This window comes from Streptomyces sp. NPDC051133 (genome assembly GCF_040682635.1).
In the GTDB taxonomy this organism is placed as follows: domain Bacteria; phylum Actinomycetota; class Actinomycetes; order Streptomycetales; family Streptomycetaceae; genus Streptomyces.
Genome location: NZ_JBFBBK010000066.1, coordinates 1 through 44,932, shown reverse-complemented (window position 1 = coordinate 44,932; position 44,932 = coordinate 1). Strand labels below are relative to the sequence as shown.

34 protein-coding genes and 3 pseudogenes are annotated in these 44,932 nt (G+C 73.0%); 22 read left to right on the top strand and 15 right to left on the bottom strand.

The window, feature by feature from the left end:
• Positions 1–80: 80 nt before the first annotated feature.
• From katG to AB0N17_RS40100, 3 genes are all read right to left on the bottom strand, one after another.
• On the bottom strand, positions 81–2,306 hold the full coding sequence (gene katG, locus AB0N17_RS40110; protein WP_366016608.1) for a catalase/peroxidase HPI: 2,226 nt from the start codon (positions 2,304–2,306) through the stop codon (positions 81–83).
• 33 nt (positions 2,307–2,339) lie between these two features.
• Positions 2,340–2,777, bottom strand: coding sequence for a Fur family transcriptional regulator (locus AB0N17_RS40105; protein ID WP_366016607.1), 438 nt, complete (start codon positions 2,775–2,777; stop codon positions 2,340–2,342).
• A gap of 248 nt (positions 2,778–3,025) precedes the next feature.
• Positions 3,026–4,222 (bottom strand): abortive phage infection protein, encoded by a 1,197-nt coding sequence (locus tag AB0N17_RS40100; protein ID WP_366016606.1) that lies wholly within the window; start codon positions 4,220–4,222, stop codon positions 3,026–3,028.
• Between the two features lie 403 nt (positions 4,223–4,625).
• On the opposite strand from AB0N17_RS40100, the gene AB0N17_RS40095 reads away from it, so the two are divergent.
• The 3 genes from AB0N17_RS40095 to AB0N17_RS40085 all read left to right on the top strand — a co-directional run bounded on the left by AB0N17_RS40095 (position 4,626) and on the right by AB0N17_RS40085 (position 7,320).
• The gene (locus AB0N17_RS40095) at positions 4,626–5,804 is read left to right on the top strand and encodes an acyltransferase (protein WP_366016605.1); all 1,179 of its coding nucleotides are present in this window, start codon (positions 4,626–4,628) and stop codon (positions 5,802–5,804) included.
• A 228-nt stretch (positions 5,805–6,032) separates the two neighbouring features.
• Positions 6,033–6,767 (top strand): class I SAM-dependent methyltransferase, encoded by a 735-nt coding sequence (locus AB0N17_RS40090; RefSeq protein WP_366016604.1) that lies wholly within the window; start codon positions 6,033–6,035, stop codon positions 6,765–6,767.
• Between the two features lie 73 nt (positions 6,768–6,840).
• Positions 6,841–7,320 (top strand): SRPBCC family protein, encoded by a 480-nt coding sequence (locus AB0N17_RS40085; protein ID WP_366016603.1) that lies wholly within the window; start codon positions 6,841–6,843, stop codon positions 7,318–7,320.
• A gap of 529 nt (positions 7,321–7,849) precedes the next feature.
• Here the strand turns inward: AB0N17_RS40085 and AB0N17_RS40080 are convergent.
• A pseudogene (locus AB0N17_RS40080) lies at positions 7,850–8,290 on the bottom strand (MarR family transcriptional regulator); the annotation flags it as partial.
• Between the two features lie 264 nt (positions 8,291–8,554).
• On the opposite strand from AB0N17_RS40080, the gene AB0N17_RS40075 reads away from it, so the two are divergent.
• Genes AB0N17_RS40075 through AB0N17_RS40055 form a run of 5 tightly spaced genes read left to right on the top strand, consistent with a single transcriptional unit; the run spans position 8,555 to position 12,998 of the window.
• Entirely contained in the window at positions 8,555–9,448 is an 894-nt protein-coding gene (locus AB0N17_RS40075) for an STAS domain-containing protein (RefSeq protein WP_366016602.1), read from the top strand.
• Entirely contained in the window at positions 9,445–9,825 is a 381-nt protein-coding gene (locus tag AB0N17_RS40070; RefSeq protein WP_366016601.1) for an STAS domain-containing protein, read from the top strand. Before AB0N17_RS40075 ends, AB0N17_RS40070 begins: the two co-directional genes overlap by 4 nt.
• Positions 9,825–10,271 (top strand): anti-sigma regulatory factor, encoded by a 447-nt coding sequence (locus tag AB0N17_RS40065; RefSeq protein WP_366016609.1) that lies wholly within the window; start codon positions 9,825–9,827, stop codon positions 10,269–10,271. Before AB0N17_RS40070 ends, AB0N17_RS40065 begins: the two co-directional genes overlap by 1 nt.
• Complete coding sequence (locus tag AB0N17_RS40060; RefSeq protein WP_366016600.1) at positions 10,268–11,326, top strand: ATP-binding SpoIIE family protein phosphatase; 1,059 nt, start codon at positions 10,268–10,270, stop codon at positions 11,324–11,326. Before AB0N17_RS40065 ends, AB0N17_RS40060 begins: the two co-directional genes overlap by 4 nt.
• The gene (locus AB0N17_RS40055) at positions 11,310–12,998 is read left to right on the top strand and encodes a GAF domain-containing SpoIIE family protein phosphatase (RefSeq protein WP_366016599.1); all 1,689 of its coding nucleotides are present in this window, start codon (positions 11,310–11,312) and stop codon (positions 12,996–12,998) included. The genes AB0N17_RS40060 and AB0N17_RS40055 overlap by 17 nt, the downstream gene beginning before the upstream one ends.
• A 50-nt stretch (positions 12,999–13,048) precedes the next feature.
• Here the strand turns inward: AB0N17_RS40055 and AB0N17_RS40050 are convergent, their stop codons facing one another.
• From AB0N17_RS40050 to AB0N17_RS40040, 3 genes are all read right to left on the bottom strand, one after another.
• Positions 13,049–13,291, bottom strand: coding sequence for a chaplin (locus AB0N17_RS40050; RefSeq protein WP_366016598.1), 243 nt, complete (start codon positions 13,289–13,291; stop codon positions 13,049–13,051).
• 89 nt (positions 13,292–13,380) lie between these two features.
• On the bottom strand, positions 13,381–15,660 hold the full coding sequence (locus tag AB0N17_RS40045) for a catalase (protein ID WP_366016597.1): 2,280 nt from the start codon (positions 15,658–15,660) through the stop codon (positions 13,381–13,383).
• Positions 15,661–16,071: 411 nt separating this feature from the next.
• Complete coding sequence (locus AB0N17_RS40040; protein WP_366016596.1) at positions 16,072–17,535, bottom strand: ornithine decarboxylase; 1,464 nt, start codon at positions 17,533–17,535, stop codon at positions 16,072–16,074.
• A 143-nt stretch (positions 17,536–17,678) separates the two neighbouring features.
• On the opposite strand from AB0N17_RS40040, the gene AB0N17_RS40035 reads away from it, so the two are divergent.
• Positions 17,679–18,839 (top strand): amidohydrolase, encoded by a 1,161-nt coding sequence (locus AB0N17_RS40035; RefSeq protein WP_366016595.1) that lies wholly within the window; start codon positions 17,679–17,681, stop codon positions 18,837–18,839.
• A 16-nt stretch (positions 18,840–18,855) separates the two neighbouring features.
• On the opposite strand, the gene AB0N17_RS40030 is transcribed toward AB0N17_RS40035, so the two are convergent.
• Positions 18,856–19,227, bottom strand: a complete 372-nt coding sequence (locus AB0N17_RS40030; RefSeq protein WP_366016594.1) for an ANTAR domain-containing protein — start codon at positions 19,225–19,227, stop codon at positions 18,856–18,858.
• A gap of 133 nt (positions 19,228–19,360) precedes the next feature.
• Here AB0N17_RS40030 and AB0N17_RS40025 point away from each other — a divergent pair, with 133 nt between their 5' ends.
• The gene (locus tag AB0N17_RS40025; RefSeq protein WP_366016593.1) at positions 19,361–20,314 is read left to right on the top strand and encodes a helix-turn-helix domain-containing protein; all 954 of its coding nucleotides are present in this window, start codon (positions 19,361–19,363) and stop codon (positions 20,312–20,314) included.
• A gap of 69 nt (positions 20,315–20,383) precedes the next feature.
• On the opposite strand, the gene AB0N17_RS40020 is transcribed toward AB0N17_RS40025, so the two are convergent.
• From AB0N17_RS40020 to AB0N17_RS40005, 4 genes are all read right to left on the bottom strand, one after another.
• Positions 20,384–22,924, bottom strand: coding sequence for a discoidin domain-containing protein (locus tag AB0N17_RS40020; RefSeq protein ID WP_366016592.1), 2,541 nt, complete (start codon positions 22,922–22,924; stop codon positions 20,384–20,386).
• Positions 22,925–23,069: 145 nt separating this feature from the next.
• A complete protein-coding gene (locus AB0N17_RS40015; RefSeq protein ID WP_366016591.1) occupies positions 23,070–23,888 on the bottom strand; it encodes an inositol monophosphatase family protein in 819 nt (272 codons plus the stop codon).
• Between the two features lie 109 nt (positions 23,889–23,997).
• Positions 23,998–25,791, bottom strand: a complete 1,794-nt coding sequence (locus AB0N17_RS40010; RefSeq protein ID WP_366016590.1) for an RICIN domain-containing protein — start codon at positions 25,789–25,791, stop codon at positions 23,998–24,000.
• A 114-nt stretch (positions 25,792–25,905) separates the two neighbouring features.
• Positions 25,906–27,093, bottom strand: coding sequence for an FAD-dependent monooxygenase (locus tag AB0N17_RS40005; protein WP_366016589.1), 1,188 nt, complete (start codon positions 27,091–27,093; stop codon positions 25,906–25,908).
• 125 nt (positions 27,094–27,218) lie between these two features.
• Here AB0N17_RS40005 and AB0N17_RS40000 point away from each other — a divergent pair, with 125 nt between their 5' ends.
• From AB0N17_RS40000 to AB0N17_RS39965, 8 genes are all read left to right on the top strand, one after another.
• Positions 27,219–27,542 carry a hypothetical protein gene (locus tag AB0N17_RS40000; RefSeq protein ID WP_366016588.1) on the top strand — a complete coding sequence of 108 codons (324 nt, stop codon included), beginning with the start codon at positions 27,219–27,221 and terminating at the stop codon, positions 27,540–27,542.
• A 69-nt stretch (positions 27,543–27,611) separates the two neighbouring features.
• On the top strand, positions 27,612–28,619 hold the full coding sequence (locus AB0N17_RS39995) for a Ppx/GppA family phosphatase (RefSeq protein ID WP_366016587.1): 1,008 nt from the start codon (positions 27,612–27,614) through the stop codon (positions 28,617–28,619).
• Positions 28,620–28,765: 146 nt separating this feature from the next.
• Positions 28,766–29,683, top strand: coding sequence for an ABC transporter substrate-binding protein (locus AB0N17_RS39990; RefSeq protein WP_366016586.1), 918 nt, complete (start codon positions 28,766–28,768; stop codon positions 29,681–29,683).
• On the top strand, positions 29,680–30,492 hold the full coding sequence (locus AB0N17_RS39985; protein WP_366016585.1) for an ABC transporter permease subunit: 813 nt from the start codon (positions 29,680–29,682) through the stop codon (positions 30,490–30,492). The genes AB0N17_RS39990 and AB0N17_RS39985 overlap by 4 nt, the downstream gene beginning before the upstream one ends.
• A complete protein-coding gene (locus tag AB0N17_RS39980; protein ID WP_366016584.1) occupies positions 30,489–31,520 on the top strand; it encodes an ABC transporter permease subunit in 1,032 nt (343 codons plus the stop codon). The genes AB0N17_RS39985 and AB0N17_RS39980 overlap by 4 nt, the downstream gene beginning before the upstream one ends.
• A complete protein-coding gene (gene mdlC / locus AB0N17_RS39975) occupies positions 31,517–33,124 on the top strand; it encodes a benzoylformate decarboxylase (RefSeq protein WP_366016583.1) in 1,608 nt (535 codons plus the stop codon). The genes AB0N17_RS39980 and mdlC overlap by 4 nt, the downstream gene beginning before the upstream one ends.
• A gap of 3 nt (positions 33,125–33,127) precedes the next feature.
• Positions 33,128–33,877 carry an ABC transporter ATP-binding protein gene (locus AB0N17_RS39970; RefSeq protein ID WP_366016582.1) on the top strand — a complete coding sequence of 250 codons (750 nt, stop codon included), beginning with the start codon at positions 33,128–33,130 and terminating at the stop codon, positions 33,875–33,877.
• Positions 33,878–34,302: 425 nt separating this feature from the next.
• Positions 34,303–34,575: an acetyl-CoA synthetase gene (locus tag AB0N17_RS39965; RefSeq protein ID WP_366016581.1), complete on the top strand. Its 273-nt coding sequence runs from the start codon at positions 34,303–34,305 to the stop codon at positions 34,573–34,575.
• A 39-nt stretch (positions 34,576–34,614) separates the two neighbouring features.
• Here AB0N17_RS39965 and AB0N17_RS39960 read toward each other — a convergent pair whose 3' ends face one another.
• Positions 34,615–37,254 (bottom strand): glycosyl hydrolase, encoded by a 2,640-nt coding sequence (locus AB0N17_RS39960; protein WP_366016580.1) that lies wholly within the window; start codon positions 37,252–37,254, stop codon positions 34,615–34,617.
• A gap of 406 nt (positions 37,255–37,660) precedes the next feature.
• Positions 37,661–38,785, bottom strand: coding sequence for a GNAT family N-acetyltransferase (locus AB0N17_RS39955; RefSeq protein WP_366016579.1), 1,125 nt, complete (start codon positions 38,783–38,785; stop codon positions 37,661–37,663).
• Between the two features lie 966 nt (positions 38,786–39,751).
• Between AB0N17_RS39955 and AB0N17_RS39950 the strand changes: the two are divergent.
• The 4 genes and pseudogenes from AB0N17_RS39950 to AB0N17_RS39935 all read left to right on the top strand — a co-directional run.
• Positions 39,752–41,794, top strand: a pseudogene (locus tag AB0N17_RS39950) (TIM-barrel domain-containing protein); the annotation flags it as partial.
• A 214-nt stretch (positions 41,795–42,008) separates the two neighbouring features.
• Positions 42,009–43,223: a chitinase gene (locus AB0N17_RS39945; RefSeq protein WP_366016578.1), complete on the top strand. Its 1,215-nt coding sequence runs from the start codon at positions 42,009–42,011 to the stop codon at positions 43,221–43,223.
• Positions 43,224–43,361: 138 nt separating this feature from the next.
• Positions 43,362–44,138 (top strand): polysaccharide lyase family 7 protein, encoded by a 777-nt coding sequence (locus AB0N17_RS39940; protein WP_366016577.1) that lies wholly within the window; start codon positions 43,362–43,364, stop codon positions 44,136–44,138.
• A 92-nt stretch (positions 44,139–44,230) separates the two neighbouring features.
• The gene (locus AB0N17_RS39935) at positions 44,231–44,683 is read left to right on the top strand and encodes a hypothetical protein (protein WP_366016576.1); all 453 of its coding nucleotides are present in this window, start codon (positions 44,231–44,233) and stop codon (positions 44,681–44,683) included.
• 156 nt (positions 44,684–44,839) lie between these two features.
• Here AB0N17_RS39935 and AB0N17_RS39930 read toward each other — a convergent pair.
• A pseudogene (locus AB0N17_RS39930) lies at positions 44,840–44,923 on the bottom strand (VOC family protein); the annotation flags it as partial.
• Positions 44,924–44,932 lie beyond the last annotated feature (9 nt).

Here is a 44,932-nt window from a genome sequence, read left to right as displayed (position 1 = left end):
GTCGGAGCCCTTCGACGCCTTCGACAACTCCGCCTCGGCGTCGACGGCCTCGGCCGGGCCGGACGCCCTCGAAGCGATGCTCAGACCAGGTCGAACCGGTCCAGGTTCATGACCTTGTCCCACGCGGCGACGAAGTCCTTCACGAACTTCTCCTTCGCGTCGTCGCTCGCGTAGACCTCGGCGACCGCCCGCAGCTCGGAGTTGGAGCCGAAGACCAGGTCGGCGCGGCTGCCGGCCCACTTCAGCTCGCCCGTGACGGCGTCGCGGCCCTCGAACGTGGTCTGGTCCTCGGAGGTCGACTTCCAGGTCGTGCCCATGTCGAGCAGGTTGACGAAGAAGTCGTTGGTGAGGACACCGGGCGTCTTGGTGAGGACGCCGAGCTGCGACTGCGCGTGGTTGGCACCGAGGACGCGCAGACCACCGACGAGCACCGTCATCTCGGGGGCGCTCAGGTCCAGCAGGTTCGCCCTGTCGACCAGCAGGAACTCCGCGCGCAGGCGGTTGCCCTTGCCGAGGTAGTTGCGGAAGCCGTCGGCGGTCGGCTCCAGCGCCTCGAAGGACTCGGAGTCGGTCTGCTCCTCGGTGGCGTCCACGCGGCCCGCGGTGAAGGGCACCCGTACCTCGAAGCCGGCCTCCTTGGCGGCCTTCTCGACGGCCGCGGCACCGCCGAGGACGATGAGGTCGGCCAGGGAGACCTTCTTGGCGCCGGCGGAGGCGTTGAACTCCTGCTGGACGCCTTCGAGGACGCGCAGCACCTGGGCCAGCTCGTCGGGCTGGTTGACCTCCCAGCCGCGCTGGGGCTGCAGGCGGATACGGGCGCCGTTGGCACCGCCGCGCTTGTCGCTGGCCCGGAAGGTGGAGGCGGACGCCCAGGCGGTGGTGACCAGCTGGGACACCGACAGACCGGAGTCGAGCAGCTTGGTCTTCAGGGCCGCGACGTCGGCGTCGTCGATCAGCTCGCCCTCGCGCTCCGGCAGCGGGTCCTGCCAGATCAGCGTCTCCTGCGGGACCTCCGCGCCGAGGTACAGCGACTTCGGGCCCATGTCACGGTGGGTCAGCTTGTACCAGGCGCGGGCGAAGGCGTCGGCGAACTCCTGCGGGTTCTCGTGGAACCGGCGGGAGATCGGCTCGTAGATCGGGTCGAAGCGCAGCGACAGGTCGGTCGTCAGCATCGTGGGCAGACGCTTCTGCGACGGGTCCTGCGGGTCGGGGATGATCGCCTCGGCGTCCTTGGCCACCCACTGCTTGGCGCCGGCCGGGGACTCGGTCAGCTCCCACTCGTAGCCGAAGAGGATGTCGAAGAAGCCGTTGCCCCACTGGGTCGGGGTGGCGGTCCAGGTGACCTCGAGGCCGGAGCCGATGGCGTCCCGGCCCTTGCCGGTGCCGTAGGTGCTCCGCCAGCCGAGGCCCTGCTCCTCCAGCCCGGCGGCCTCGGGGTCGACGCCGACCGAGTCGGCGGGGCCGGCGCCGTGGGTCTTGCCGAAGGTGTGGCCGCCGGCGATCAGCGCGACGGTCTCCTCGTCGTTCATCGCCATGCGGCGGAACGTCTCACGGATGTCGCGGGCCGCGGCCAGCGGGTCCGGGTTGCCGTTGGGGCCCTCGGGGTTGACGTAGATCAGACCCATCTGGACCGCGCCGAGCGGGTTCTCCAGCTCGCGGTCGCCGGTGTAGCGCTTGTCGTCGAGCCAGGTGGTCTCCGGACCCCAGTAGACGTCCTCCTCCGGCTCCCACACGTCGGCGCGGCCGCCGCCGAAGCCGAAGGTGTCGAAGCCCATGGACTCCAGGGCCACGTTGCCCGCGAGGATCATCAGGTCGGCCCAGGAGATCTTCTGGCCGTACTTCTTCTTCACCGGCCACAGCAGGCGGCGGGCCTTGTCCAGGTTGACGTTGTCCGGCCAGCTGTTCAGCGGGGCGAAGCGCTGCTGGCCGGCGCCGGCGCCGCCGCGGCCGTCGCTGATGCGGTAGGTGCCCGCACTGTGCCAGGCCATACGGATGATCAGGGGGCCGTAGTGGCCGAAGTCGGCCGGCCACCAGTCCTGCGAGGTGGTGAGGACCTCGGCGATGTCCCGCTTCACGGCCGGAAGGTCGAGGCTCCGGAACGCCTCGGCGTAGTCGAACTCCTCACCGAGCGGGTTCGTCGCCGGCTGGTTCTTGGCAAGGATCTTCAGGTTGAGCCGCTCCGGCCACCACTGACGGTTGCCGCCGCCCTGGGTCGGGTGCAGGGCCCGGTCGTGGGCGACGGGGCAGCCACCGCTCGCCCCTTCCGCCTTCGCGTCTGTGACGATCGCGTCGTGGTTCTCAGTCATGGCAATCCTTCCGAACTGTGCGGAACTCGGTGCTCAGGAACTGCGGCCGGTGGAACAGTCGGGGCAGGTGCCCCAGTAGACGACCTCGGCCTCATCGATGGAGAAGCCGCGGTCGTCGGAGGCGGTCAGACAGGGCGCGTCGCCGACGGCGCAGTCCACGTCGACGACGGCACCGCACGACCGGCACACGAGATGGTGATGGTTGTCGCCCACGCGCCCCTCGTAGCGGGCCGGATGGCCGGCCGGCTCGATACGGCGCACGAGTCCCGCCGCGGTGAGGGCGTGGAGGGCCTCGTAGACGGCTTGCAGGGAGATGTGGCCTACGCGGTCACGGACCCCGGAGGCGATCGCCTCGACGCCGAGGTGGTCGCCGTCCCGGACGGTCTCCAGCAGCGCGACGCGGGCCGCCGTCACGCGCAGGCCGGCACCGCGGAGCTCCTCAGCGGTGGTCGGGGTCGGGGAGGCGGTCATGCGGGCGACGCTACCCTCATAAACACGAAGGATTCAAGAAAACGAATGATGCAATTCTGGCCGCGAGCCGGCGCCCGCCGGTTCCCGGCGTCCGTCTCCCGGGGGCATGCACGCATGATGTGGGCCGCGCACCGCCGGCGGCCGCGCGCCGAGCCGGGACATCCTCCGAACGAGTGAGCCCGGACACGACGGCCACGGCACCGACGGATTCCGCCGTCACCCGCTCCCACGGGCGGCGCGCCGGGAGATCACGGATGCCGCCGGCCGGACGTCCCCGTCCTCGGCGCGTTCCGGCGGCGGTAGCGGTGGGCCAGGGCGTGGAAGGCCTGCTTGGGCTCCCAGTGCCAGCCGGAGTCGGGGTCGTCCGGGCGGTCCTCGACGGTCCTGGTGATGGCGTAGCTCGCCAGGTCGAGGTCGTGGCGCGGGTCGCCGGGCCGGTGCGGGGCGTCGGGGGTGACGAACTCGAAGGCCATCGCCGCGTACAGGCCCAACGCATCGAAGACGTCGAGGAGTTGCAGCAGGTAGGCCGCCTGGGTGCGCTCGCTGCGGACCAGGTGCCCCTTGATCTCCGGCGGGTCCTTGTCGTAGTCGACGACGTCCCATCCCATGCCGCCGGCCTCGGGCGCGCCCACGTAGGCACAGGTGCCGAACTCGGTGACGGCCAGCGGCTTGCCCCACCGCAGGTACCGGCTCAACTCCCGCGCGTATGCCGCCCTGTCGGGGAAGTACGAGTAGTAGTCGACGCCCACGATGTCGAAGAGCCGCCAGTCGACGCGGTCGTCCTGGGCGGCCGCGTAACTCAGCCGGCCGTGGAAGACCGAACGGCCCACCACCGCCGCCTTCGCCGTGAAGCGGTCGAGGCGGCGCTGCATCGCAACGGGGTCCACCTTGCCGTCGAGCAGGTTCCGGATGCGTTCCCGGGCGGTGTCCCCGGGGACGATGCCGGGGACGAAGAGCCAGAACTCGCAGCCCACGCTGAGGTCCACGGCCGCCCCCTGCCGGCGCAGCCGCTCCGCGAACCGGCCCGTCTCGGCGAGGTGCTCCAGGATGTCCCGCTCCGGTACGTCACCGAGGGTCGGCTGGAGCCACACGCGCAGACCGTGTTCCGCGGCCTCGGCGGCGGTGGCCGTGAGGCGGTCCACTCCGTCGCCGGTGACGTCCACGGTGTCGGCGTGCAGCTCGTCGCGGATCGCCCTGATGTCCGCCCGCATGCGGGCCGGTGTGAAGGCCGTTCCCGGAGTCTCCCCCTCCCCCACGGTGTAGACGACACCCCGGTGCCGCAGCCCGCCCCGCGCCCGGTCCGCCCGCGTCCCGTCCGCCCCCGCTCCGCCCGTCCCCGCCCCGGCCGCCCGGACCGGGCCCGCGGGCAGGAATGCCGCGCTGAGCCCGGCGGACGCCATTGCGGCGAGGAGCTGTGCGCGCCTGATTCCGTTGGTCCTCTGCATACGGCCACCCTGGCGGGCCCGGCCCGCGGGCGCCGTCCGCCGACGGTCTACGGCGCCCGGCCGAAAGGCGGGAAGTGCGGCGCCGAAAGTCGCACCGACCGCCGCCGGAACCGCCGCGCGGAAGCGCCGGTCGCGGCAGAAGGCCGGCGGCGCGGAGGGCGCCGGGGACCAGTTCGTCGGGGCGCCAACGGGCCGGGAGGCCTCAACCCGCCCGGCACGGCGGCCCGCGTCCACCAGCTCCGCGTCACTCGTACGGGTGCACCCGGTCCGTCCGTCCGTGGCATACGGAGGGGTTCGTCGTTCGCCAGCAGTGTGATGTTTGCCATGTGGCGTGAATGACCCGGGGTGAACGGGCAAGGTACCCCTTCATGCCCCACGCCAACCCTCTGCGGCAGGTGATTCGATGACCACGGCGACGCCCCGGGCGCTCCGGACGCCGCCCACCCGTACCGGCGCGTCCACCGGCCGGTCCGGCCCATCCCCCGTCAATCCCTCGTTGCCGTCCCTCACCGGGCTGCGATGGATGGCGGCGCTGCTGGTCTTCGGACTGCACGTGAACAACTTCGGCTACTTCGGCGGCACCGGCGGCCACATCGTCTCCTGGGGATTCGGTGCCGGTGCCACGGGAGTGTCGTTCTTCTTCGTGCTGTCCGGTTTCGTGCTGACCTGGTCGGCACGGCCGCGTGACCGCGCCCTCGCCTTCTGGCGGCGGCGCATCGCCCGTATCTACCCGGTGCACCTGGTCACCCTGGCCGTCGCCCTCCTCATGACGTACACCCTGGCGCACCAGACCAGGCCGACGCCCAAGCAGGCGCTGGCCAACGTGCTGCTGCTGCACTCCTGGTGGCGCCCCTGGTGGCAGACGCTGAACCCGGTCAGCTGGTCGCTGGCCTGCGAGGCGTTCTTCTACGCCGCCTTCCCGCTGCTGATCCTGCTGCTGCGCCGGCTCGGGGCGCGCGGCTCGGTCCTGCTCGGCGCGCTGTCGGTGGCGGCGGTCCTGGTGCTGGCCCGGGCGGACGCCCACCACTGGTGGACGTACGCGCTCTACTCCTTCCCGGGCGCCCGGCTGCCCGAGTTCGTCCTCGGCGCGGTCGCCGCGCGGCTGGTGCTGCTCGGCCGGTGGCGCGGGCCCGGGCTGGAGGCGTCCCTCGCCCTGGCGATCATCGGCTACTTCTTCGTCCCGCAGGTCACGCCCGGCTACTCCGCCACGGTGTGCACCCTGATCGGGTTCACGCTGCTCATCCCGGCGGCGGCCGTCGCCGACCTGCAGGGGCTGCCCTCGCTGTGGCGGCACCGCCGGCTGGTACGGCTCGGCGAGCTGTCCTTCGCCTTCTACATGATCCATCTGCTGGTGCTGCGGGCCGCGACCGACCTGCTGGGGACGAAACCCCACTTCGGGGCCTTTGCGGGGCTGGCCGTCACCGCGATCGCGTTCAGCGTGTCGCTCGGGCTGTCCTGGGTGCTGTACGAGGCGGTGGAGAGCCCGGCGAGACGACTGCTGCTGCGCCGCCTCAGGCGCCCGTCCCCGCAGCCGGAACCGGCGCCGGCCCGCCAGGAGGCTCCGGCCGCCGCGTCGGACTGAGCCGGCCGTGAGCGCACGGCGGAAAAGTGTCCTCCGGCCGGCCGGGAAAGGGCTCCCGCGGGTGCGTGGCGGGGGCCTGGGCCGCACCGCCGGCGGCCGTCGGCCCGGGGCGTCCGTCGGCGCCCCGGGGCCCCGTCAGCCGCGCGTCACCGCCCTCGGCCCGATCCGCGCCACCTGGCGTCCCACGGCCGGCGCCCCTAGCGTCTGCGCATCGGGAGAGGGGGCCGGATGCACCGGAACATCCGCACGGTGGAGGACGTACTGCGGCTGCTGGACGGGCTGTTCGCACCCGGGGCCGACCGGTGGACGGACGGTGCGGCCGCGTGGTGGGACGGCTTCTACGCGGACCGGTCCCGGCAGGTGCCGTTCTTCGCGGCGAAGCCGGACGAGAACCTGGTCTCCTACCTGGACCGCGGCCTGCTCGCCCGGGGGCGGGCGCTCGACCTCGGGTGCGGTCCGGGCCGCAACGCGCTGCACCTGGCCGCGCGCGGCTGGGAGGTGGACGCCGTCGACCTCTCCCCCGCCGCGATCGCCTGGGGCGAGGAGCGCGCCCGGGAGCGGAGCGCGGCTGTCCGGTTCCACCGGGGCGATGCCTTCGCGCTCGGCACGGACGTGCTCGGCGGCCCGTACGACCTGATCTACGACTCCGGCTGCTTCCATCACCTGCCACCGCACCGCCGTATCAGCCATCTCGCCCTGCTGGAACGCGCACTGGCCCCCGGCGGGCACTTCGCGCTGACCTGCTTCGCCGCCGGGCGGTCGGGCTCCGAGCTGCCCGACGCCGCCTTCTACCGCGAGCCCCACCTGCACGGCGGTCTCGCCTACACGCCCGGGGAGCTGCGCCGCATCTTCTCCGGCCTGGAGGAGGTCGAACTGCGCGCCATGCGGCAGGAACCGGCCGGCTCCGCCCTGTTCGGGGAGCCGTTCCTGTGGACGGCGCTGTTCCGCCGGCCGGCGTCATGACCGTGGGCATATCCCGGGCCAGGACAGGAACCCGTACCTCTGACGCAGTCCGACGAGACGAGAGGGGTCATGCATGTCCCAGGTCGAGGAATCCGTGCGGGTCGAGGTGCCGGTGCACACCGCCTACAACCAGTGGACCCAGTTCGAGACCTTCCCGGCGTTCATGGAGGGCGTGGAACGCATCGAGCAGCGGACGGACACCCTGACCCACTGGGTGACGAACATCGGCGGCGTCCGGCGCGAGTTCGACGCGGCGATCACCGAGCAGCGGCCCGACGAGCGGGTCGCCTGGACCACGGTCGACGGCGCGGCACGGCAGGCGGGCGTGGTCACCTTCCACCGCATCGACGAGTCCACCACGAAGGTCATGCTCCAGCTCGACTTCGAGCCGGAAGGGGTGACCGAGACGGTCGGCGACAAGCTAGGCCTGGTCAAGCGGCGTGTCTCCGGTGATCTGCACCGGTTCAAGGAGTTCATCGAGGGGCGCGGAGGACAGGAGACGGGGGCGTGGCGCGGCGAGGTCGGCGGCCCGGGGGGCGGCAGCGCGTTCTGACCGGTCGCACTCCCGGGTGATCTCGGCAACACCCGGGAGAGTCCGACCCGATCCGGGGTAGACGGCCCACCGACACCGGCCCGGCGGCGATCGTGCCGCCGGGCCGACACCGCTCGACGCTACGAAGGAGCCGAGTCGACGTGCGCGGGACACAGACCGGGGTGGGCCGGCCGGCGACAGCCGGGCCGTCCGTCACCCCTGCGCACCGGCGCCCCGGCGCGCACCGCAACATCCGGGGGCCGCGGGAGACGGGGGCGCCGCTCGGCGTGCCCGGAGACCGCGGTTCACCGGATCCGCGGCCCGCGGGCACCGCGGCACGCGACGGCGTGCCTCAGCCCGGGCGGCGCTCCGGGCCACGGTCGCGCACCTCACCGGCGGCGGGCCCCTGGCCGTGGGCATCGCCGAGGACCTCGGGCAGCGCGGACGCCATGAGCGCAAGCGTGCCGGACGTCCGGGCGCCCGCGGTCTCCCGGTCCGGAACGGCCCCTGCCCCCTCGGCCGTTGCGGCCACCCGCTCCAGGATCCAGGGAGCCGCGGCCGCGCAGAACGCCTCCAGGCCCTCCCGCAGCGCCTCCCTCTTGGCGGGCGGCATCGCCGCCAGGACGGGCCGTATCTCCCGCTCCCTGCGCGCGTGCAGCTCGGTGAGGTACGACCGGCCCCGGCCGCTGAGCCGCAGCCGCACCTCGCGCCGGTCGGCCGGGCCGGGCTCGCGTTGGAGGAGGCCGGTGGTCTCCAGCCGGTCGCACAGCCGGCTCGCGGACGGGGGCGTGGTGCCGAGACTGTCGGCGAGCGCCCGCAGGTTGATGCCGTCGTGGTGGTCCAGGACCAGCAGGACCCGCACCTGTGCGGCGGAGGCCGGCGCGGTGGGGGCCCGTCCCGAGAGGAGATCCAGCAACTCCGCGGCCGTGGCGGTCGTCCGGGCGGCCTCGTCGGACTCGCCGGACGCTCCACGGGTGCGGAAGGCGGCCACGGTCCCCCTCTCACCGGAACTGGGACGACGTCCGCCAGGGTACTAGCCGGCGTCGCGTCCACGGGGCAACCGGCAGGCCCCCGCTCGTGGCGCACCCCGCCCGGGCGCCGGTACGACCCTGCGGCCGGGGTCCGGCCGCCCACCGGCGGGAAGCGGCCACGGGGGGGTTTGGCCGGGCCGGAAGCCGGGGGCTACGGTTGCCGGACGGCAATGATCGGCTCGGCGCCGGCCCACCGGCGGCACCTGGCTGTGTGAGAGGAGAGGATGAGAGTGCCGGAGCATGACGAGACCGGATCCGCGCCGCGGTTGGTGAGTTCGTTCCTGGAGCAGCGTCGCGAACAGGTGGCCCAGCGCTGGGCGGACGCCCCGTTGTTCCGCTCGGTCTTCACCGTCTCCCGCGACGAGGCGGTCGAGGCGTGCAAGGCCGTGCTGGACGCGCTGTCCGACGTCGCGGTGAGCGGACGCCTGGAGGACGTCCGGGCGCCCGGCTTCACCACGGTCCGGGACCAGTTGGGACGTATGGCCCACAACCGTGCTCGCGCCGGATCGACTCCGGCCCAGATCGCCGACGAGGTGGCCGGGCTGCGCGTCCCCGCGGTGGAGTTGCTGCGCGAGGAGTTCACCGACCCCGCCACCCCGCAGGCCCAGGAGAGCGTGCTGGCACTGACCCTGCTGATGGGGACGCTGCGCCTGGTGATGATGGAGACGGCGCTGGACGCGAACGCGGAGCTGATCGAGCGGCAGCGGCAGCAGCTGCTCGAAGTGGCCACCCCCGTCATCAAGTTGTGGGAGGGGACGGTCGCCGTACCGCTGATCGGGACGCTGGACAGCGCGCGCAGCCAGGTCGTCATGGAGTCGCTGCTGGAGGCCATCGTCGACCAGCGGGCCCGGTACGCCATCCTGGACATCACCGGTGTGCCCACGGTCGACTCGCTCGTCGCCCAGCACCTGATGAAGACGGTGGCCGCCGCGCGGCTGATGGGCGCCGAGTGCATCGTCTCCGGCATCCGCCCGGCCATCGCCCAGACGATCGTGCAGCTGGGCATCGACCTCGGCGAGGTGCTCACCCGTGCCTCCCTGGCGGACGCGCTGGCCTACGCGCTGAGCCGGCAGGGCATCGAGGTCACGCGTACGGACGCGGGTGCGAGCGCCCGGTGAACGAGCCGACCCCCGTGCCGCCGTCCCAGATCCCGGTGCTCGCCCTGGGCGACGTCCTGCTCGTCTCGCTCCAGGGCGAGCTGCACGACGGCATCGCCGAGCAGCTGCAGCACGACATCACCAGCCGTGTCGCCACGAACCGGGTGACCGGTGTGGTGATCGACATCTCCGGGGTGGACATAGTCGACTCGTTCCTCGGCCGGGTGCTCGCGGAGATCGCCTCCACGGCCCGGCTGCTGGCGGCCCGGACCGTCCTGGCCGGGATGCGGCCCGCCGTGGCGATCACCCTGGTCGAGCTGGGGCTCACCCTGCCCGGCCTGGTCACCGCCCTGGACGTGGACCGGGCCATGGAACTGCTGTCCCGGAGGGGGACATGATGCAGGCGTCCGGCCAGGCGCCCCCGGCCGACCTGCCCATCGGCTCGGACGCGGATCTGGCCTGGGTCCGGCAGCACGTGCGGCAGTGCGCGGAGCAGCTCGGCTTCGGCCTGGTGCAGCAGACCAAGCTGGTCACCGCGGCGAGCGAGCTGGCCCGCAACACCCTGGTGCACGGCGGCGGCGGGCGGGCGGAGATCGCCGCGCTGGACAACGGCCGTACCCGGGGCCTGTCCATGCGGTTCATCGACAACGGCCCCGGCATCCGCGATCTGGAACAGGCCATGACCGACGGCTACACCAGCGGCGGTGGGCTCGGACTCGGGCTGAGCGGCGCGAAGCGGCTGGTGCACGAGTTCCGCGTCGACACCGAGCCCGGGCGGGGCACGACGGTCACGGCCGTCGCCTGGGTGGCCCCGGTTCCCTCGGCGCGTCCGGGGGCGGGATGAGCCGGGTGTGGGAGGTGCCGGTGCACGACTCCACGCGGGTCCGGGACGCCCGGATGGCGGTCCGCGAGGCGTGCGCCCACGCGGGCCTGGCCGCGCAGCGCACGGCGGTCGCGGAACTGGTCGCCACCGAGCTGGCCACCAATCTGCTCAAACACGCGGACGGGGGCCGCATGGTGGTGAACCCGGTCGTGCCGCCGGCCGGCGCGGGCGAGTCGGTGCAGCTCTTCTCGCTCGACCACGGGCCGGGCATCGCCGATGTCACGGCGGCGCTCAGGGACGGTCACACCACCGCCGACGGCTCCCTCGGCGCGGGCCTGGGCAGCTGTCTGCGCAGCGCGAACGCCTTCCACCTGTACAGCGTTCCGGGGCGGGGGACGGTGGCGACGGCCCGGATCGACGCGGCACCCGCCGGGCGCCGGGTCCCGGCGGCCCAGGCGCCGACGGGCGGGATCACCGTGTCGCTGGCGCAGGCCGAGCAGTGCGGCGACGCCTGGGGCTGGGTGCGCTCGGGCGGCCTGCTGACGCTGCTGCTCGCCGACGGACTCGGGCACGGCGCGAAGGCCGCGCACGCGTCCACGGCGGCGGTGGCGGAGCTGCGCCGCAGCGCGCACCTGCCGCCCGAGGACATCCTGCGCCGGATGCACACCGCGCTGCGGCCCACCCGGGGTGCCGCGGTCAGCGTGGCGCAGGTGGACACGGAGCGGGCCGAACTGAGCTTCGCCGGGGTCGGCAACGTCGGCGCCCGGCTGCGCGACTCGGACACCTGGACGTCCCTCGTGACCCACCCGGGGATCGTCGGGGCGTACTTCCCGGCGCACATCCCCTTGCGCAGGATGCCGTGGCGACGGGACAGTCTGCTCGTCATGCACAGTGACGGACTGCCCAGCCGCTGGACACCGCCGGAGGATCCCCTGCTGCTCACCCACGACCCGTCGGTGGTGGCCGCGGCGATCCTGCGCGACGCGGGCAGCGCCGCCCGCCCCCTCCGCGACGACACCAGCGTGGCCGTACTGGCCCCCGACCGCCGGACCAGCACCCATGACAGCCACCTCTGACACCTGGATCCTCGCCTCCGCCGCCGACGCGGCCCGCGCCCGTGCCCTGCTGGCCCGGCTCACGGCGGACGCGGGGGTGCCCGCGCTCGAGCGCGCCCGCTTCCTGGCCGCGCTCGGTGTCCGGCTGCGCCGCGGCCTGGACGCCGGACACCTCGAACTGACCCTGACGGCCCGCACCGACGGCGGGCTCCGTACCGAGCTGAGCGGGCCGGAGCCCTGGCAGCACACGCTGGTCTGTCCCTCGCCCCTGCCCGCGCCGCTGCCCCGGCCCGCCGAGCCGGACGACGCCCGGCTCGCCGACACCCTGCTGCGCGCGGACGAGGACACCGCCGCCGTGCTGGGCAGCCTGGACGAGACGGAGGAGCTGGTCCGTTTCCACCGGGAGGAGCTGCACCAGACCAACCAGGGCGTACTGGCGCTGCACGCCGAGCTGGAGGCCGCCGCGGTGGCCCAGCGGGACCTCCTGGACGCCGAGCGGGCCGCCCGCGCGGAGGCGGAGAACGCCCGCCGGCTGCTGACCTTCCTGGCCAACGCGAGCGCCGCCCTCAACGCCTCCCTCGACCACGACGACATCCTGCGCCGGCTGCCCGAGCTGCTGGTCCCGGAGTACGCCCGGCACCTCGACGTCTGGCTCGTGGGCGACGAACGGACGCCCCCGGGCGGCCGGGCGGCGGCCACGGTGACGGCGGCCCGCACCGGCCGCCCCCAGCACGCCGGCCCGCACCCCGCCGAACTCCCCGGCGTGGACGACCTGCCGGCCTCGGCGCTCTCCCCGGACCGGCCGCTGCTGTGCCTGCCGCTCGGCGCGCGCACCGTGCAGGGGGTACTGACGCTGTCCGCGCCCGGTGACCGGTTCGACCCGGACACCACCGTGATGCTGCTGGAGCTGGCCCGGCGGGCGGGCATCGCGCTGGACAACGCCCGCCAGTACGAGCAGCACCAGCACGTCGCCGAGGAGCTGCAGCGCGCCCAGCTCACCGAACTGCCCGCCACCGCGGGCCTTTCGCTGGCCGCGCGCTACCTGCCGGCCACGCACGGGATGAACATCGGCGGCGACTGGTACGACGCCTTCCCGCAGCCCGACGGCAGTGTGCTCGCGGTGATAGGGGACGTGACCGGGCACGGGCTGCGCGCCGCGGTCATCATGGGCCAGTTGCGCACCGCCCTGCGTGCCTACGCCGTGGAGGGCAACGGTCCGGCCCGGATCCTCACCCTCCTGCACCGGATGCTGCGCCACCTGCAGCCGGAGCTGTACGCGACCTGTGCGATCGCCCGGTTCACGCCCGGGGAGTCCGAGGTGCTCTGGGCGGCGGCCGGGCATCCGCCGGCCCTCGCGCGCGGCCCCGAGGGCGAGGTGCGGGTGCTGGACGCCAAGCCGGGGATCATGCTGGGGGTCCCGGTGCCCTACGAGTACGAGGAGCACGTCCTCGCGCTGCCGGTGGGCTCGACGCTGGCGCTGTACACGGACGGCCTGGTGGAGCGGCGGTCCGCCGGGATCGACGCGGGCATCGACCGGCTCGCCCGGGCGATGGGGGCGCTCGCCGCGCCGGACCTGGAGGACCTGGACGCGGCGGCCGACTCGATGCTGAAACCGATGCTGCACGACTCCGAACACGACGACGACATCTGCCTGTTGCTCTGCCGGACCACGGACCGTACGACGACGTCCTGAACAGCCGTGCGCCGGCCCCCGTGACAGGGGCCGGCACACGAGCGGCGGCGTCAGGAGTTGTCGCAGCTGCTGGCGCCCGCCGGGTTCAGCAGTCCGATCAGGTCGATGGTGTCGCCGCACACGTTGAGGGGGATGTGGATCGGAACCTGGATGACATTGCCCGAGATGACGCCCGGGCTGTTGCTGGCGGTACCGGTCGTCGGGCCCGGGTCGGCCGCGAACGCGGTCGCCGAGCCTCCCATGGCAAGAACACCTGCGAGAACGGCCGTGGTGGCGAAGCTGCGAAGACGCATGATGTGCCTCACTGGTTGACGAAAGGGCTCCTCCATCACAACCGCGCCCCGCGCCGCCCGCCTCCGGGGGTACGCCGATCGAGGAATCGTCAGGCGCCCGCCGGGAAGCGGTCCCAGACCCGGTGCTCGCCCAGCAGCCGGGTGAGCTCCTGCAGCACCGTCGTGGCGCCGTCGCCGGCGATCACTCCGGGCGCGTCCAGCGGGATGCCGGCCGCTTCCAGCGCGGTCTCCCCGCCCTTGGCGGCACCGATGGCCTTGCCGTGCCGGTACGCCTCCGCCAGCAGCAGCCCCACCCGGGGGTCGGGGGTGCCCTGCCGGGCGGTGGGCAGGCCGGCCTTGGCGTCCCGGGCGCCGTAGGCGTCGGCGCCGACGCCGGGCACACCGGCCAGCAGCACGGCGTCGAACTCCACGGACCGCGCGGTCGCATAGGTGCGCTGCACGGTCAGCGCGTCCTCGCCGGAGCCGAGGGTGCCGCCGGCGGGGGCCACGACGAGCGGGACCATGCCGGCGTCCAGCACCTCCTGGCGTACGGCCCGCACGCCGTCCAGGTCGCCGTCGGGGCCGGTGATGACGCCGATGATCCGGCCGTCGGTGGGCCAGGTGTTCCCGACCTGGGACAGCGCGGGGCTGGGGTCGACGTCGGCCAGCGGCACGGTGGGCTCCGGGGCGGGCAGGCCGAGGCCGGCGGCGACGGCCGCGCAGAGGTCCGGGTCGATGTTGGCGAGGACCTGCAACGCCCTTTCCCGGATGGCCGGTTCGTAGCACTTGCCGAGCTCGAAGGAGTAGGCGCCGATGATGTGCTCACGCTCCACCGGGCTCATGCTGAGCCAGAACCGGCGCGGCTGGCTGAAGTGGTCGTCGAAGGACGCCGGTGCCTCCCGCACCTTCGTCGCCTCCGGCACCCGCACGGGCACCTCGACGAACGCGCCCTCGCCGGCGCCGGCCACGAACGGGCAGCCGCCGTCCAGGGAGTTCGGGCGGTAGGGGGCCACGCCCCGGTGCACCGCCGTCTGGTGCATGCCGTCGCGCAGCATGTCGTTGACCGGCGCCTGGGGCCGGTTGACGGGCAGCTGCGCGAAGTTGGGGCCGCCCAGCCGGGTGATCTGGGTGTCCAGGTAGGAGAAGAGCCGGCCGGAGAGCAGCGGGTCGTCGGTGATGTCGATGCCGGGGACGAGGTGGCCGGGGTGGAAGGCGACCTGCTCGGTCTCGGCGAAGAAGTTGGACGGGTTGCGGTCCAGGGTGAGCAGCCCGATCGGCTGCACCGGGGCGAGCTCCTCGGGGACGATGTTGGTCGGGTCCAGCAGGTCGATGCCCTCGAACGTCTGGTCCGGGGTGTCGGGGAAGGTCTGGATGCCGAACTCCCACTCCGGGTAGGCGCCCGCCTCGATGGCGTCGGCGAGGTCCCGTCGGTGGAAGTCCGGGTCCATGCCGTTGATGAGCTGCGCCTCCTCCCACACCAGGGAGTGCACGCCCAGCTTCGGCTTCCAGTGGAACTTCACCAGGGTCGTCCCGCCGTCGGCGTCGACCAGCCGGAAGGTGTGGATCCCGAAGCCCTCCATGGTGCGGAAGGAGCGCGGGATGCCCCGGTCGGACATGTTCCACAGGGTGTGGTGGGTGGCCTCGGTGTGCAGGGTGACGAAGTCCCAGAAGGTGTCGTGCGCGCTCTGTGCCTGCGGGATCTCCCGGTCCGGGTGCGGCTTGGCGGCGTGGACGACGTCCGGGAACTTGATCGCGTCCTGGATGAAGAACACCGGGATGTTGTTGCCGACCAGGTCGAAGACGCCCTCGCTGGTGTAGAACTTCGTCGCGAAGCCACGGGTGTCACGGACGGTGTCGGCGGAGCCCCGGGACCCCAGGACGGTGGAGAATCGGACGAACACCGGTGTCTCGACGTCCTCGGCGAGGAAGGCGGCCTTGGTGACGTTGGCCGCCGTGCCGTAGCTGCGGAAGACGCCGTGCGCCGCGGCGCCGCGGGCGTGGACCACGCGCTCGGGGATGCGTTCGTGGTCGAAGTGCATGATCTTCTCCCGCAGGTGGTGGTCCTGCAGGAGCACCGGGCCGCGGGGGCCGGCCTTGAGCGAGTGGTCCGTGTCGTACAGCCGTGTGCCCTGGGCATTGGTCAGGTAGCTGCCGCTCTGCGCCATCCGCGCGTGGTCGGCGCCGGTCGGCTGTCCGGTGGGCGAGACGGTGTCCGGGGCACTCTGGTCGGGCTTGGGGGGAAGCGGCTCGTGGGGCTCGGTCGGCTCGGCGACCGGCGGCGACTCGCGGCCGGGCTTGCCGGGGATGCCCTCCTGCGGCCCCGGGTTCTCACCCTGGAAGGCGCCCGCCACCTTGTCCGCCGCTCGCTTCAGGGGGTTCGTCTCGCTCATCGGTAACCATTCCTCCGCTGGTCTCGGGGGGCGGGCCCGATCCCTGCGAGGGGAACGTCCGACGCGCGGGGGCCACGCCCGGGCATGCAGCCGACAACACGAACAAAACAGTGGAAACAGGTCGACGCGGCCCTCGTACCGAGGTCCCCGGGCCGGGGCGTCCGAAACCGGCGATCGCAGGCGATTTCCGGTCGGGGTGAAGTCGGGCCGTCTCCCATCGAGTTGCCGGGGCGGCAGGCCCGCCGGACGCGCTGGTCCGGACCCGGAGACCGTCGGGCAGGGCCAAGTGCCCCCTGCCGAGGGTGTGTTCGTCAGGGAGGGCCGGCTTCTTGACCCGGGCAGGCAAGCACCCGGCCGCCCGCATGTGCCACCTTAGGCGCTGCCCCGGGCCCGCGCAGTTCGACGGTTCGCTCACGGGTTGGCCATCACCCGCAGGGTCTGCAGCGTGGTGTCCGCCGAATCCGAGATCAGGAAGCCGTGGGCCACACCGCTGCGCAGGTAGTCCAGGACCTCCTCGGTGATCACCTCGCCGGGCGCCACGACCGGCACCCCGGGCGGGTAGGGGCTGATCGTCTCCGCGGCGATGCGTCCCACGGCCCGCTCGGCGGGCACCTGTTCGGCGGCGGCGAAGAAGGCCTCGCGGGGCAGGACGGCCTGTTCCAGTTCGAGCACACCCGGCTCGGGCAGCCGGACGGCGGGCCGCCGTTCGATGGAATCGGCGCGGTCCACCAGGGTGCGTACGGATTCCACGAGGAGCTTCTCGGTCTCGTCGTCGTCCGAGTGGGTGATGGAGGCACTGATCCGGCACGTGTCGGAGCCGCCCATGTCGACGTGGCAGTGGGCACGCAGCCATTCGGTCGCCTGCATCCCGCTGATCCCGAGGTCCCGTACGTCGACGACGATCTTCAGGGGGTCGTACCCGGCGGCCAGGCCCTCCTCGACGATCTCGTCGCCCATCACGCGCAGTCCCGGCAGGTCTCCCAGCTGGGCCCTGACGCGTTCGGCGCGGCGCAGTGCGGCGTCCAGCAGTTCGTGGCCCTGTTCCACCATCTGCCGCCGCCAGCCGTCGAGGGTGGCGTACACCAGCGAGGAGGCGCTGGTGGTGCCGAGCAGGTCCTCGCGCTGCTTGAGCACGTCGGGCGAGACACGGTCGTACTGGAGGTGGAAGACCGAGCTCTGCTCGATGGCACCGCCCATCTTGTGGACGCTCGTGACGGTGAGGTCGGCGTCCGCGAACATGCCCCAGGCGGGCAGATCGGGATGGAAGGGCAGATGGGCGCCCCAGGCCTCGTCCACGATGAGAGGCACGTCGAAGGAGTGGCAGACCTCGGCCACACCCTTGATGTCGGCGCAGGTGCCCCAGTCGGTGGGGGTGATCAGCAGCATGCCCTTGGCGTCGGGGTGCTCGCGCAGACGGTCGCGCACGTCGTTCGGCTCCGGCGGATGCGCCAGATGCCGTTCGCCGTCGAACTTCGGGTGCACCCAGATCGGCACGACCCCGTTGATGATCACCGCCGCGATGACCGCCTTGTGCGCGTTGCGGGACAGCAGCAGCTTCTCCCCCGGGCCCGCGACGGAGAGCATGGCGGTCTTGACCGACAGGGAGCTGCCGCAGGTGGAGAAGAACGCGTGCTCGGCCCCCACGGCGTCGGCCATCAGTTCCTGCGCCTGTGACAGCACGCCCTGCGACTGGCGGCGGTCGTCCAGCCCGTTCAGGGAGAGCACGTCGGAACGGAAGACGTCCATGCCGACGATCTCGGCCACCCGGGGATCTGCTCCGCGCCCCTGCTTGTGCCCGGGCGGCCCGTACGCCACGTCCCCTCGGCGCCGGAACTCCTGCAGGGCCTCCAGCACGGGTACGCGCGAATGGTCCATGGCTGTCCTCCTGAGCCCGTCGGTGTCGCACCGCTCCGTGTTGCACCCGTCGCACGCTCCAAACACCGGGGCCCGGGTGTCGCGGGGGCGTTCGGGTGGAACCCGGGCCGGGCGCAGAAGACGTGCGGACCCGAGGAGGGCCTGTGTACGACCGTGTCCGTGAGGAGGTCGCGCGGCGCGCCGAGGCGCTGTGGGCCGTGGCGTCGGCACTGCACGCCGATCCGGAGACCGCGTTCGCCGAGCACCGGGCGGCGGCGCTGCTCGGCGGCGAGCTGGAGGGGGCCGGCTTCGAGGTGCGGCGGGAGGTCGCCGGACTGCCGACCGCGTTCACGGCACGCTCCGGCCGGGGGCGGCCGGTCGTGGCGTTCCCGCTGGAGTACGACGCGCTGCCCGGGCTGGGGCACGCCTGCGGGCACAACCTGATCGCGGCGGCGGGGCTGGGGGCCGCGCTGGTCGTGGACGCCGTACGGGGCGGCGCGGAGGGTTCCGTGCTCGCGGTGGGGACGCCGGCCGAGGAGGGCGGCGGCGGCAAGGCGCTTGAGGTGGCGGCCGGGGTCTTCGACGACGTGGACGCGGCCCTGATGTTCCATCCGGGGGTGTACGACTGGGTGCGGGCGCCGCTGACCGCGCAGGAGCAGTACCGGATCGGCTTTAGGGGCCGGGCCGCGCATCCGACGGGGAATCCGACCGAGGGCATCGACGCGCTCGCGGCGCTGATCGAGCTGTTCAACGTGGTGTCGTCGCTCGGCCGGCGGCTGCCGGAAGGGTCCCATGTGCAGGGGATCATCACCCAGGGCGGCACGGCCACGAACATCGTCCCCGAGTACGCCGAGGGGCGCTTCGGACTGCGCGCGCTCACCACCGGCGCGCTGGACGAGCTGGCGGGACAGCTGCGCACCGCCGCCGAGGGGGTCGCCCTGGCGACCGGCACGTCCGTCTCGGCGGAACGCGCGAGCGTGCGCTACGAGCACTTCCGGGACAGCGTGGTGCTCTCCGAGCGGTTCGCCGGGCATCTGGAGCGGGCCGGGATCCCCCTCACCCCGCCCGTTCCCGGTGTGTACCTGGGCTCGTCCGACATCGGCAACGTCAGCGGCCGGGTGCCCGCCATCCACCCCTTCGTCGCGATCATGGGCTCCGACGGCTCCGACCACACCCCGGAGTTCGCCGAGGCCGCGGCCTCGGAGCGCGGCCGGCGGGTGCTGCTCGCCGTGGTGGAGGCGCTGGCGTGCACGGCCGTCGACGTGCTGGGGGACGCGGAGCTGCGCGCGCGGGCGTGGGGCGACCTGCGCCGGACCGAGGGCTGACGGCGCTCGGCACGGCTCACCCCGCCTGACCGCACCACACCTCGGCCTCGGCCTCGTCCTCCCGGTCACCGGCGCCGGCGGCGGCGGTGGAGGCGTTGTTCCGTGCGTACTCCACGGCGGCGGGCAGCGCCCGGCGGATCACCTCGGGCAGCTGCCGGGAGGCAGGCCACCGCACCAGGCAGCGCGCCACCTCCCGCAGTTTGGTGTTGGTGTGCTGCGACACGTGCTTCAGGACGTCCCAGCCCTGTTCGGGGCGCAGCCCGCCCACGGTGATGAGCACGCCGATGGCCTGGTCGACCAGGGCGTGGGAGGTCAACGCCTGGCGGAGCTGGGCCGCTTCCCGCCGCAGCGCCTGGAGCTGGTCCGCCTGCTGGTCTCGTCCGATCATGCCGCTCACCCTGCGTGCCGCCGGACGCCCGGAACAGCCACCGGGCGAACGACCTCGCACGCCGCTGTACAGAAAACGAAAAGCCGCTGGTCAGCCCCCGCATGCCGGCCGGCTTCCGGGGCATGCGCGCATCATGGACACGCTCACCTTCGACAGTCGCGACCTGGAGACGACCGAGGACTTCCTCAGCCGCGCCTACGCCAGGATGCGGATCGGCAGCAGCACCCCCGCGTCCAGCCGTGCCCGGATCGAGCGCAGCGCCATCTCCTCCCTGAGCGTCGACGAACTCGCGCTGGACTTCGAGATGAGCTACTCGGTGACACCGCTGGGCCGGATCTGTCTGTGCGTCGTCCACGAGGGCACCGTGCGGGACCACGAGTTCCAGGGTGTCCGGGACAGCTTCGGCCCCGGTGACGTGGTGCTGTTCGCGCCGCCGGACCTGCCGTACTCGGGACGGATCTGCAACGCCCGCTACAACATCACGCTGCTGGAACCCGCGCTGCTCACCCAGGTGGCCGCGGGCGCGGACGCCGAGCGGCCGGTGCGGCTGACCGGCCACCGGCCGCACTCGGCGGCGGCGGCCCGCCACCTGGCCGGCACCATCGCCCATCTGCGTGATCACGTGCTGTCCGACGCCGAGATCGCGGACCAGCCGCTGATCGCCGCGACGGCCGCACAGCACCTGGCCGCGAGCGTCCTCGCGGCGTTCCCCAACACGGCGCTGGCCGAGCCCACCGCGGCCGACCGCAACGACGCACGCCCCGACATACTGCGCCGTGCGCTCTCCTACATCGACGACCACGCCGACCAGCCCGTCTCGGTCGCCGACATCGCCGCGGCGGCTCATGTGACGGCACGGGCCCTGCAGTACGCCTTCCGCCGACACCTCGGCACGACCCCGCTCGCCCATCTGCGCCGGGTGCGGCTCGCCCAGGCCCATCACGACCTGGTGGCCGCCGACCCCGGCAGCGGGGCCACGGTCACCGCGATCGCCGCCCGCTGGGGCTTTCACCACCCGGGCCGTTTCTCCGCCCACTACCGGGACGCCTACCGCCGGGCGCCGCACGAGACCCTGAACGAAGGCTGAGTTCGGGTGCGCCCCGGACCGGAGAGCGGACTCCGGCCCGGGGCGCGGGGCACAGGGCGCGGACCCTGGTTACGGGAAGGCCGTCACCTTGGACGGGACGGTGCCGGTGCCCGAGGTGGGTGCGCCGGTGCCGTCGACGACGTGGGCGTACTGGCCGTTGCCGCCGAGGGAGATGACGAGCAGGTCGTGCATCCTGATGCCCGCTCCCGTGGGCACCTGGAAGCCGTGCGCCTGGACGATCGACGGATCGGCCGTGTAGTTGCAGTAGCTGCCCAGGCCCCATGCCTCGTGCGTGCCGACGGTGTCGGCGACCTTGTAGGCCGCGTAGCCGACGATGCCGTCGTGGGTGACGGCGGCGGCGTTCGGGGCGTCGTACGCCTTCTCGTTCTGGAAGAAGACCGTCCGGCCGCGCTCACCGTTCCAGTAGACGTCGTACTTGTTGTAGTGCTCGACGAACAGGCCGGTGGCGAGGACGTCGTCGCCGTTGACGCGCAGGCCGTAGTCGGCGCGGTTGGTGGCCCAGCCGACGCCGTCGCCGTGGTCGGCGCGCCACAGCCAGGTGTGGTCGATGATCACGTCGTTGCTGTTGACCACCACCGAGTTGGTGGCGAGGCCGGGTCCCGCGCCGCCGATGCGGACGAACACGTCCTGCACGGTGGTCGGGTCGGCGGAGTGGTCGGCGGTCGAGCCCGCCCCGCCGATCTGGAGCAGGGTGTCGGAGTTGGCCGGTCCTGCGTCGATGAGGAGGCCGGCCAGGCGCACGCCGTCGACGTCCGCGACATGCATCGCGTCGACGCCGTTGTCGGGCACGAGGGTGGCGTAGCCGAGGCCGAGGACCACGGTGTCGGCGCGGGTGACGTCGATGGTCCGGTCGAGGTGGTAGATGCCCGGGGTGAAGAGCAGGTTGAGGCCCTGGGCGAGGGCCGTGTTGATGGTGGCGGCGGTGGCGCCCGGCTTGACGACGTAGAACCGGTCGAGCGGGAGCGAGGTGCCCGCGTTCGCCGGCCAGGACACGCCCCGGGCGTCGGTGCGCTTGGCCGGGACGAACACCTTGTAGGCGGAGCCGTCCAGGTAGAGGAAGGGCTTCTCCCGCGAGACGGGGGTGGTGTCCAGCGTGGTGTACGGGCCGCTGTCGAAGTCGGTCGCCGGGGCGCCCTGCACGCCGGAGAACGTCATGTTCCAGACGCCGTTCGTCCAGCCGCCGACCGAGCTGTCCCGGGTGTACCACTGCTGCTGGGAGTACGGGCCCACCGTGCCGTCGATCTTCGAGTCGGCGATGTAGCCGCCGGAGGCCCAGCCGTAGCCGTTGGGGGCGAGGTTGAGGCCGCCCTCGACGTGGATGCGGCGGAAGGGCGCGGCCTGGGCGACGGCCCAGCGGTCGGTGCCGTTCGACGGCTTGAGGGCGAGGTTCTCCGCCGAACGCCAGAAGTTCTGCGTGGCGTTGCCGTTGAACCAGCCGGCGTCGACCGTGACGTCCCCGTTGATCTGGGTGTCGTCGGGGTTCTTCCCGAGCCCGGAGACGGAGGTGTAGAAGCCGATCTGGGCGTTGACGCCGTTGTAGGTGCCGGGCTTGAGCAGGAACTGGTAGCGGCCGGTGCCGAACTGGCTGGACTCCTGCTGCTTGAAGACGTCGTCGAACTTCTGCTGGAGGTTCGGGGTGGAGGGGTCGACGACGATGACGTTCGGGCCGAGGTCGCCGCCGCCCTGGACCGGCGGGGTGCCGGTGGAACCGGTGTGCACGGCGACCTCCCACAGGGAGTAGCCGTAGCCGGTGCCGCGCGCGGTGCCGTTGATCCGGACGTACCGGCCGGAGCCGCTGACGTCGTAGGAGGCCGTGCCTCCGGTGGCGCCGGTGACGCTTTTGAGGGTGCTCCAGTTCTGTCCGTCGGCGGAGGTCTGGATCTGGAAGTCCTTGCCGTAGGCGGTCTCCCAGGTCAGGTCGACCTGGCACAGGTCCTGGACCGAGCCGAGGTCGACCTGGAGCCACTGCGGGTCGCCGGCCTGGCTGGACCAGCGGGTCGCGGGGTCGCCGTCGAAGGCGGCGGAGGCGGGGGTGCCGGCGTTCTCGGTGGAGGAGGCGGTGGCGGGCCGGCCCTGGGCGGCGTCGGCGGCGCCGCAGGCGGGCTGGGTGGCGCCGGTGCTGCCGAACACCTGGAACTCGTACAAGGAGTAGCCCCAGGAGGTGGCGCGGTGGACGCCGAGCATCCGGACGTAGCGGCCCTGGCCGGAGACGTCGAGCGTGTCGGTCCCTCCGTCGCCGCCGGTGACGGACTTCAGGTCGGTCCAGGTGGTCCCGTCCTGCGAGATCTGGATCTTGTAGTCCGTGCCGTAGGCGGTCTCCCAGTTCAGGACGACCCGGGTGACGGAGGCGGTGGCGCCGAGGTCGACCTGGAGCCACTGGTCGTCGGTGGCGGCCGAGGACCAGCGGGTCCCGGTGTCCCCGTCGACGGCGCCGGCGGCGGTCGTGCCGTAGTTCTCCTCGGAGGACGCGGTGGCCGTCTTCCCCTGGGACAGCGGGGTTTCGGCCGCGGCGGCCCGGCCGGGGGCGAGGGGCAGGGCGATCAACGCTGCCATGGCGGCCAGCGCGACCCCCAGGGATCTCGGTCTCATGCGGCGGCTCCCTGTGACGGTGGAATCGGGTCATGGACCAAGTCGCATGCGCCACGACTTAGTTCATGCTTTGATTTAAGTGATGAGCCATCCGGGCCACAAGACTTCGGAAGCCGAAACCTTCAGCGCGCGTACGGGCGGGGCGTCAACTCCGGGCGCTCTCCTGGTTCTTCACCAGGGCGAGGAGAGTGGCGTGCGTCTCCGGATCGGCCGCCGCGATCAGTCCGCCCGCGCCGGTGTGCACGGGTCCACCGTCCAGACCGGTCACCGTGCAGCCCGCCGCGCGGCACAGGGCGATCCCCGCCGCGAAGTGCACGCTGTCACGCAGGTCCCCGTCGGTGACGTAGGCGGCCCGGCGCCCGGCGGCGACCCAGGCGACGGCGAGGGTGCTGGAGATCACCCGGGGCCGGAACCGCTCGGTGAAACCGGGGTCGGCCAGCAGGCGCACCGCCTGGAACCGGGGGGCGCCCGGGAACGGCGGGTCGAGGTTGACGTCCACCAGCGTGGAGGCGGCCGTGGGGGCCAGCGGCTCGTCGGCACCGTCCCGCCCGCGGACCCGGGCGCGCTCGCCGTCGGTCCAGAACACCTCGCCGCTGAACGGGTCGGCGGTCGCTGCGGCGGTGACCTCGGCACCCACCCGCAGGGCGACGTTCACGCCGACGAGCATGGAGCCCACGGCGTAGTTGAGGGTGCCGCACAGCGGGTCGACCAGCCAGCGGCGGTGGGCGCCGTCCGCGCCGCTGCTTCCGCTCTCCTCACCCGTGACGGCGTCGTCGGGGCGGGCCTCGCGCAGCACGTCCAGGATGGCCCGCTCGGCGGCGAGGTCCGCCGCCGTCGCGAAGTCTCCCCCGGACTTCTCGTAGCGCTCGAGCCGGCCGCCGTACAGGTCATGGACCACGGCCGCCCCCGCCCGGGCCGCCGCGCGGGCGAGGTCGGCGTCGGAGCCCTCGCTGATGATCGTCATGGACGCAGGATAGAACGAACTCTGGTGGGGGCCCGAGGGGTTCGGGCGCGCGACGTGCCCGCGGCCCGTGCGGGCGGGAGTGCCGCTCGCACGGGCCCGGGGCGGCCGGCTACGACCCGGTCGGCGTGAAGGACAGGGTCTGTTCGGCCGCGGTGCGTCCGCCGCCGACGGAACTGCGGCCGGTGTCCGTCCAGGTGCGCACCGGTGTGGTCTCGGCGAGCCGGCCACTGGTCCCGGAGAGGCCGAGGACGAGGCCGCTGTAGCGGTTGACCAGGCGGTAGGTGCCGTCGCCGGCGGCGCTCGGGATCACGAACCACTCCTGTCCGACGGTCGGCCCGCCGGCGCGTACGGCGGTGGCGGTGGGCCTCGCACCCCAGGCGCGCCCGGAGTTGCCGGTCGCGCCGACGCCGAGCAGCCGGCCGCTGGCGGCGTTGGTGAGGGTGAAGGCGCCGTCACCGGTCGGGGTGAAGATCCAGGACGCGCGGCCGGAGCCGGTGGGCCCGGCCACCGAGGTGGTGGCGGAACCGCCGGCCTGGGCGAGGACGCGGCCCGCGCCACTGGCGATGCGGTAGCGGCGGCCGGTGTCCACGGGTGCGGCCGCGGGCTTCTGGGTGTCGACGGCGACGTCGACGTACTCGCCGGAGGCGTCGTGCGAGCAGCCGAAGGCGCAGTACGAGCGGAACGACTTGCCGACGATCGCGGAGCTGGTGCGGTTGGCGCGGTCCAGGAACCAGCGGTACCAGGAGGCGTTGGTGTAGGTGCCCGTGTCCCCGACGAGGTGCCACTTCTGGCTCGTCAGGTCGTCGGTGGCGTAGAGGTACTGCGGCGAGTTCCCGCTCTGGTCGACGGCCTGCGGTCCGCCGAGGTAGAGCCCGAGGTAGGCGTCGTAGGTGATGTTCATGACGAACAGCGGCGAGGTCGGGGGCATCGTGCCGGCCGCGATCTGCTGGGCGGCGGTGCCGGTGTTGGCCGGGTCGTACTCGGCGGAGGCGGGGGTGTAGCCGGTGGGGTGGCCGGCGTCCACGGGGACGATGTCGCTCTCCCTGCCGCCCGTGCCGGGCTGGGACCAGGCGCCGTCGTACCACTTCTGCCAGGAGCCGGGGGCCATCTTGGCGGCGATCGGGGCGCGGGCCACGTGCTCGTAGAAGGCCTTCCAGCCGCCCTTCTTGTCGATGACGCGGGAGCCGTAATACACGTAGAAGTAGCCGGAGGCGGTGTCCGTGAAGAGACGCTGGTCGCCGTCGCCGTAGGAGTACGTCTGGTTCGGGAAGGCGGCGGTGTCGCCGCGCCGGGTGCTGTACGGCGACGTGATCACGTGGTCCTCGATGGTCCACGTGCGGCCGCGGTCGGTGGAGACGGCGTAGTCGATGGCGTCGTAGTGCAGTCCGTCGCCGAAGGGCTGCGGGGTGAACTCGTTGTGCACGAGCCCGTACCAGTCGCCGGTGTCCGGATCGACCCACACGCCGCTCAGGTCGCAGTAGTTCTTCTGGGCGTAGCCCGAGCCGCTCGGCGCGTACGTCGCCTCCCGGCCGGTGGGGCTGTTGTTGCACCGCGAGGTGGTGTCGTCGTTGCGGTCGGCGGCGTCGGCGGGATTCACCGCCTTGCTGAGGGTGTTGTCGAAGCCGGCGGTGTCGAAGTCCTTGCCGGTGTAGAAGTCCCAGGTGCGCGGGTCGGTGGCGCCGTAGAGCGCGGCGGACTGCTGGTAGTGGAAGGTGCCGTCGCGGTCGAGGTAGGGGGTGGCGGGGGTGTCCGTGGGGTGGGTGAACGGTACCGGGGTCCCCACGGTCACGCTGTAGGTGGCGTCGGCGGGTGTCGCGGCCGAGGCCGGGGACACGGTGCCGGCGCCCAGGGCCAGGGCGGCGGCCGCGGCCACGGCGCCGCCTGCTCTGTTCAAGAGTCGCACGGGTGCTCCTTGTTGCCGATGGGCCGGTTGCACGGAACGATCCGGCTCCGGCGGCCGGCCCGGCAATGGACTCCAGTGCTCCGCCTCTTGCACTTTCGCGCGCGTGTGGGCCGGTCAGCGGTCCTCGGCGGGGGCTGCGGGCAGCGGCTCGTCCCAGGCCAGCTGGCGGATCAGCCGCTCGTCCGGCGCCGGGGGTCCGGCCATGACGGGCGCGGGGCGGGAGGGGGTGCGCGAGCCGCGGGAGATGCCGCCGCTGACGGTGATGTTGTGTTCGGCCCGGGGGCGGCGGTGCCGCTCGTAGGCGGCGAACGCGCCGTGCCGGTCGGGCAGGTCGCGCAGCGCCTTGGCGAGGACGACGGCGTCCTCCAGCGCCATCGAGGCTCCCTGGCCGGTCGCCGGGGAGGCCGCGTGGGCCGCGTCGCCGATGAGCAGGACGCGTCCCGTGTGCCAGGGTGCGCCGAGCGGCAGTTCCGTGGCGTCGGTGACCATGATCGCGTCGCCCGTGGCCTCGACGAGACCGGCGGCGGGTGTGTCGTCCGGGCGCAGCAGCGGCAGCAGTTGCTCGCGCCAGGTGCCGGACGGCCGGCCGGCGGGCGTGCCGGCGGGCAGCGGTTCGCCCGCGACCCGGGCGAACCAGTACGACTCCCCCGCCGGCGACACCGCGTACCCGAAGGCGGCCCCGCTGCCCCGGATCATCGTGATGGCGCCGGTGCCCTCGCCGGCGGGTGCGGTGTCGGTGCAGCCGTAGAACACCCGCTGGCCCGCGTAGGCGGGTCGTACCGAGGGGGTGATCAGCCCGCGCACCGTCGACCTGAGTCCGTCGGCGCCGATGAGCAGGTCGCCGGTGGCGGTGCTGCCGTCCTGGAAGCGGGCGGTGACGCCGTCCGGGCCGTCCGTCACCGACTCCAGCCGGGCGCCGTGGCACAGCCGGATGCCGCGCCGGACGGCCTCGGCCCGCAGGGCCGCGTTCAGTTCGCCGCGGCGCAGACAGCGGTAGCGCAGGGCGGGGTCGGCGGCCTCGCCCAGCGGCGCGTTCGCCAGCTCCGTGCCCCCACTGTCGAGCAGGCGGAGCGAAGTCAGCGGAAAACCGACGGCCGTGACGGCGTCGGTGGCGTCGAGTTCGGCCACGGCGCGCATGCCGTTGCTCGCCAGGGTCAGGAACGCGCCGATGTCCTCGGCCGAGTCGGGGTGGGCTTCGTGCACGGAGACGTCGTGTCCCGCCTTGTGCAGCCCGAGCGCGGCCGCGGTCCCCGCGATGCCGCCGCCGATCACCAGTACCCTCGTGGTGCCCGTCCGCCTCACGTACCGCTCCTCGCGCCGTCGGTGGTTCGCGGCCATCCAAGGACAGACGGGGGCCGGCCGGAGCGCGCGGGGTCGAGATCCGGACACGGTCGGCACCGCCGGGCGGAGCGACGAGAGGACGCAGGGTGGAGGAACCGGGATTCGGGGTGCGGCTCACCGGGGTGGGCGACCGCCGGGCGGACGTCGTACGGGCTCTGCGGACGGTCACGGGACGGTCCGCCTGGGGCAGCGCCGGGCTGCTGAGCGCTCTCCCCGCCCCGGCCGTCGAGGACACCTGGTTCGAGAACGCCCGGGCCGCCGCGGAGCGGCTGCGGGAGGCCGGGGCCGAGGCGGAGGTGGTCTGCGGGTGGTGTGCGCGGGTGGTGCCGGCGGACGGGGCCCCGATGGAGCGCGGACCCTGTGCGTCCGGTTTCTGGCGTGCCGCGGACTGCCGCGCGAGCGCCCCCTGACCGGCGCACTGTGCGCAGGAACGCTTCGATCTGACGGGTTTTCGGCGGTGAAGTGGGTACTCACCGGCCATGCGGGTGAGCGTGGTGGATGCGGGATCGAACACGGTCCGACTGGTGATCGCGGATGTGGAGGGCGGTGTTCCGCTGCCGGTGCACACCGTCAAGTGGAAGCTCCGCCTGTCCGAACACGTCGGTCCGGACGGCACCATCGCCGACGAGGCGGTGGAACAGCTGGTCAAGGCGGTGGCAGCGGCGGGGGCCACGGCACGCAGGTGGCACGCGGCGGGCCCGCTGGCCTTCGCGACCGCGGTGGTGCGCGGCGCCCCCAACCGGCAGGAGGTGCTGCGGCGGGTGGCGTCCGGCACCGGGATCCGTATGTGCACGCTGCCCGGTGAGACCGAGGCCGAGCTGACCTTCCTGGCGGCCCGCCGCTGGCTGGGCTGGAGCGCGGGGCCGCTCGCGCTGCTCGACATCGGCGGCGGCTCGCTGGAGGTGGCCTTCGGCCGGGGCCGGCTGCCCGACTTCGCCGCCTCCCTGCCGCTCGGCGCCGGCCGGCTCACCCAGGAGCACCTGGGCGTCCAGGACCCGCCCGGGCCGGACGAGCTGAAGGCGCTGCGCCGCCGGATCAGACACGAGCTGCGGGACGTGGCCGCGCGGATCCGCTGGGAGGGGCCGCGCACGGCCGCCGTCAGCTCCCGGACGTTCCAGCAGCTGGCCCGGCTGTGCGGAGCCGCGCCCGGGCGGTACGGGCCGTTCGAGCCACGGGAGATGGACCGCCGGGACCTGCGCAAGGCGGTCGGCACCCTCGCCGCCCTGCCCGCCGCCGAGCGCTCCCAGCTGCCCGGCATCTCCGCACCGCGCGCCGCCCAGAGCCTGGCCGGAGCGGTCGTCGGGCACACCGCGCTGAAGCTCATGGGGCTGCGCGGCGCGGTGGTCTGCCCGTGGGCCATCCGCGAGGGCGTCCTGCTGCGCTACGCCGAGGACGGCGCCGACTGGTGGACGGACACCACCGGGACGGGCGACGGTGCGGCACCCTCTCCCGCGACGCCCCTGCGGATAGCGAGCCCGACCGCGTGACCCCGGGGCGCGGAGCGGTGGTTCGTGTTTCTCCAAAGTCCGCCGAAACGCGCTAGAGCATGTAGCGATCATGACAACAGCGGGGTAGTCATGCCGGTATGCCCTTACGTCGATCACGATCGGGAACGAAACGCCTGGCCGCCCTCGTGGCCACGGCCGCACTGCTCCTGGCCGGCTGCGACAGCGCCGGCGGCTCCTCCCACGACGGGCGGCAGCAGCTGACCGTGGCCGCGCTGCCGCTCACCGACTCGGCCGCCCTCTATCTCGCCCGCGACCGGGGCCTGTTCGCCAAGGAGGGCCTGGAGGTGCGCATCCGGCCCGTGCAGCAGAGCATCCAGGCACTGCCCGCACTGCTCAAGGGCCAGGTGAACGTGATCGCGAGCGCGAACTACGTCACCTACTTCCAGGCGTACGAGAAGGGCACCCTGGACCTCCGCGTCCTCGCCGAGGGCGTCCGGATCGCCCCGCACATGATGGACGTCCTCGTCTCCAGGGACTCGGCGCTCAAGTCGCCCGCCGACCTCGCGGGCAAGAAGGTCGCCGTCGCCGTCCTCAACAACATCCAGTCCCTCACCCTGAACGCGATTCTCGACGCCGACGGCGCCGGCCGTCCGGTCTACCGGCAGATCCTCTTCCCGCAGATGGGCCCGGCCCTGGACCAGGGCCAGGTGGACGCCGTCCACGCGGTCGAGCCCTTCGACACCGCGATCCAGGGTGCGTCGGGCGCGCGGGTGCTGCTGGACGGCGGGGCGGGACCGGCGCGGGGCCTGCCGGCCAGCGGTTACGTCACCACGGGCGACTTCGTGGCGAAGCACCCCAAGGCAGCCGCGGGCTTCCGGCGGGCGATCGAGGCCGCCTCGAAGATCGCCGCGCGGGATCCGGCCGCCGTGCGCGCGGAGCTGCCCAAGTACACCAAGGTGACCGCGGAGCAGGCGAAGTCCCTCCACCTGCCCGCCTACCCGGCGACCGCCGACGCCGCTCAGCTGCGCAGGCTCATCGCGCTGATGCGCGAGCAGGGGCTGCTGAAGAAGAACGTGGACCCGGCGCCGCTGCTGGTGCCATGAGGCGGCGTCAGGAATTCCTGCTGGGCCTGCTCGGCGCCGGCCTGGCCTTCGGCGGCTGCGAGGCGGTCTCCCGGGCCGGGCTCGTGCGGCGCGACTACCTGCCGCCCGCCTCCGACGTCCTCGGGCGCGCCGTGCGGCTGGCGGGCGACCCGGCCTTCCTGGACGGGGTCGGCGTGACGCTGCGGGCGTGGGCACTGGGCCTCGGTCTCGCCTGCGCGATCGGCGTGCCGCTGGGACTGCTGCTCGGTGCGGTACCGGTCGCCGAGGCCGCCGTGCGGGCGATCGTGGAGTTCCTGCGGCCCCTGCCGTCCGTCGCGCTGATCCCGCTGGTGTCGCTGCTGCTCGGCGCGGGCACCGGAACCGAGGTGACGCTGATCGCGTACGCCTCGCTGTGGCCGGTGCTGTACAACACCGTCCACGGCCTCGGCGAGACCGATCCCCTGGCCAAGGAGACCCTGCGTGCCTTCGGCTTCGGCCGGTTCGCGGTGCTGCTGCGGGTGGAGCTGCCGTGCACCGCCCCGTTCATCGCCGCCGGGGTGCGGATCTCCGCCGCGGTCGCCCTGATCCTGGCCGTGGCGACGGAGCTGCTGTCGGGCTTCGGCGACGGCCTCGGCATCTTCATCGCCCAGGCGGAGACGGCCACGGACGGCACGCGGGACGTGCTGGCCGGGGTGGTGTGGGCGGGGACGCTGGGGCTGGTGATCAACAGCGTCCTGGTGGGCGCGGAGCGGCGGTTGTTCGCCTGGGCCCACGAACCCCCGGACGGGCGCGGCACGGCGGGGCGGTCCCGGCAGGTGAGCCGCGCATGACCGGAGCCCCGGACGACCCCTTCCTCCCCGAGGACCTCCCCTCACCCCGCCCCGGCCGAGGCGCGCCCACCCCGCCCCGGCCCGGCCCCGACGACACGGCCTCGCGGGCCCCTGCCCCGGGCGGGGCGCGGCCGGGGCGCCCCCGGCGCCGGGTGGTCCCGCGGGGCCGCCCGGACCTCCGTGCCCCGGCCGCCCCTCGCCCGGCCTCGACCGGGCTTGCCGCCTCCCGCCACGACGGCCGGTCCGCCCACGGTGCCGGGCCCTTCCTGCTGCGGTGGTCGGTTCTCGTGTTCGCCCTCGCCTGCTGGGAGTTCGCCGCCCGTACGCGGGGCAGCGTGTACTTCCCGCCGCCCCTGCGCATCGTCCGGCACGCCCGTGACCTCTGGTTCTCGGGGCCTGCCGGGCATCTGTTCCTCACCCCTGCCGCCGTCGGCACGATCCTGCCCAGCCTGGGCCGGATGGCGGCCGGGTTCCTCCTCGCCGCCGTCGCCGGGATCGGCCTCGGGACCGCGGTGGGCCGCTCGCGGCGCGCCCACGCCCTGTGCAACCCGGTGCTGCAGTTCGCGCGGGCCGTGCCGCCGCCCGCGCTGGTGCCGGTGTTCGTCGTCGTCCTCGACTTCGGTACGCCCATGCAGGTGGCGTCGATCGCGTTCAGTGCCGTGTGGCCGGTGCTGGTCAACGCGGCGGAGGGCGCCCGCGCCACCGATCCGCTGCGACTGGAGGTGGCCGCCGTGCTGCGGCTGACCCGGGCCGAACGGCTGCGGTTCCTCGTGCTGCCGTCGGCCCTGCCCCGGATCTTCGCCGGGCTCCGGCTGAGCCTGTCGCTGAGTCTGATCCTGATGGTGTTCTCCGAGCTGCTGCCGGGGAGCGACAACGGCATCGGCTTCACCCTCACGGACGCCCAGACCCGCTCCGACCTGCTCACCGTGTGGGCCGCGCTGCTCCTGCTCGGCGCCCTCGGGCATCTCCTCAACACCGGTCTGCTGGCGGTCGAGAAACGGCTCGTCGGCCCAGGGAGGACGGCATGACGACGACCACGGTCCGGGACGCGGTCGTACGGTTCCTGCGGGACACCGGTATGACCACGGTGTTCGGCAATCCGGGCTCCACCGAACTGCGGATGTTCCGCGACTGGCCGGACGACTTCCGCTATGTGCTGGGCCTGCAGGAGTCCGTCGCCGTCGGCATGGCGGCCGGACACGCGCTCGGCACCCGGCGCGCCGCCTTCGTCAGCCTGCACTCCGCCGGCGGGGTGGGGCATGCGCTCGGTGCCGTCTTCAACGCCTACCGCGACCGGGTGCCGTTGGTGATCGTGGCCGGTCAACAGGCGCGCTCGCTGCTCCGGTTGCGGCCCTTCCTCGGCGCCGACGAACCGGCCCTCTTCCCCCGCCCGTACGTGAAGTCCGCCCGCCAGCCTGAGCGGGCGGAGGATGTGCCCGCGGTGCTCGCGGAGGCGTACCGGACCGCGATGACGCATCCCCGGGGTCCCGTGTTCGTGTCCGTGCCCGAGGACGACTGGGACCAGGCCGCCGAGCCCGTCGAACCCCGGGCGGTGCACGCGGAGTTCACCGCCGGCCCGGAGCCGCTGCGCGCGCTCGCCGCCCGGCTGGACGCCTGTGCGCGCCCGGCGCTGGTGGTCGGCCCCGGCGTGGACGACGAGGGCGCGCTGGACGAGGTCCGGGCGCTGGCCGAGCGGACCCGGGCCGGGGTGTGGATCAGCCCGCTGTCCGGCCGTTCCGGGTTCCCGGAGTCGCATCCGCTGTTCCAGGGGTTCCTGCCGCCGGTCGCCGGGCAGCTCGCCGCGCGGCTGGCGCCGTACGACGTGGTCGTCGCCCTCGGCACCCCGGTGTTCACGTATCACGTGCCCGACGCCGGGCCGCCGCTGGCGCCGGGCACCGAGCTGTTCCACCTGGACTGCGACCCGGGCCAGGCCGCCTGGCTGCCCGTGGGCACCAGCATCGTCACCACCCTGCGGCCGGCCCTGGCCCGGCTCGCCGAGCTGCTTGCGGAAGCGGACCGCGAGCCGCCGCCGCCCCGCCCGGCGCCCGCGGCCGCCCCGGCGGCGGACGGCCTCACCCCGGAGGTGTTCTTCGACCACCTGCGTGCCCGGCTGCCGCGCGACCGGGTGCTCGTGGAGGAGGCCCCGAGCCACCGGGACGCGCTGCACGCGCGCGTGCCGGTCGACCGGGACGGCGGCTTCCTCACCACCGGCAGCGGGGCGCTCGGCTGGGGCCTGCCGCTCGCGGTCGGCCGGGCGCTCGCCGACGGGCGCCGGGTGGCCTGCGTGGTCGGCGACGGCTCGGCGCTCTACTCGGTGCAGGCCCTGTGGAGCGCCGCCCGGTACAGGGCGCCGGTCACCTACGTGCTGCTGGACAACGGCGGGTACGCGGCCGTGCGGGCGCTGGGCCGCCGCATCGGCGTCGCACCCGTCCCGGGTACGGACATCACCGGGGTCGACTTCGCGGGCCTCGCGGAGTCCTTCGGCTGCCCGGCGGCCCGCGCCGCACACCCCGAGGAGCTGCCCGCGGCCCTGGACCGGGCGCTGGGCCTGGACGACGACGCGGGTCCCTTCCTGCTGCACCTGCGGGTCACCGGCAGCGCGGGCACCCTGTACGAGCCCTGGGCCGGGTGAGGGATGCTGCGCCTCGACGCCGTGAGCCGGCACTTCGGCCACCATCACGTGCTGGACCGCATCAGCCTCACCGTGCCCGACGGACAACTGCTGTGCGTGGTCGGGCCGTCCGGCTGCGGCAAGTCCACGCTGCTGCGCACCATCGCCGGGCTGCTGCCCGCGCAGGAGGGCACGGTCACGGTCGACGGGACACCGGTGACGGGGGTGCCCGAGCGGCTCGCCGTCGTGTTCCAGGAGTACGGCCGCTCGCTGCTGCCCTGGCTGACCGTCCGCGACAACGTGGCCCTGCCGCTGCGCCGCCTGGGCCTCACCCGTGCCGCCCGCCGCGCCGAGGCGGAGGCCATCCTGGAGCGGGTCGGCCTGCACGGCGTCGCCCGGCGCCGCCCCCGGGAGCTGTCCGGCGGCATGCAGCAGCGGGTGGCCATCGCCCGGGCGCTGGTGTGCCGGCCCTCCCTGCTGCTCATGGACGAGCCGTTCGGCTCGCTGGACGCCCGTACCCGTGAGGATCTGGAGGACCTGCTCCTGGAGGTCCACCGGAGCGACGGCACGACCATCGTCTTCGTCACCCACGACATCGACGAGAGCGTGTACGTCGGGGACCGCGTCGTCGTCCTCTCCCCCGGCCCCGGCTCCCGGATCGTCCATGACCTGCCGGTCGGCCTGCCCGCGGAGCGCGACCAGATCACCACGCGCGGCCTGCCGGACTTCGTGGCGCTGCGCACGGAGGTCGGACGGGCGGTACGCGGCGGCTGAGGCATCCTGGAAGGCGCGCCCGGAGACCGGGAGGCGGCCGGGAGGCGGCGGGGATGCGTGTCGGGGAGCGGGAGGTGGCGGGCATGCGGTGGTGGGCCGGTGGGTGCGCTGTCGCCGCGGTCGTCGTGGTCGCCGCGGTCGCCGTGGCGGCGGGGTGCGGGACGTCGGCGGGCGGACCCGGAGCGGGGGCGTCCGAGGGGCGTGCGCCGAGGCCGTCGTCGTCCGCTCGCACTCCCGGGTCCCCGGGGCCGTCGTCGTCCGCTCATACCCCCGCGTCCCCCCGCCCTTCGCCGCCGCCCGCCTCCCCCGCCTCCCCGCGCCCTACCGCGCCGTCCGCTCCTTCCGGGGGTGCGGCCCCGCGCTGTGCCGCCGGGCGGGCCGAGATCGCCGTCTCCCCCGGTGACCCGGTACGGCAGCGGCTGTGCGTGCGCCCGGGCACGACGGTCACGCTGGTGCTGCACCCGCGCCTGGACGACAAACGCTGGGGCGATGTGCTGAGTTCGGCCCCGGCCCTCGTCGTACCGTCCGGCCGGCGTGTGGACGCCGACGGCACCGCGCACGCCGTGCTGCGCTGCGCGGGCACCCGGGGCGGTGCCGCCGTGATCACCGTGGCGGCCCGGGCACCGGACGTGGCGGGTGCCGCCCGCACCGCCTTCACCCTGGACCTGACCGTGGTGCCGTACACGCGGGAGGGGTGACCCCGGAGCCGGGAGTCACCCCTCGTGCCGGGCGGGCGGTCAGCGCAGCGAGCGCACCTTGACGGTGGCGATGCCCCGGCCGTGCGTGGCGGCGTACAGCGTGCCGCCGTCGGGGCTCGTCTTCAGCTGGAGGACCGCGACGGCCGGCAGGCTGCCGACGCGCTCCCAGGCGGTGCGGCCCGGCGCCCGGTAGACCACGCCGAGGTCGGTGGCGACGGCGAGGCCGCCGTCGGCGGTGACCAGCGCGGAGTTGGTGGGCACGTCGGGCAGGTTGGCCGAGATGTCCTTCCAGGTGGTGCCGCCGTCGGTGGACTCGAAGACGTGGCCGACGCCCGCGCCGGGGCCCTCGGTCCAGTGCCGTGAGAAGCCGTTGACGGCGAGGAAGACGTGGTCGGCGTTCTTGGGGTCGACGGCGAAACCGCTGAGGTAGCGGTTGGGCACCGTACCGTCCACGGGGAGGCTGATGTCGTGCCAGCCGGTCCCGTCCGCGTTGCCGACGGCGATGCCGCGGGCGAAGCCCTGGTTGTTGCAGGGGCCGCACCAGGCGGCGTAGATCTTGCCGCCGGACGCGGCGACGGCGGTCGCGGTGCGGCCGGCGCCCAGGTCGTGGACGCCGGTCCACTCCTTGCCGCTGCGGATGGCGTAGCCGTGGCTCTGGACCCAGATGTGGCGGCCGCCGGCGACCCAGACGTCCCCGTTCTTCATGTCGGCCGCGAGCGGGGCGATGAAGCGGGCCTCGCTGGTGGCGTTGTCGGGCGGGGCGACGGAGTAGGAGGTGGCCTTGCTCGGGTCGGTGACCCAGCTGCCGTCGTTCACGGCGCAGTTCTGGGTGACCTGGACGGCCAGGTAGACGTACTCCTGGGCGATGTTGCAGCCGTTGGCGGGGTCGGTGAGGGTGTCGCCGCCGTCACCGCCGAAGTCGGAGCCCATCACCTTGTCGTCGCCGCGCAGGACGGACTGGCCGTTGTCCTGCAGGCCGCCGGTGACGGCGAGGCCGCCGTGGCCGGGGTCCCTGCCGATGCCGACGGAGTAGTACTGCAGGGTGTCGATGGTGCCGTCGTTGAGCGAGGTCCAGTCGGTGGCGTGGCCGGAGGCGTCCTGGGCGCCGTTCACCGGGCGCTTGTAGACACCGCCGTCGTTGCCGACGTACACGAAGCTCTTGCCGTGGGAGCGGCCGATCGCGACGCCGTGCTGGTCGGAGTGGGTGGTCGGGTTGCAGTCGCCGGTCTGCTTGGCGGGGTCGATGCTCCAGCAGGAGAAGCCGAAGTTCCAGTACGGGCCGACGGTGGACCAGCTGCCGCCGCCGTCCTTGGTCTCGTAGACCTCCTCCAGGCCCGCGTACACGTGCTGGGCGTCGGCCGGGTCGACGGCGAGGAACTGGTTGTACCAGGCCTGCACCCCGGGCATGTAACCGGGCGAGGTCAGCGCCGAGTTGTCGGCGGCCAGCCCCTTGTAGTCGGCGATCTTCGTCCAGGGCCCGGTCGGAGAGCCGGACTTGGAGACGTAGATGCCCTCCAGACCGCTGTCCGGGTTGGTGTTCAGCTGCTCCGGGGACTGGTCGATGGCGTAGTAGCGGGAGCCGTCGGCGGAGCGGGCGAAGGTGACGTTGCCGACGTTCTCCGCGTCGGCCGGGAGGTCACCGAGGCCGCTGCTGATCCGGGTCCAGACGCCGTTCACCCGGGTGTAGAAGCCGTTGTAGTCGTCGCCGCTGCGCCAGCCGACGGCCAGGACCACCTTGGACGGGTCCTTGGGGTCGATGGCGATGTCGTTGGCGATGTTCTTGTAGGGGGCGTCCGGGTCCTCCGCCTGCGAACCGCCGGGCAGGAAGTCCGGGTTGGGCGCGAACTCCAGCTTCCAGGGGCCGCTCAGCCTCTGCGTGGAGTGGCTCCACACGCCCTCGCTGGTGGCCGCCCACACCTTGCCGCCGCCGAAGCGCAGCTCGTGGATGCTGGTGCTCTCCAGCTCGTCGCCGCCGACCCGGCTGCGCGCGGAGAAGGTGCCGTGGTGCGGGTGGGTGAGGACGTAGACGCCGCTGCCGAGGTAGGCGTCGGCGTTCGTGGTGGCCTCACCGGTGCCGAGCCACAGCCGGCCCGCGCCGTCGAGTGCGAGGGCGCCGGTGGACTGGGCGGGCAGCCGGTCGCTGATGGGCCGCCAGTGGCCGCCGCCGGTGCGCGAGCGCCAGACGCCGCCGCCGGCGCTGCCCGCGTAGACGTAGCCGTCGTCGTCGGCGGCGATCGCCGCCATGCGTCCGGTGACGTTCCCGCTGCCGCCGCTGGAGTTGGAGTCGATGTCGCGGTAGCGCGGGTCGTCGGAGTCGTACGGCAGGTCGGTGATGGTGCGCCAGCCGCCGCCGGTGCTCCTGAGGTGGCCGAGGTCGCGCCAGGCGGCGCCGTACGCGCCCGGGGCGACGACACCGGGTGAGGTGCGGGCCTCGGCGTACTGGTCCGCTCCCTCGGCTATCTCGTCCGCCTCGTTGCCGTCGTCGTCGTCCGCCGACAGGTGCGGTGACATCGCGCCCACCGACCGCTCGCGCTCCTTGGCGAGTTGGGCGAGGGTGCGGGCGCCGAAGGGACTGGTTCCCCGGCCGGACGCGGCGGCGGGGGGCAGGGCGACGAGCGCGGCGGACGCGGTGAGCGCGCAGACGGTGAACCACCGTCTTCTGCGCGTTGGGACTGACACGGGACCTCCCGGAACAGGGCATCGACTCGGCCGACGCAGGAGACCCGATCACGCGGCGGTGCGAACGTCCGCCACTTGGCGAATTTTTGACGAGAACCTGCCATCAATCGCCGTCCGGGCGGGCGATTTTCCGGGCGGGGGCGGTGCGGGGCTCAGGCTGTGCCCCTTGAGGGACATCAGCAGGGACGGGCCGGTTCGAGCACGGCGGTCCCCCGCCCCTTGAGGCCGCCGCGGCCTTCGCCACCGGCGGTGACGACATCGGAGGTCCACCTCTCCGTGCCCGCCACCGCCGGTGTGGAGTGCCACCGCCGGTGTGGAGTACCGCACCATCCCCCGCCGGTCGCCAGGGCGCTCGGCCGCCGGGGGCACGTCCTGCCGCCCCTGGTGCCGATCGCCCCGGGTCCGCTCATCCCGATCGAGGGCGGTGCGTTCGGGCCGCGGGGGCGGCGGCCCGGCCCTGGGTGCGCAGGTGGCCCACCGTCCTCAGGAGGCGGTCGGCGGGTTCGCGCAGCCGGGGATGGGCCAGGACGGTGTTCCGCAGTCCGCGTACCGGCCGGCGCCACAGCCGTTGCGCCGCGGCCACGGGGTGGGGCCGGGCGGCGAAGCCCTCGCCGACCCGCAGTTCGCGGGTCTTGAGCCAGTCCTTGTACTCCTTGTCGCCGCGCCCCAGGTCGACCAGGGTCACCCCGTGCCGGGCGGCGGCCTCGGCGGTCCTCAGGTGCATCATCAGGCCGGGCGAGTAGTAGTGCAGGTCCGGGTCGTACGCGGTGAACCAGGCCGCGAGGACGGTGCTGGAACGGGGGCCGAAGTGGGCGGCGACCGGCCGGTCCCCGGCGTAGAGCACGGACAGCACGCCGGTGAAGTGCTCCTCGCGGACGTGGAAGAGGTGGTCGACGAGGTCCACGATCCAGGGCCGCGAGAACCGGTCCATCCGCCCCGTCCGGCGGTACTGGGCGGACTTCCACTCCATGAGCGTGCGCAGGACCCGCGGGTCCCGCTCGTCGAACTCGAACCGCACCTCGCCGATGTCCCGCCCGAGCCGGCGTTCCTTCTTCAGTGTCGTCTTGGCCAGCCCCGGGTAGGCGCCGCGCAGCCACTCCGCGTAGCCGCCGTCGCCGGGCTTCACGTCGATCACCGGAGAGGCGAAGGTGCCGGTGACGTGCGGGGCGAACGGCTGCTGCTCCTGCACGAGATGGTCGAACTCGAAGATGCTGAGCCCGCAGGCGCGCAGCAGCTCCCCGGCGTCCCAGGTGACGCCGGGCCGGTGCACGAGGGCCTGGCAGTCGGACAGGCCGAGCCCGATGGCCCGGCCGGTGCCGAGGGGCCCCCGCTCGTACGGGAAGAACCCGACCGCCTCGCCGCCCTCCCGCAGGACCGCCACCCGCACCCCGCGCCGGTGACGGCCGACCCCTGTCGTGAACTCCGGTGCCAGAAAAGGATTCGCGTACTCGGGTGACTCGTCCATCGCCCGGTGCCAGGCGCCGCGCAGCTCGGCGGTCAGGTCACCGGGTCTGTGGATGGTGATCTCCACCTCAGCTCGCCCGCCCTTCCACCGCTTCCGCCAGGGCACTGGCGGTTGCGGCACAGGCCGGTGAGGCGTGTGGATCATGGCTGATGGATCGCATGGGCGACCGCTCCCCCCACGACGCGCCGGGCGCGTCCTGCCATTTCGTTCCGTTGTCTGCGGTTCCCCGCCGTGCGCCACTGCCCAAACCTCGCGAAACAGCACGCACACCGTCAAGGGTGCCTCAGGCGACGGATGATCCGCCATGGGTCTGCGGACATCGGTGATGAGTCAGGACGGATGACGAGATTCTCCCGCGTGGCCGGCGACCCGGCCCGCCCGCGCGGTATTGACATGAACCTGCGCCACCCTCGAGGCTGCGTGCGTGAAGTTGCTCGATTGATGCTTATTTCGAGCGCTTACGAGCACGAACAGCGCAAGCCGTAGCAACAGTCAGTCCGCAATGGTGCGATGGGAGCTGTTTTGGCCGTGCGAAGACTCCGACACCGTGTGCCGTGGCCGGCCTGGGTTCCGCTGGGGCTGGTGACCGTCCTGGCGGGAACCGCGCTCGCCGCCCCGGCGCCCGCCAGGGCCGAGGCCCGGGCGGCCGGCGCCGTCCTCGACTCCGCGCACAACAGCGTGAGTTGGCAGAGCCCGGTCTACGCCAAGGGCACCGGCGGCGGCACCGAGAGCTGCCCCGCCGCCGGCGCCGACCCCGACGACAAGGTCTGCGACCGCTTCGACCTGACCGTCTCGGTGCCCGACGGCTACTGGAACGACAACCCCGAGGGTGGTGTCCCGCTGTCGGTCAAGTGGGAGAAGCCGTCCGACGACTTCGACCTCTACGTGTACGACGACCACGGCAAGCAGGTGGCGTCCAGCGCCGGCACCGCCGACCCGGAGGCCACGGTGATCCCGCGGGCGTCGGGGACCTACCACGTGGTGGTCGTGCCGTACGACGTGCACGACAACTCCTTCACGGGCACGGCGTACCTGCCCGCGACGACCGACGCCGGTGATCTCACGTCCTTCTCCGGCGGCGACGGCAGCTACACCGTGCGGGCGGGCGGCCTCACCGCCCGGGCCGACTTCCTGACCGGCGGACGGCTCCGGCTCCAGGCCGACCCGTCCGGCTCGCTGAGCGACCCGGCCGGCACCGCGATCGTGCGCGAGCAGCCCGCCCCGCAGCGGCACACCTCGTCCTTCGACGCGGGCGACTACTACGGCATCCGCTCCCCGGAGGCCGTCCTGCGCGTCTACAAGCAGCCGCTGCGTTTCGGGCTGTACAAGCCCGACAACCGCACCCGGATCTGGCAGGAGGACAAGCCGCTGCGCTGGTCCACCGGCGGGATGCGGCAGAGCCTGACGCGGGGCGCGGACGAGCAGTTCTTCGGCGGCGGCGAGCAGAACGGCAGCTTCTCGCACCGCGGACAGACCATGTACGTGGCCAACAGCTTCGACTGGGACGAGGGCGGCTACAACAACTCCCAGCCGTTCTACCTCTCCAGCGCGGGTTACGGCGTCTTCCGCAACACCTTCGCGCCGGGCGTGTACTCCTTCGGCTCGCCGGTCACCACGGGCCAGCAGGAACGGCGGCTGGACGCCTACTACTTCCTCGGCGACGCCAAGCAGGTGATCGGCGCGTACACGGCGCTGGTCGGCAAGCCGTTCATGCCTCCGGTGTACGGCCTCGAACCCGGTGACTCCGACTGCTATCTGCACAACGCCAACCGGGGCGAGCGGCACACCCTGGACGCGCTGAAGGTCGCCGACGGCTACACCGAGCACGGGATGCCGCTCGGCTGGATGCTGGTCAACGACGGCTACGGCTGCGGGTACGAGAACCTGGAGCAGACGGCGAAGGGACTGCAGGACCACCACGCCCAGCTCGGTCTGTGGACCCAGGACGGCATCGACAAGCTCGCCGATCAGGTCAAGGCGGGCCAGCGGGTGGCCAAGCTGGACGTGGCCTGGGTCGGCAACGGCTACAAGTTCGCGCTGGACGCCTGCGACGCGGCGAAGAAGGGGATCGAGGACAACAGCGACGCCCGGGGCTTCGTGTGGCTCCCGGTGTCCTGGGCCGGCGCCCAGCGGTGCGGGGTGCTGTGGAGCGGTGACCAGAGGCTGTCCTGGGACTACATCCGCTGGCAGATCCCGACCTACGCCGGGGCGACCCTGTCCGGCATCGCCTACAACACCGGCGACGTGGGCAGCATCTACCGCCACGACCCGAAGATGTACGCCCGCGACCTGCAGTGGAAGGCGTTCCTGCCGGCCATCATGACCATGGACGGCTGGGCCACCGACCTCACCACCAAGAGGCCCGCCGACCAGCAGCCCTGGCTGGACGGTGAGCCGTACACCTCGGTCAACCGCACCTACCTGCAGCTCAAGGAGCGGCTGCTGCCGTACATGTACACGCTGTCCGCCGAGGCGGCGAAGACGGGTGTGGGCGCGGTGCGTCCGCTGTGGCTGGAGTACCCGGACGACCCGGGCACCCTGACCGACCAGGCGAAGTACGAGTTCCTGTCCGGCCCCGACTTCCTCGTCGCGCCGGTCTACCAGGACTCCGACACCCGCGACGGCATCTACCTGCCGAAGGGCACCTGGACCGACTACTGGACCGGGCGCACCTACCGGGGGCCGACCACGGTCAACGGCTACCACGCCCCGCTCGACACGCTCCCGCTGTTCGTGCGCGAGGGCGCGATCGTCCCCATGTGGCCGAAGGGCACGACCAGTTGGCAGACCCGTGACCGGCACGAGCTGGACTGGGACCTGCATCCGGCCGCGCACGGCACGAGCCGCTACACGCTGTACGAGGACGACGGTGTGACCCGCGACTTCGCGCAGGGCTCCGCCGCCACCCAGCGGGTGTCGCTGCACGCGGACGGCAGGGGGACCACGGTGTCCGTCGGTGCGAGCCGGGGTGACTACGCGGGCAAGGTGGACGCGCGGACGTACCGGTTCACCGTGCACGGCACCGGCGCGCCCGCGCGGGTTCTGCTGAACGGGCGTCAACTGCCCGGCTCCGCCTGGTCGTACGACTCCGGCACGCACATCACCACCATCACCACGCCGGGCCTGCCGCTCGACCGGGGCTTTGGTCTGCGGGTGGTCGAGGGGAGGTAAAGGAAACGCATGGTCTAGTCCAAAGAGGAAGTTGGTCTAGTCCAACTTATTGACGTGACCCCAACACCTCCCAGAGCCTGGGGCGACTCCCCACCCCACCCCCTCTGGGAGGCACCCCATGAGACCTCTTCGGGCCTGTCTGGGCGCGGCGGCAGCCGTCACGCTCGCCGCCGCCGGGACGACCGCGCTCGTCGCGGGCAGCGCCTCGGGCGCGGCCACCGCGCTCGACAACCGCTGGTACGCCGCCGCCCCCTATCTGATGCCGCTGGACAACGACCCACCGGATGCGGCCGCCATCATGGACGCGAGCGGCCTGAAGGCGTTCCAGCTGGCCTTCGTCCTGGCCCCGAACGGCGGCGGCTGCTCGCCCACCTGGGGCGGCACGGCCCCCGTCTCCTCCGACACCGCCGTGCAGTCGGTGATCAACACGATCCGGAGCAAGGGCGGTGACGTCTCCGTCTCGATCGGCGGCTACGGCGGCACCAAGCTCGGCCAGGCCTGCTCCGACGCCGCGTCCACGGCGGCGGCGTACCAGCAGGTCATCACCAAGTACGGGCTGCACGCCATCGACTTCGACCTGGAGGAGCCGGAGTACGAGAACACCGCGGCCATCAAGAACGAGATCGGCGCGGCCAAGATCCTGCAGCAGAACAACCCGGGGCTGTACGTCTCCGTGACGACCGCCGGCACCGCGGACGGCACCGGCTGGTTCGGCAAGCAGATGCTGCTGGAGGCCAAGTCGCAGGGGTTCACCCCGAACAACTTCTCCATCATGCCGTTCGACGGCGGCTTCAACGGGGCGGCGAGCCAGACCGGCGCGCTGACCAACTTCAACTCGATCCTGCAGTCGACCTTCGGCTGGGACCAGGCGACCGCCTACGCCCACGAGGGCTTCTCCGGCATGAACGGCCGCAGCGACACGGGTGAGTACTTCACGCAGGCCGACTTCCAGACGGTGCTGGACTACGCGACCAGTCACCACATGGACCGGTTCACGTTCTGGTCCCTGAACCGCGACCGGCAGTGCAGCCCGCCCGACAACGGCGGCCGCACGTCCGGCACCTGTTCGAGCGTCACCCAGAACGCGTGGGACTTCGCCAAGTACTCCGTGAAGTTCGCGGGCGTCACCCCGCCGACCACCACGCCCACCCCCACGCCGACGCCGACCCCCACTCCCACCTCCTGCAAGACGGCGTGGAGTGCGTCGGCGGTGTACACGGCCGGGAACGAGGTCTCCTACGGCAAGCACAACTGGAAGGCCAAGTGGTGGACCCAGAACGAGGTGCCCGGCACCTCGGAGTGGGGGCCGTGGCAGGACGAGGGCGCCTGCTGACCCTCTTGACGTGTCTGGTTCAGACCTCTAGCTTCTCGGGTCACCGGCGGCCAAGGATGCGTTCAGCGTTCATCATGCTGAACGCATCCCGGTCGAACGTCCGGTCCGGACGTCCGGTCCGACGAAGGGACCCCCCACATGACCCGATCCCGGCTCCTCGCGGTGACCGCCACCGCGGGACTCGCCCTCGCCCTCGGCGCCCTCGGCTCCGGCAACGCGGGGGCCGCAGACCCGCATGTCGCGCCCGGCGGCAACTTCGACCTGTCGGTCTGGCAGCTCCAGGAGCCCGTCGGCTCCCCCGGCAAGCCCACCACCGTCCCGTCGTCCCGGCTGCAGGGCGCGAACGGCTATCAGGACGCGTACTTCTACACCGACACCCGTGACGGGGCGATGACCTTCTGGGCGCCCGAGAAGGGCGTGACCACCCCGAACTCGAACTACGCCCGCTCAGAGCTGCGCGAGATGAACCGCGACGGGAGCGCCGCCGACTGGTCGCTGTCCGGCGCGCACCGGCTGAGCGCGACCCTGCGGGTGGTGTCCGTGACGAAGAACGTCTGCGTCGGGCAGATCCACCTCGGCTCGGGCGGCTCCTCCACGAAGCCGCTGCTGGAGCTGTACTACCACGCGAACGGAGACATCGTCCTCGGCACCGAGGACTCGCCGTCCGGCGGACAGACCCCGCACACCGTGGGCCACGTGTCCATCGGCAAGACCTGGAGCTACACCATCGCCGTCTCGGGCGGCGATCGCATCGACCTGACCGTCAACGGCACCACCACGCACTACGGCATCCCGTCGTCGTTCCAGCAGTACAAGCAGTACTTCAAGGCCGGCTCCTACAACCAGTCCTCCTCGGACAGCACCACGAGCGGCGCCCGCGTCGCGTTCTACGGGCTGACCGTCAAGCACGGGTGACACGTGCCGCGACCTGCGCAATTGGTGCATTTGGGCGGACCGCCGTAGCGTTCGATGTGCGGTCCGACACAGCACGACTGGCAGGAGCGGCCATGCGCGGATCTTTGACGGGAACGGCGATCACCCTGGCGGCGGGCGCCCTGCTCACCACGGCCATGACGACGGCGTCGGCCAGCCCGGCGGCCACGACCCCGAAGGCCGCTCCCCCGCGGCCCGTGCTGGTCGACTGCCAGTGGCAGCGCGACATCCGTCCGGCCGACTTCATCCTCGCCTGCGGCGACGGCAACAGCCGGCTGGCCGGACTCCACTGGAAGCACTGGGGTTCGCAGGGAGCGAAGGCCGTGGGCGTGAACTGGGTCAACGACTGCAAGCCGTACTGCGCCGCGGGCACCTTCCGCCCCTACCCGGTGACCGTGCGCCTGGACCGTCCGCAGCCCTGGCAGAAGGACCCGAACGTCCAGCACTTCACGCGGATGAGCCTCACCTACGCCGGCGCCCGGCCGGACGGCTTCCAGCGCGTCGTGACGTACCCGCTCTGGAACTGAGGGCGCTCTGGAACTGAGGGCGCGACACCCCGTCGTGCGGCACACCCGCCGCGTCCCCGCCTCCACCGAACCCTTCGGACCCGCCGGTCGAGGCGAGGCGGCGGCCCGGACTTCCCGGCGCCCCGCCTCGACGACACGGCCCCGTGACACCTTCTAGAAGCCGACGGCCTCGCCGAGGTCGCCGACGGGGAGCAGTACGTTGTCGAAACCGAGCAGTTCGTAGGACTCTTTGTCTGACATGTCGTCACA

What these genes read in the sequence shown, in the direction of transcription:
- AB0N17_RS39940 (WP_366016577.1), top strand. Translation starts at nt 43,362, where the DNA reads ATGACCCGATCCCGGCTCCTCGCGGTGACCGCCACCGCGGGACTCGCC.
- AB0N17_RS40030 (WP_366016594.1), bottom strand. Translation starts at nt 19,227, where the DNA reads ATGATCGGACGAGACCAGCAGGCGGACCAGCTCCAGGCGCTGCGGCGG.
- AB0N17_RS40040 (WP_366016596.1), bottom strand. Translation starts at nt 17,535, where the DNA reads ATGGACCATTCGCGCGTACCCGTGCTGGAGGCCCTGCAGGAGTTCCGG.
- AB0N17_RS40100 (WP_366016606.1), bottom strand. Translation starts at nt 4,222, where the DNA reads ATGCAGAGGACCAACGGAATCAGGCGCGCACAGCTCCTCGCCGCAATG.
- AB0N17_RS40020 (WP_366016592.1), bottom strand. Translation starts at nt 22,924, where the DNA reads ATGAGACCGAGATCCCTGGGGGTCGCGCTGGCCGCCATGGCAGCGTTG.
- AB0N17_RS39980 (WP_366016584.1), top strand. Translation starts at nt 30,489, where the DNA reads ATGACCGGAGCCCCGGACGACCCCTTCCTCCCCGAGGACCTCCCCTCA.
- AB0N17_RS40050 (WP_366016598.1), bottom strand. Translation starts at nt 13,291, where the DNA reads ATGCGTCTTCGCAGCTTCGCCACCACGGCCGTTCTCGCAGGTGTTCTT.
- AB0N17_RS40015 (WP_366016591.1), bottom strand. Translation starts at nt 23,888, where the DNA reads ATGACGATCATCAGCGAGGGCTCCGACGCCGACCTCGCCCGCGCGGCG.
- AB0N17_RS40065 (WP_366016609.1), top strand. Translation starts at nt 9,825, where the DNA reads ATGCAGGCGTCCGGCCAGGCGCCCCCGGCCGACCTGCCCATCGGCTCG.
- AB0N17_RS39935 (WP_366016576.1), top strand. Translation starts at nt 44,231, where the DNA reads ATGCGCGGATCTTTGACGGGAACGGCGATCACCCTGGCGGCGGGCGCC.
- AB0N17_RS40085 (WP_366016603.1), top strand. Translation starts at nt 6,841, where the DNA reads ATGTCCCAGGTCGAGGAATCCGTGCGGGTCGAGGTGCCGGTGCACACC.
- AB0N17_RS40075 (WP_366016602.1), top strand. Translation starts at nt 8,555, where the DNA reads ATGAGAGTGCCGGAGCATGACGAGACCGGATCCGCGCCGCGGTTGGTG.
- AB0N17_RS40055 (WP_366016599.1), top strand. Translation starts at nt 11,310, where the DNA reads ATGACAGCCACCTCTGACACCTGGATCCTCGCCTCCGCCGCCGACGCG.
- AB0N17_RS39970 (WP_366016582.1), top strand. Translation starts at nt 33,128, where the DNA reads ATGCTGCGCCTCGACGCCGTGAGCCGGCACTTCGGCCACCATCACGTG.
- AB0N17_RS40090 (WP_366016604.1), top strand. Translation starts at nt 6,033, where the DNA reads ATGCACCGGAACATCCGCACGGTGGAGGACGTACTGCGGCTGCTGGAC.
- katG (WP_366016608.1), bottom strand. Translation starts at nt 2,306, where the DNA reads ATGACTGAGAACCACGACGCGATCGTCACAGACGCGAAGGCGGAAGGG.
- AB0N17_RS40105 (WP_366016607.1), bottom strand. Translation starts at nt 2,777, where the DNA reads ATGACCGCCTCCCCGACCCCGACCACCGCTGAGGAGCTCCGCGGTGCC.
- AB0N17_RS39985 (WP_366016585.1), top strand. Translation starts at nt 29,680, where the DNA reads ATGAGGCGGCGTCAGGAATTCCTGCTGGGCCTGCTCGGCGCCGGCCTG.
- AB0N17_RS40025 (WP_366016593.1), top strand. Translation starts at nt 19,361, where the DNA reads ATGGACACGCTCACCTTCGACAGTCGCGACCTGGAGACGACCGAGGAC.
- AB0N17_RS40045 (WP_366016597.1), bottom strand. Translation starts at nt 15,660, where the DNA reads ATGAGCGAGACGAACCCCCTGAAGCGAGCGGCGGACAAGGTGGCGGGC.
- AB0N17_RS40060 (WP_366016600.1), top strand. Translation starts at nt 10,268, where the DNA reads ATGAGCCGGGTGTGGGAGGTGCCGGTGCACGACTCCACGCGGGTCCGG.
- AB0N17_RS39945 (WP_366016578.1), top strand. Translation starts at nt 42,009, where the DNA reads ATGAGACCTCTTCGGGCCTGTCTGGGCGCGGCGGCAGCCGTCACGCTC.
- AB0N17_RS39995 (WP_366016587.1), top strand. Translation starts at nt 27,612, where the DNA reads ATGCGGGTGAGCGTGGTGGATGCGGGATCGAACACGGTCCGACTGGTG.
- mdlC (WP_366016583.1), top strand. Translation starts at nt 31,517, where the DNA reads ATGACGACGACCACGGTCCGGGACGCGGTCGTACGGTTCCTGCGGGAC.
- AB0N17_RS40095 (WP_366016605.1), top strand. Translation starts at nt 4,626, where the DNA reads ATGACCACGGCGACGCCCCGGGCGCTCCGGACGCCGCCCACCCGTACC.